This window comes from uncultured Cohaesibacter sp. (genome assembly GCF_963556055.3).
In the GTDB taxonomy this organism is placed as follows: domain Bacteria; phylum Pseudomonadota; class Alphaproteobacteria; order Rhizobiales; family Cohaesibacteraceae; genus Cohaesibacter.
In genome coordinates this window covers 173,015-230,685 of record NZ_CAUVYE020000008.1, presented here as the reverse complement: position 1 = coordinate 230,685, position 57,671 = coordinate 173,015, and the positions used below count along the sequence as shown (strand labels likewise).

General features: G+C 53.4%; 50 protein-coding genes and 1 riboswitch (2 of these 51 running past the window's edge). Of the genes, 30 read left to right on the top strand and 20 right to left on the bottom strand.

The window, feature by feature from the left end; genetic code table 11:
- The 4 genes from ACHZB8_RS03210 to tsaA all read right to left on the bottom strand — a co-directional run.
- A protein-coding gene (locus tag ACHZB8_RS03210; RefSeq protein WP_316858659.1) for an ABC transporter permease crosses the window boundary here: on the bottom strand, positions 1-36 show its 5' end (the start). Its footprint begins 795 nt before the window's first position; 36 of the gene's 831 nt are visible here — the first part of the coding sequence; its start codon is at positions 34-36; the stop codon falls past the left edge of the window.
- A gap of 4 nt (positions 37-40) precedes the next feature.
- Positions 41-1,147 carry an ABC transporter permease gene (locus ACHZB8_RS03205; protein ID WP_316858658.1) on the bottom strand — a complete coding sequence of 369 codons (1,107 nt, stop codon included), beginning with the start codon at positions 1,145-1,147 and terminating at the stop codon, positions 41-43.
- A 65-nt stretch (positions 1,148-1,212) separates the two neighbouring features.
- Entirely contained in the window at positions 1,213-2,772 is a 1,560-nt protein-coding gene (locus ACHZB8_RS03200; protein ID WP_316858657.1) for an ABC transporter substrate-binding protein, read from the bottom strand.
- A 34-nt stretch (positions 2,773-2,806) separates the two neighbouring features.
- Complete coding sequence (gene tsaA, locus ACHZB8_RS03195) at positions 2,807-3,277, bottom strand: tRNA (N6-threonylcarbamoyladenosine(37)-N6)-methyltransferase TrmO (RefSeq protein ID WP_316858655.1); 471 nt, start codon at positions 3,275-3,277, stop codon at positions 2,807-2,809.
- Between the two features lie 611 nt (positions 3,278-3,888).
- On the opposite strand from tsaA, the gene bla reads away from it, so the two are divergent.
- A complete protein-coding gene (gene bla / locus ACHZB8_RS03190) occupies positions 3,889-4,956 on the top strand; it encodes a subclass B1 metallo-beta-lactamase, long type (protein WP_316858653.1) in 1,068 nt (355 codons plus the stop codon).
- A 327-nt stretch (positions 4,957-5,283) separates the two neighbouring features.
- Here bla and ACHZB8_RS03185 read toward each other — a convergent pair whose 3' ends face one another.
- Positions 5,284-6,009, bottom strand: coding sequence for a FadR/GntR family transcriptional regulator (locus tag ACHZB8_RS03185; RefSeq protein WP_316858652.1), 726 nt, complete (start codon positions 6,007-6,009; stop codon positions 5,284-5,286).
- Between the two features lie 244 nt (positions 6,010-6,253).
- On the opposite strand from ACHZB8_RS03185, the gene ACHZB8_RS03180 reads away from it, so the two are divergent.
- The 8 genes from ACHZB8_RS03180 to dgoD are packed head-to-tail and all read left to right on the top strand — an operon-like array spanning position 6,254 to position 13,875.
- The gene (locus ACHZB8_RS03180) at positions 6,254-7,024 is read left to right on the top strand and encodes an SDR family oxidoreductase (RefSeq protein ID WP_316858650.1); all 771 of its coding nucleotides are present in this window, start codon (positions 6,254-6,256) and stop codon (positions 7,022-7,024) included.
- Between the two features lie 30 nt (positions 7,025-7,054).
- Positions 7,055-8,089 carry an L-idonate 5-dehydrogenase gene (locus ACHZB8_RS03175; protein WP_316858648.1) on the top strand — a complete coding sequence of 345 codons (1,035 nt, stop codon included), beginning with the start codon at positions 7,055-7,057 and terminating at the stop codon, positions 8,087-8,089.
- Positions 8,090-8,130: 41 nt separating this feature from the next.
- Positions 8,131-9,126 carry a DctP family TRAP transporter solute-binding subunit gene (locus ACHZB8_RS03170; protein ID WP_316858646.1) on the top strand — a complete coding sequence of 332 codons (996 nt, stop codon included), beginning with the start codon at positions 8,131-8,133 and terminating at the stop codon, positions 9,124-9,126.
- A gap of 46 nt (positions 9,127-9,172) precedes the next feature.
- A complete protein-coding gene (locus ACHZB8_RS03165) occupies positions 9,173-9,784 on the top strand; it encodes a TRAP transporter small permease (protein ID WP_316858644.1) in 612 nt (203 codons plus the stop codon).
- Positions 9,784-11,067: a TRAP transporter large permease gene (locus ACHZB8_RS03160; RefSeq protein ID WP_316858642.1), complete on the top strand. Its 1,284-nt coding sequence runs from the start codon at positions 9,784-9,786 to the stop codon at positions 11,065-11,067. Before ACHZB8_RS03165 ends, ACHZB8_RS03160 begins: the two co-directional genes overlap by 1 nt.
- 46 nt (positions 11,068-11,113) lie before the next feature.
- Positions 11,114-12,064, top strand: coding sequence for a 2-dehydro-3-deoxygalactonokinase (locus tag ACHZB8_RS03155; RefSeq protein WP_316858640.1), 951 nt, complete (start codon positions 11,114-11,116; stop codon positions 12,062-12,064).
- Complete coding sequence (locus ACHZB8_RS03150; RefSeq protein WP_316858638.1) at positions 12,042-12,668, top strand: 2-dehydro-3-deoxy-6-phosphogalactonate aldolase; 627 nt, start codon at positions 12,042-12,044, stop codon at positions 12,666-12,668. The genes ACHZB8_RS03155 and ACHZB8_RS03150 overlap by 23 nt, the downstream gene beginning before the upstream one ends.
- Positions 12,669-12,726: 58 nt before the next feature.
- Entirely contained in the window at positions 12,727-13,875 is a 1,149-nt protein-coding gene (gene dgoD, locus ACHZB8_RS03145; protein WP_316858636.1) for a galactonate dehydratase, read from the top strand.
- Positions 13,876-14,066: 191 nt separating this feature from the next.
- On the opposite strand, the gene ACHZB8_RS03140 is transcribed toward dgoD, so the two are convergent.
- Positions 14,067-14,753, bottom strand: coding sequence for a Crp/Fnr family transcriptional regulator (locus ACHZB8_RS03140; protein ID WP_316858634.1), 687 nt, complete (start codon positions 14,751-14,753; stop codon positions 14,067-14,069).
- Positions 14,754-15,021: 268 nt separating this feature from the next.
- Here ACHZB8_RS03140 and dcuC point away from each other — a divergent pair, with 268 nt between their 5' ends.
- The 3 genes from dcuC (at position 15,022) to ACHZB8_RS03125 (ending at position 18,170) form a co-directional block, all read left to right on the top strand.
- The gene (gene dcuC, locus ACHZB8_RS03135) at positions 15,022-16,302 is read left to right on the top strand and encodes a C4-dicarboxylate transporter DcuC (RefSeq protein WP_316858633.1); all 1,281 of its coding nucleotides are present in this window, start codon (positions 15,022-15,024) and stop codon (positions 16,300-16,302) included.
- Between the two features lie 47 nt (positions 16,303-16,349).
- On the top strand, positions 16,350-17,699 hold the full coding sequence (locus ACHZB8_RS03130) for a lyase family protein (RefSeq protein ID WP_316858631.1): 1,350 nt from the start codon (positions 16,350-16,352) through the stop codon (positions 17,697-17,699).
- Between the two features lie 183 nt (positions 17,700-17,882).
- Positions 17,883-18,170, top strand: a complete 288-nt coding sequence (locus ACHZB8_RS03125) for a hypothetical protein (RefSeq protein WP_316858629.1) — start codon at positions 17,883-17,885, stop codon at positions 18,168-18,170.
- An 80-nt stretch (positions 18,171-18,250) separates the two neighbouring features.
- On the opposite strand, the gene ACHZB8_RS03120 is transcribed toward ACHZB8_RS03125, so the two are convergent.
- From ACHZB8_RS03120 to ACHZB8_RS03090, 7 genes are all read right to left on the bottom strand, one after another.
- On the bottom strand, positions 18,251-19,327 hold the full coding sequence (locus ACHZB8_RS03120; protein WP_316858628.1) for a mannonate dehydratase: 1,077 nt from the start codon (positions 19,325-19,327) through the stop codon (positions 18,251-18,253).
- Positions 19,328-19,477: 150 nt separating this feature from the next.
- Complete coding sequence (locus ACHZB8_RS03115) at positions 19,478-20,995, bottom strand: tripartite tricarboxylate transporter permease (RefSeq protein WP_316858627.1); 1,518 nt, start codon at positions 20,993-20,995, stop codon at positions 19,478-19,480.
- 4 nt (positions 20,996-20,999) lie between these two features.
- Complete coding sequence (locus ACHZB8_RS03110; RefSeq protein ID WP_316858626.1) at positions 21,000-21,470, bottom strand: tripartite tricarboxylate transporter TctB family protein; 471 nt, start codon at positions 21,468-21,470, stop codon at positions 21,000-21,002.
- 87 nt (positions 21,471-21,557) lie between these two features.
- Positions 21,558-22,517 carry a tripartite tricarboxylate transporter substrate binding protein gene (locus ACHZB8_RS03105; RefSeq protein ID WP_316858625.1) on the bottom strand — a complete coding sequence of 320 codons (960 nt, stop codon included), beginning with the start codon at positions 22,515-22,517 and terminating at the stop codon, positions 21,558-21,560.
- Between the two features lie 49 nt (positions 22,518-22,566).
- Entirely contained in the window at positions 22,567-23,463 is an 897-nt protein-coding gene (locus tag ACHZB8_RS03100; RefSeq protein WP_316858624.1) for an alpha/beta hydrolase, read from the bottom strand.
- Positions 23,463-24,320, bottom strand: a complete 858-nt coding sequence (locus tag ACHZB8_RS03095; protein ID WP_316858623.1) for an MBL fold metallo-hydrolase — start codon at positions 24,318-24,320, stop codon at positions 23,463-23,465. The genes ACHZB8_RS03100 and ACHZB8_RS03095 overlap by 1 nt, the downstream gene beginning before the upstream one ends.
- Before the next feature lie 178 nt (positions 24,321-24,498).
- A complete protein-coding gene (locus tag ACHZB8_RS03090) occupies positions 24,499-25,506 on the bottom strand; it encodes a tripartite tricarboxylate transporter substrate binding protein (RefSeq protein ID WP_316858621.1) in 1,008 nt (335 codons plus the stop codon).
- Positions 25,507-25,604: 98 nt separating this feature from the next.
- On the opposite strand from ACHZB8_RS03090, the gene ACHZB8_RS03085 reads away from it, so the two are divergent.
- From ACHZB8_RS03085 to ACHZB8_RS03055, 7 genes are all read left to right on the top strand, one after another.
- Positions 25,605-26,543 (top strand): LysR family transcriptional regulator, encoded by a 939-nt coding sequence (locus ACHZB8_RS03085; protein ID WP_316858620.1) that lies wholly within the window; start codon positions 25,605-25,607, stop codon positions 26,541-26,543.
- A gap of 673 nt (positions 26,544-27,216) precedes the next feature.
- Positions 27,217-29,337 (top strand): beta-galactosidase, encoded by a 2,121-nt coding sequence (locus ACHZB8_RS03080; RefSeq protein ID WP_316858619.1) that lies wholly within the window; start codon positions 27,217-27,219, stop codon positions 29,335-29,337.
- An 18-nt stretch (positions 29,338-29,355) separates the two neighbouring features.
- Entirely contained in the window at positions 29,356-30,168 is an 813-nt protein-coding gene (locus ACHZB8_RS03075; RefSeq protein WP_316858617.1) for a hypothetical protein, read from the top strand.
- Positions 30,169-30,266: 98 nt separating this feature from the next.
- Positions 30,267-31,394: a substrate-binding domain-containing protein gene (locus tag ACHZB8_RS03070; RefSeq protein ID WP_316858615.1), complete on the top strand. Its 1,128-nt coding sequence runs from the start codon at positions 30,267-30,269 to the stop codon at positions 31,392-31,394.
- A gap of 170 nt (positions 31,395-31,564) precedes the next feature.
- Positions 31,565-33,172 carry a sugar ABC transporter ATP-binding protein gene (locus tag ACHZB8_RS03065; protein WP_316858613.1) on the top strand — a complete coding sequence of 536 codons (1,608 nt, stop codon included), beginning with the start codon at positions 31,565-31,567 and terminating at the stop codon, positions 33,170-33,172.
- Positions 33,165-34,139 carry an ABC transporter permease gene (locus ACHZB8_RS03060; RefSeq protein WP_316858611.1) on the top strand — a complete coding sequence of 325 codons (975 nt, stop codon included), beginning with the start codon at positions 33,165-33,167 and terminating at the stop codon, positions 34,137-34,139. Before ACHZB8_RS03065 ends, ACHZB8_RS03060 begins: the two co-directional genes overlap by 8 nt.
- Before the next feature lie 242 nt (positions 34,140-34,381).
- Complete coding sequence (locus ACHZB8_RS03055) at positions 34,382-35,413, top strand: LacI family DNA-binding transcriptional regulator (protein WP_316858610.1); 1,032 nt, start codon at positions 34,382-34,384, stop codon at positions 35,411-35,413.
- Positions 35,414-35,491: 78 nt separating this feature from the next.
- Here the strand turns inward: ACHZB8_RS03055 and ACHZB8_RS03050 are convergent, their stop codons facing one another.
- Entirely contained in the window at positions 35,492-36,205 is a 714-nt protein-coding gene (locus ACHZB8_RS03050; protein ID WP_316858608.1) for a GntR family transcriptional regulator, read from the bottom strand.
- Positions 36,206-36,853: 648 nt separating this feature from the next.
- Here ACHZB8_RS03050 and ACHZB8_RS03045 point away from each other — a divergent pair.
- The 8 genes from ACHZB8_RS03045 to ACHZB8_RS03010 all read left to right on the top strand — a co-directional run bounded on the left by ACHZB8_RS03045 (position 36,854) and on the right by ACHZB8_RS03010 (position 46,277).
- Complete coding sequence (locus tag ACHZB8_RS03045) at positions 36,854-37,831, top strand: tripartite tricarboxylate transporter substrate binding protein (RefSeq protein WP_316858606.1); 978 nt, start codon at positions 36,854-36,856, stop codon at positions 37,829-37,831.
- 72 nt (positions 37,832-37,903) lie between these two features.
- Positions 37,904-38,380 (top strand): tripartite tricarboxylate transporter TctB family protein, encoded by a 477-nt coding sequence (locus tag ACHZB8_RS03040; protein WP_316858605.1) that lies wholly within the window; start codon positions 37,904-37,906, stop codon positions 38,378-38,380.
- The gene (locus tag ACHZB8_RS03035; protein ID WP_316858604.1) at positions 38,380-39,903 is read left to right on the top strand and encodes a tripartite tricarboxylate transporter permease; all 1,524 of its coding nucleotides are present in this window, start codon (positions 38,380-38,382) and stop codon (positions 39,901-39,903) included. Before ACHZB8_RS03040 ends, ACHZB8_RS03035 begins: the two co-directional genes overlap by 1 nt.
- Positions 39,904-40,184: 281 nt before the next feature.
- Positions 40,185-40,400, top strand: a riboswitch (cobalamin riboswitch).
- A 223-nt stretch (positions 40,401-40,623) separates the two neighbouring features.
- Complete coding sequence (locus ACHZB8_RS03030) at positions 40,624-41,442, top strand: (2Fe-2S) ferredoxin domain-containing protein (protein ID WP_316858602.1); 819 nt, start codon at positions 40,624-40,626, stop codon at positions 41,440-41,442.
- 3 nt (positions 41,443-41,445) lie between these two features.
- Positions 41,446-42,972 carry an ABC transporter substrate-binding protein gene (locus ACHZB8_RS03025; protein ID WP_316858600.1) on the top strand — a complete coding sequence of 509 codons (1,527 nt, stop codon included), beginning with the start codon at positions 41,446-41,448 and terminating at the stop codon, positions 42,970-42,972.
- A 46-nt stretch (positions 42,973-43,018) separates the two neighbouring features.
- Complete coding sequence (locus tag ACHZB8_RS03020; protein WP_316858598.1) at positions 43,019-43,957, top strand: ABC transporter permease; 939 nt, start codon at positions 43,019-43,021, stop codon at positions 43,955-43,957.
- A 5-nt stretch (positions 43,958-43,962) separates the two neighbouring features.
- The gene (locus ACHZB8_RS03015) at positions 43,963-44,841 is read left to right on the top strand and encodes an ABC transporter permease (protein WP_316858597.1); all 879 of its coding nucleotides are present in this window, start codon (positions 43,963-43,965) and stop codon (positions 44,839-44,841) included.
- Complete coding sequence (locus ACHZB8_RS03010; protein ID WP_316858596.1) at positions 44,838-46,277, top strand: ATP-binding cassette domain-containing protein; 1,440 nt, start codon at positions 44,838-44,840, stop codon at positions 46,275-46,277. Before ACHZB8_RS03015 ends, ACHZB8_RS03010 begins: the two co-directional genes overlap by 4 nt.
- Before the next feature lie 50 nt (positions 46,278-46,327).
- Here ACHZB8_RS03010 and ACHZB8_RS03005 read toward each other — a convergent pair whose 3' ends face one another.
- Complete coding sequence (locus ACHZB8_RS03005) at positions 46,328-47,323, bottom strand: LysR substrate-binding domain-containing protein (protein ID WP_316858595.1); 996 nt, start codon at positions 47,321-47,323, stop codon at positions 46,328-46,330.
- 586 nt (positions 47,324-47,909) lie between these two features.
- Here ACHZB8_RS03005 and ACHZB8_RS03000 point away from each other — a divergent pair.
- Together ACHZB8_RS03000 and ACHZB8_RS02995 are read left to right on the top strand one after the other, a co-directional pair.
- On the top strand, positions 47,910-49,097 hold the full coding sequence (locus ACHZB8_RS03000) for an MFS transporter (RefSeq protein ID WP_316858593.1): 1,188 nt from the start codon (positions 47,910-47,912) through the stop codon (positions 49,095-49,097).
- A 180-nt stretch (positions 49,098-49,277) separates the two neighbouring features.
- The gene (locus tag ACHZB8_RS02995; protein ID WP_316858591.1) at positions 49,278-50,240 is read left to right on the top strand and encodes an amidohydrolase family protein; all 963 of its coding nucleotides are present in this window, start codon (positions 49,278-49,280) and stop codon (positions 50,238-50,240) included.
- 151 nt (positions 50,241-50,391) lie between these two features.
- On the opposite strand, the gene ACHZB8_RS02990 is transcribed toward ACHZB8_RS02995, so the two are convergent.
- The 5 genes from ACHZB8_RS02990 to ACHZB8_RS02970 all read right to left on the bottom strand — a co-directional run bounded on the left by ACHZB8_RS02990 (position 50,392) and on the right by ACHZB8_RS02970 (position 57,471).
- Complete coding sequence (locus ACHZB8_RS02990; RefSeq protein ID WP_316858590.1) at positions 50,392-52,284, bottom strand: TIM barrel protein; 1,893 nt, start codon at positions 52,282-52,284, stop codon at positions 50,392-50,394.
- Positions 52,285-52,461: 177 nt separating this feature from the next.
- A complete protein-coding gene (locus tag ACHZB8_RS02985; protein WP_316858589.1) occupies positions 52,462-54,258 on the bottom strand; it encodes a thiamine pyrophosphate-binding protein in 1,797 nt (598 codons plus the stop codon).
- Positions 54,258-55,664 carry an aldehyde dehydrogenase family protein gene (locus ACHZB8_RS02980; RefSeq protein ID WP_316858588.1) on the bottom strand — a complete coding sequence of 469 codons (1,407 nt, stop codon included), beginning with the start codon at positions 55,662-55,664 and terminating at the stop codon, positions 54,258-54,260. The genes ACHZB8_RS02985 and ACHZB8_RS02980 overlap by 1 nt, the downstream gene beginning before the upstream one ends.
- 32 nt (positions 55,665-55,696) lie before the next feature.
- Positions 55,697-56,542 carry a sugar phosphate isomerase/epimerase gene (locus ACHZB8_RS02975; RefSeq protein ID WP_316858587.1) on the bottom strand — a complete coding sequence of 282 codons (846 nt, stop codon included), beginning with the start codon at positions 56,540-56,542 and terminating at the stop codon, positions 55,697-55,699.
- On the bottom strand, positions 56,542-57,471 hold the full coding sequence (locus ACHZB8_RS02970; RefSeq protein ID WP_316858585.1) for a hydroxymethylglutaryl-CoA lyase: 930 nt from the start codon (positions 57,469-57,471) through the stop codon (positions 56,542-56,544). Before ACHZB8_RS02970 ends, ACHZB8_RS02975 begins: the two co-directional genes overlap by 1 nt.
- Positions 57,472-57,607: 136 nt before the next feature.
- On the opposite strand from ACHZB8_RS02970, the gene ACHZB8_RS02965 reads away from it, so the two are divergent.
- On the top strand, positions 57,608-57,671 hold the beginning of the coding sequence (locus ACHZB8_RS02965) for a LysR family transcriptional regulator (RefSeq protein WP_316858584.1). It continues 857 nt past the right edge of the window; 64 of the gene's 921 nt are visible here — the first part of the coding sequence; its start codon is at positions 57,608-57,610; its stop codon lies off the right edge, out of view.

The window sequence follows — 57,671 nt, the reverse complement described above, 5'->3', positions numbered from 1 at the left end:
CAGATTCCGAGGAAGCGGAAAGCCGGTAATGTTCATGACGTCATCCCCGCTCCGCAAGCATGGCAACCGCGCTGTCCAGTAGCCAGTTGACCAGCAGAACCACTGTGGCAAGGCCCAACACGGCTCCCTGAAGCAGCGCGAAATCTCGGTCAAGCACCGCGTTGTAAATGAGATTCCCGATACCCGGATAGGAAAAGACGATCTCGACAAACAGAACCGATGTCACCATTGCTGAAATCGTGTCGCTCAAGCGCGCCAAAAGGGTCGGCACGAGGTTGCGGCCAAAATAGTGAATGAACTCGCGCCCTTCGCCGACCCCACGTGCTCGCGCGTTGGAAATGAAGGGGCGAACCGACAGTTTGATTGCCTCGCCACGGCTCAAAAAGTAGAAACGGACCACCTCATGCATTGCCAGAGCTGTTGCGGGCAGGAATGCGTGATGAAGGATGTCGATCAGCCGCCTGGCCCCGCTATCCGAGGGAAACAGCGGCTCTGCCCCGGAGACGGGAAAGAGGGAGAGGCCAAAACCGAACAGGACCAGCAGCAAAACCGCTGTCGCAAAGGGGGGCAGACTGGCGATGATCGTGACGATGGTCGTCATCGTCCGGTCCAGCAGCTGATGCGGCTGACGCCCTGCCTCGATGCCACAGCCAATACCCAGAACAAGGAAAATCGGCGTCGCGAGCAGCATGAGCAACCCCGTCCAGGGCAAGGAACTGGCCAGCAACTGTGCCACCGGTGCGGCGTGAATATAGGAAAAGCCAAGGTCTCCTTGAAGCAGAGCTTTGCAATAGCCCGCAAATTGCGCCAATAGCGTCCCGTCAAGGCCCATCTGGTGCCGCAGTTTTGCGATTTCTGCCGGTGTAAGATCGCGTGCCAAGTCTCCGGGGAACAGGATGTCCAAAGGATCGCCGGGCATCAGGCGCGGCAGAAAGAAGGTCAAGGCAACGAGAAAGGCAAGAACCACAAACCGATTGGCCAACCCAGACAAGAGGCCCGACAGAAAGTGCTTTGGCAGACGTTTCTCCCGGCCTTGTGATGCGGAATCGCACGGGACCAGATCGGAAGCGTTTTTGCTCGGTTCAATAGGGATCACATCAACCATAACACGGGCCATATCCTTCAGAACAAGAAGACGAGGGGCCAACAAAGGCCCCCCGTTGTGATGTCCACGATGTATCGGGACCTACATCATGGAGCATTTCGCCTTTGTCACGGCATCAAGATCCGCTTCGGAATGGCCATCGGAATACCGAAGGAAATGCCTGTTTTCATGTAAAGCGGCTCAACATTGGCGCTGTGCACCACGGCCCAGAGCGGATTGACCAGCATGTAAGCCGGCAATTCCCTGGCATAGAGCGCCTGAAATTCATGCATCATTGCGGCCCGCTCGCCAACGCTACTGGCAGCGGCCTGATCGATCAGCAGCTTTTTCATTCTGCCATTGACGAAATATTTGTCGCTCTTGGGCGATTTGGAGAAAATGCGGAAGATGACACTGTCCGGATCGCCCATGGTGCTGGCTGTTTCCAACGCGATATCAAAGGCGCCGTCCCTGAAAGCGGCGTGCATGGCGGCATCTTCCATGACGCGGGTTTCGGTCTTGATGCCAAAATCCGTGAGTTGTTCGGCAAGAACGGTGGCCAGCTTCTTGAAAGACTTGTTGGTGACAAGCTGGAGGACCACGGGGTCACCATTTTGGCTCCAGACACCGTCATCAAATATCCATCCCTGTTCCATGAAGAGCTGAGAGGCCTTTTCCTTGTCATATTTGTAATCGGGATCGTCCTGATCCTTGTGCCATGGGGATTCTCTTTGGAAGAAGCCGGTTTCAGCCACTTCGCCCTTCCCCGGATAGGCAACATCAACCAGCCTCTGACGATCAATCGCATAGGCCAGCGCCTGGCGCATTTCCGTCTGCTTGAACTTTCCTTGATGGTTGAACAGCAATTTCACCGGGTGATTGCTCAAATAGGTCATGACCGAGAGACCCGCCTTCCTGGCAGCGCCCAACTGCTCCATGGGGAAGCTGTTATAGAGATCGACCTGCCCGTTGGCGATGGCTTCGATCGCCGTGCTCGGCGTCATGCGAATGGCAGCAAGCTGCTTGTATTTCGGCTGGCCGAGATAGTAAGTCTCATTGCGCTCATAGAGATATCGTCCCTGAGCCTTGTCATAGCTGACGAGCTTGTAGGGACCACTGCCAATTGTGGCCTGTTTGCCGGTGAAACGCTCTGGAATCGCAACCTTTTCATAGATGTGCCTTGGCAGGATCGGCAGGGAGATCAACTTGCTGGTGATCATGCCTGCATCCCTTTCCTTCAAGGTGAGACGTACATGATCCGCCGCGAGACTCTCGATTTTCTCAACATTGGCAACTGACACGAAATTGTAGGGATGCTCCTTCATGTAGGAGAAGGTAAAGGCGACATCCTCAGCTGTTACCGGTTTGCCATCATGCCATTGGGCCTTGGGGTTGAGCATCAGGTCATAGCTGAGACCATCATCGGAAACCGTCCATGACGAAGCCAGTGCCGGAGCGGGAGCCCCTGTCTTGTCCTGTCCCAAAAGGGTGTCGAAAATGTAGCTCGTATAGATGTAAGCCGGACCGGCCTTCTGATGTGCATAGGGCGCCGGCAAGCCCCGGTCGCCCTTGGCTTCGGCGATGACCAGCCGGTCTGAAGCAAGAACCGGACTTGCCACGCCCAGAGACAGCAGACCGAGCCCCGCCATCAGGACGGCATGTTTTAAAAATCGGGATGAATGGACCATCACTATTCCTCTATCTGGCATCATGAGGATGCCGTTAGGCCCCTGTCATGTGCTTTTCAGACCAATCAAGATCGAGTTTTGCCTCCTCGATGCAATCGATCCGTGGCACATAGGGCTTGAGATCAAGAAGCGGCGTACCATCAATGCAATCAAGGCCACTGACCCTGATCCGGTTTGCATCTATCCCGAGAATTTTCACCGCGCTTATCGCTATCGGGTTGGGACGATGTGGAGACCGAATGGCGAAGACGCCGTAGGTTTTGTCAGCATGAGGTGGTCGGCTCTGCATGACGGATCTATTGGCCTGGTCCAACCAATAAAGAACAATCAGATGACTGGCTGCGGCGAGCCCCATAAGCGCGTCACCATAGGCGTCATCAAGCTCAATCGTGCTTTCTTTCTCGTTGAACCGGCTGTTATGAGGACAGTCTTTCGGTGACTCGAAACCTGTCCAGATTTTACCGATTGGATAAAGAGAGAATGATGGAGAAGATGCAACAGTCATGGCTAGATCCTTATGAGCCGAGCAGCAGTCAGCCAGATGGAAATATCAAGATTATAATTTGCCACTTTTGCAAAAATCAACTAAATATGAATATAATACTCAGAAATAGTCATTCGGCCTGCAAGCCAGCCGTTGAACGGCTTCTGGCAAATCAGCATTCTTTCACTTGCGGGAACTGTAAAGGCTTGAGGGGCTTCCAAATTCCATGCTCGGGGGAGCTTAGTCGGATAAGTTGCTAATGACAATGAGTTGCATGTGCGACCTAATGCCTCTGACCGATTTACCCAGGGCAAGATGCGAAATGGGGGCGACTTCGTGGTCCTCAACGCACTCGTCCAATATCCTCGGACAACAGCGCCAGCCTGCGTTTGACCAATTGAGCAGGCCGCCGGGATGACATCACCGATGAAGCTGGAATGGTGACACAGTCCGGCAGCCTTCATCCAGTTCAGTTTGGAAAAGTTGCAGCATTGGATTTTTAATCCCCAGTGCCCAATTGGTCTCAATTGCGCCAAAACCGCCAGCGAGACTTGCATCATCTCACCGGTTCAATTCCTTCCGCCCCATCATTTCATGACGCCCCTCTCGCTTTTCAACTGAGATATACAAGAATGCGCTCATTCATCCTTTCCGCTGCAATAATGTTGACGTCGTTCAACCTGTTTTCGCCCGAAGTGAAGGCATCGGACGCCATTGCCTTGTCCGACAGCTTATCGGTCACGCAACTCACCGAAAACACCTTCATTCACACCTCTGATGGCAACAATGGTCTTGTCTATTTCAATGAGGATCAGGCTCTTGTCGTTTCAACACCGGCAACAGATCGTCAGACTCAGGATCTGATCGACTGGATCACCAATGACAGGCACAAGACAATCGTCGGCTATGTCGTTGATCGTTGGCATCCGGATGCCATGGGGGGATTGGCAGCGGTGCATGCCAACGGGATCACGTCCTACGCCTATGCCCGGACGGCAGAGATCGCGAAAGAAAAGGGCTTGCCCGTTCCGCAGAAGACATTCCAGAACCGGTTGGCAATCAAGGTTGGCAGCTCATCTGTCCTGGCTGACTATCTGGGCAAGGCCCACACCGAAGACGGAATTGTCGTCTGGGTTCCCGAAGAGCAAGTTTTGTTCGGCGGCAATGAAATCAGAAACAACCACGGCTGGGTCGGCAATATCGGGGATGCCAGCCTTCGCGACTGGAGCACGACCGCTCGACGGGTCAAGCAGAATTATGGCTCAGCCCGCATCGTCATTCCCGGACATGGATCCTTTGGCGGCCCCGAACTGATCGACTATACCATCAATCTGTTTGAACCGTTTTCGGCCAACGGGAGTGATGCCCCCCTTACCGCCCTCCCCTCGCAATTGGGTGGAGAGCCCGCCACGATAGTGGATGCTTCACAGAAAACACTCGACGGAGACAGCCAGCTCCTCAAGGATGCAGTCGTTCTGGTTCAGGACAAGACAAAGTATTTGCGGATTGAGGCTCCTGCGATCAAATGGAACATCAAGTCGAACCGTATGGATACCGCAGAAGGTCATCTCGCGATATATGACAAGATTTCCGGCAAGGCAGCGCACCGAGCGTCCGTTCACTACAAGAAGCTGATCGTTACGAAGGTCGATGATTCCGTTGGTCTGGCGGTCATCATCAAGTCAATGACGCCGGACTGATCGGCGGCCTGGCGGGGAAGTCGCCTGCTGCTGCGAAGGCAGGTGACATTCAGAGCGAGGCCGGAAAGCCCCCCCGCTTCTAGCAAGATCGATGAAGCGTGCCGTTGAAGTCTGGCTATCGGCCGCCTGCAAGTTCGGCGAAATGATATCCCGACCGCAACCATCGTAGCAGTCAACTCCATCGAGGACCTCATTGGGTCTCAGCACCTTGAGAACAGATCAGGTGCTGAGACCGAACAAGAAAGATGACGACGCATGCAGGGATCGGCCTTGCCAATATCTCCAAGGGGTGCGCGCATGCTGGCTTCACCTTGGCCGATTGCGTCCTTAACGCGTTTCAGATTGTATCAACAAGGTAATTGCCTCATCGAAATGCTTCATCATTGCAGCTTCCGCAGCACCTGAATCCTGCGATGCAATGGCTCCGGCTATCTTCTTGTGATCCATAATGCTTTCGCTTTTGCTTTCTCGGGACTGCCGACTATACCAGCCGATATGCCATGTTTGGCGCATTGCATCTCGGAATGAGTTGATCAGCAGCGAGTATAACGGGTTGCGTGAAGCGGAGGCGATCAGCTGGTGGAATTGAATATCATATTCCAGGATAGCCTGATCATCATCGATCATCTTCTCCATTGATGCTGCAATGGACAGCAACTCCAGTGCTTCGGCATCGGTTCTGTTCTGTGCCGCCAACTCCACGCCTCTCAGCTCCAGAGTTCTTCTCGTTTCCAATATCTGTTTGAGGGTCAGTTGCTGCACAAAGACGGTGTGCTCGATGATGATGCTGAGAACTTCTTCATTGGGAACGCCGACGCGTGCCCGGCGACCATTGCCAATATCGAGAATCCCGATTGCGGCCAGGGCTCTAAATGCTTCACGGGCTATTGTCCGGGAAACTCCCCCTTTTTCAGCAAAGGATGTTTCACTCGGAATCATGTCGCCTTCCATCAGGTTGTTTTCGTGAATATAGCCACGAACGTCCGCCATTATTTTGTGAACAAGGCCAGTTGCCGCAGGTGGCTTTGACGGTGTGTTTTCTTCTTTTGTCACAACTTTTCTCCGGATCCTGAAGTTGACCTATTATACAAAAAATAAAATTTCTTGCCAAATTCGAATTAATCGTATAATAGGTTTGTTGTTGGCGCAACAAGATTGGCAGTTAGAGGGTCTCATTCCTTTCAAACCAGATCAACTTTAGCGGGTTCATTCTGGCTGGAAGGCAAATCCAAAGCAGCTCTCACGCGAATCTCCGATGCAGTCAATGCCTAAATTCTGATTTTTGGGAGCATCTGGAATGCTGAAACAACTTTTTAGCCTGTCAGGGCGATGCGCTCTTGTAACCGGGTCGGCGACAGGTCTCGGATTTGGCTATGCTGAAGGACTGGGCTTGTGTGGTGCCCAATTGATAATGAATGACGTCAACAAGGAGCGTCTTAAAGAGGCAGCGGACAAGCTCCGCGCCAAGGGAATAACGGTTCACGAAGCCGCATTTGATGTCAGTTCAGCCAAAGCCGTTGAAAGTGCATTTGCAGACATTGATGAAAAGGGTCTGGTCGCCGATATTCTGGTCAATAATGCGGGAATTCAATTTCGCAAGCCAATGCTTGACCTTGATGTGTCGGATTGGCAGCGCGTCCTCGACATCAATCTCACCGGTGCCTTTCTGGTCGCAAAGGCAGCCGCCGCGCGCATGATCAAAGCTGGCAAGAAGGGCAAGATCATCAATATCGGCTCTCTGACCAGTGAGATGGCCCGCGCTACAGTGGCGCCCTATACGGCAACCAAGGGCGCGATCAAGATGCTGACGCGCTCAATGACTGCTGAGTGGGCCCAGCATGGCATCTCGGCGAATGCCGTAGCCCCCGGATATATCGTCACGGAATTGAACACCGCCCTTGTCGAAAACCCCGAATTCGATGGCTGGGTGCGCAAACGCACCCCTGCTGCGCGATGGGGTATGCCAGAGGATCTCACCGGAACTGTCGTCTTTCTTGCATCCCCTGCATCGGACTTCATCAACGGCCAACTGATCTTTGTCGACGGCGGCATCGTTTCTGTTCTCTGACAAAAAAAGAAAATCACAAGGAGAAAGAAGATGAAGGGAGTTTTCTTACATGCTCCAAAAGATCTTCGAGTAGAAGACATTCAGACCGGGAAACCGGAAGCGGGACAAGTCCGCGTCAAGATTTGTGCTGGCGGCATATGTGGATCCGATCTGCACTATTATACGCAGGGCGGTTTCGGAGCGATACGCATCAAGGAGCCAATGACCCTGGGACACGAAGTCTCCGGTATCATTACCGAGTTGGGAGAGGATGTCACAAACCTTGCTGTCGGCGATCGTGTTTCGGTCAATCCGAGCAAGCCGTGTGGCAAATGCATTTATTGTCAGGAAGGCCATCGCGAGAATTGCATGGATATGCAGTTCATGGGAAGTGCCATGCGTTTCCCTCACGCTCAAGGGGCTTTCCGCCAAGAGCTGATCATTGATGCCGAACAAGCAGTGCCCTGTGGTCAAGACACGTCTTATGCCGACGCAGCATTCGCCGAACCTCTATCCGTTGCCCTTCATGCCATTTCAGAGGCCGGATCCCTTGCGGGGAAACGGGTAATGGTGGTTGGAGCTGGCACAATTGGATGTCTTGTCATTTTGGCCGCTCGCTGGGCTGGTGCCCTCGAAATCACGGCATCCGACATCTCGGACTATGCTCTTGAAGTCGCGAAGAAAGTCGGGGCAGACCGCGTTGTCAACATTCGCGAGGAGCCAGATGCATTTCAGGCTTTCACAGACAACAAGGGATATTTCGACACCGCTTTCGAATGCTCCGGCTCAGCCGCAGGTTTTGAGAGCCTTATTCCGGTGGTGCGACCCAAAGGAACATTGGTCCAAATTGGTCAGGGCGGTGATGCCAAATTTCCGATCAGTGGTGCGGTTACCAAGGAGCTTCTGGTCCGAGGCAGTTTCCGTTTTGACAAGGAGTTCGGAACGGCTGTGGCCCTTATCAAGAAGCGCGCTATTGATCTTTCCCCTCTCTTGACAGGGGTCTTTCAAATGCAAGAGGCCGTCTTGGCGTTCGAGACGGCTCTGGACAAGTCGAAATCGGTAAAAGTTCAACTCGACCTGAGCTGATAAAGAGAAATCTTTCGTTTCAAATCGTGGAGGAAATCAGAATGTTCAACAGTCAGAAACTAGTCCCTGCAATCATGGGAGCCAGCATTTTGCTCGCTCTTGCAGCAACACCGACATTGGCAAAGGATGTCACCCTGAAGTTTGCCAATGTGGCTTCCGTATCTGGCAAGGAAGCCGGACAGCTATTCAAGAAAATCGTTGAAGAAGAAACAAACGGAGCAGTGAAAGTCAACCTGTTCCCGGATAACCAGCTCGGAGATGACCGGGTAGCTGTGGAATCAACCATTTTCGGTGATATCGATATTGCAGTGAGTGCGACCAGCCCACTTGCTACCATTTTCTCGGACTTCTATCTGTTCGACACGCCATACATCTTTCTCAGCCCGGAACAGGCCTATGCGGGGCTTGACGGACCAGCAGGGAAAGCAATTCTCGAAAGCCTGGCCGGCAAGGATCTCAAAGGACTGGCCTTCTGGGAAAATGGTTTCCGCAACTTTACGAGCAAAAACAAAAAAGTCTCGGTTCCGGACGATCTTGTTGGCATGAAAGTCCGCACAATGGAAAATGACGTCCATCTGGCCGCATGGAAAGCGCTTGGAGCAAGTCCTACTCCCATGGCCGGGACAGAACTCTTCACGGCCTTGCAGCAGGGCACTGTCGATGCTCAGGAAAACTCCCTTGGTGTCATTGATGGATTGAAGTTCAACGAAGTCCAGAACTATCTGACCACGACGCAGCATGTTTACACGCCCTACGTCGTTGTCATGAATCTTGACAAATTCAACTCTCTGACAGAAGACCAGCAGGCAATCATCGAGAAAGCCGCGAAACAGTCCACGGATTTCCAGCGCAAACGTTCCGGCGAACTGGAACAAGCCATTCTTGAGAAATTCCAGAAGAGCATGACGGTTACTCTCTTGTCTCCTGAAGACAAAAAACTTTGGCAGAAAAAGATCGTTGACGCCAAGATTTCCGAGATGGTCAAGTCAAAAATGCAGCATCCTGAATATTTTGACCAGCTTCTGAATGCGAACTGATCTGATTATTTCAGACCCGTCCATCTCTATCAGCAAGTTTTGAAGAATGCACGCATCGCGTCTCAGTGGCACCCAAATGGGTGCCACTGAAAATGAACTGAATACAGAAAGACCTGTGCGCATTCCTGTAGCTTGCTCAATATGGGAAGAACCTTGGTTCAAAGGAGGAGATATGAAGTTTATTTCGCTCATAAATGAACATATCGAAAGAATTATTTGTATATTCCTGATGTCTGGAATGACAATTATATTAGCTATACAGGTATTTATGAGATATGTGGTTGGTGACTCCCTATCCTGGTCCGAAGAAGTTGCCAGATACATGTTTATCTGGCTGATTTATATTGGGATTAGCTATGGTGCCAAAATGATGGCCCATATCAAGATTGAAGCGGCTCTGGGCGTCTTCCCCGGTCCAATCAAGCCCTATATCGTTATCCTCTCCGACATCCTGTTCCTGTTCTTCTCTCTCTACGTGATTTTCTATTCGACGAAGATCGTTGAGAAGCAGCTGATGCTTGGTCAGCTCTCGCCCGCAGTGCATATGCCGATGTGGATGATCTATTCGGCGCCCGCCGTCGGGTTTGCCATGACGTCATTCCGTCAGTGTCAAGTCATCATCTACAGAATCCGAATGCTATCCGAGGGAGAAATCTGATGGTTTCCGCAGTGCTTTTTGGCAGCTTAGCAATTTTCATTTTTCTCAATGTCCCGGTTGGAATCGCCATTGGTCTTGCCTCGGCAACGGCCATTGCCACAGGCAGCACCCTTTCTCACGGGTACCTGGCTCAAACACTCGTTTCAAGCACCGACTCTTTTCCGATCATGGCCATTCCCCTGTTCATTCTTGCCGGAGAGCTGATGGCCGCAGGGGGCGTTTCGCGCCGCATTCTGAATGCCGCAAATGTGTTCTTTGGCCGCATCACCGGCGGCTTGGCAATCGTCACGATTGTTGTCTGCATGTTTTTCGCAGCTGTTTCCGGCTCCGGTCCTGCCACAGTTGCCGCAGTTGGCGGCATGGTCGTTCCTACAATGCTGCGTGAAGGATACAGCAAGTCCTTTTCATTGGCGCTGATTGCAGCAGCCGGAAGCATAGGCGTCATCATTCCTCCCAGCATTCCCATGGTGATCTATGGAGTGACGACCTCGACATCAATCAGCAATCTGTTTCTCGCCGGGTTTGGTCCGGGTTTGCTCATCGGTCTCTCCCTGATCACCTGGAGTTACTTCTATTGCCGACGCAAAGGTTGGGGCGGCACCAAAGAGGATTTCGATTGCAAATTGGCCATGAGCCATATTTGGGAAGCGAAATGGGCTCTCCTCAACCCTCTCATCATTCTGGGGGGTATCTATGCCGGGATTTTCACCCCAACAGAAGCCGCTGCAATCGCCAGCGTCTATGCCTTCGTGTGTGGGGTGTTCATCCATCGCGAATTGAGCTGGAAAGACGTCCTCAACCCCATTGATCGGGCATGCAACACCACGGGAACAACCATGGTTATTCTCGGATGTGCGTCTGCCTTCACAAGAATTCTGACAATTGAACAGATTCCACTGATGATCACGGACTTCCTCGTTCACATCACGAGTAATGGCATCCTGATCATGCTGATCATCAATGTGTTGTTGCTTCTGGTTGGCTGCGTGATGGATACCACACCCGCGATTCTGGTTCTGGCTCCCATTCTCTATCCCGTTGCAGCCTCTGTCGGGGTTGATCCGATCCATTTCGGTATCATCATGGTTGTCAACCTTGCAATTGGCTTCATTACGCCGCCACTTGGTCTTAATCTGTTTGTCGCGGCCCGTGTCGGACAAGCCTCTCTTGAGGCGGTTTCAAGAGGAATTGTGCCTTTCATAGCTGTCATGGTTCTATGCCTTCTGGCAATCACCTACGTGACGCCCATTCCGATGACGCTCGTCGAGTTCTTTGCGAATTAGCGGCCATGTTCAGCCGAAACGAGATATTTGATGGAAGATATGAACGATGAACAAAACGCCTTTCTGTATCGCTGTTGACTGGGGAACGTCTCGATTTCGAGCCTATCTGGTTTCCCAAGACGGTGATATCCTGGAACAAGTTTCGTCGCATGATGGAATGGCGCGTGTTGAAGCTGGCGCTTTTGCCGAAACACTGTTTCAACAATGCAAGCCCTGGCTGGATGCTTACGACAATATTCCGGTCCTGATGGCTGGCATGGTGGGCAGCCGCAATGGCTGGCTCGAGGTTCCCTATGCCCGGTGTCCGGCGGGGTCTCAGGAATTGGCGCTCGGCACGAAGAAAGTTGAAACTCCGGCAGACTTCGAGACTTTCATTGTTCCGGGGCTCGAAACGCACGATGGCCAATATATGGACGTCATGCGCGGTGAGGAAACACAGATCATCGGCTCTGGAATGACCGATGGGACGGTCATCCTGCCCGGTACGCATTCGAAATGGGCACAGGTCGAGAATGGTCAAATTCTGTCATTTTCCAGTTTTATGACCGGTGAAGTCTTTGGACTTTTCAAAAATCACTCGATCTTGCGTTTGTTGGCGAAATCCGACGCAACCGAAGTCGACCCCCAAAAGACAGATGCAGCCTTTGTGAAAGGGCTTGATGCTGCTCACCTTCCGGGGGGGCTGCTCAATGCCGCTTTCATGGCAAGGACGGGTGTTCTGGCTGGAACCCTGAATGGAGAGGACGTTGATCCTTTCCTGTCAGGCCTTCTTGTCGGCACGGAAATCCTGTCTGCCAGACCTCTCATGACCAGTCACCAGAACCTCCTTGTTATTGCAGACGGCATCCTGGCTCATTGCTATGCGCTGGCCCTCAAGCATCAAGGTTACATTGCTGAAATCATCTCGCCAGAAACCGCATTCGTAACGGGGCTGCTGACGATATTCAAAGCCAAACGCAAACCGGGGCATGAACATGAAAAATCTGGAACAGTTTGAAGCTCACTTCACCAGAACGCCGATCATTGCAATTTTGCGCGGTGTTTCCCCTGACGAAGCGGTCGCAATTGGGACAGCCCTTGTCGATGCGGGAATTTCTCTCATCGAAGTTCCGCTCAATTCACCAGACCCATTTGTTTCCATTTCGCGCCTGGCCACTTCCCTGTCCGGGAAGGCCGTCATTGGAGCCGGAACCGTTCTCTCGCCGGAGGATGTGGAGAAGGTTCGAACGGCCGGCGGGACGATGATCATTTCACCCAACACGGATGTCGAGGTCATCAAGGCGAGCGTGACGTCCGGACTGGTCAGCCTTCCCGGGTGCTTTACGCCAACAGAAGCATTTGCCGCGCTTCATGCCGGTGCGCATGGTTTGAAGATTTTTCCCGGTGAAGCGGCCAGTCAGAAAACAGTCAAAGCCCTGAACGCTGTTTTGCCGAAAGGAACACGATTGCTATTGGTCGGCGGAGTGGATGCAGACAATATCCGGGACTGGAAAGGGACGCCGATTTCCGGGTTTGGAATAGGGTCCGGTCTGTACAAGGCCCGAGATACCGTGGCCACCGTTGCCCGAAAAGCCGACCGCTTTATGGCTGCGATCAAATAATCGTATCTCGACAGAGCCGGTTTTCTGACGATCGTGATAGCGTTGAAAGAATTGAAGAATGAAAATCACACAAGTTGAAACCTTCATCGTTCCTCCCCGTTGGTGTTTTGTGAAAATATCAACCGATGAAGGGCTTGCCGGCTGGGGTGAGCCTGTCCTCGAGGGCAGAGCCGCCACAGTCGCGCAGGCAGTTGAGGAGCTTTCCGACTATCTGATTGGCAAGGATCCTTTCCTGATAGAAGACCATTGGACGGTTCTCTATCGGGGTGGCTTCTATCGCGGTGGGGGAATTCACATGAGTGCCCTTGCCGGCTTGGATCAAGCGCTCTGGGATATCAAGGGAAAGGCCTTCGGCGTGCCCGTGTCCCAACTTCTGGGAGGGCAACTGCGCGACAAGATAAGAGTTTATTCCTGGGTGGGGGGTGACCGGCCTGACGATGTCGCCGAGGCGGCAAAGACGGTCGCAAAAAGAGGGTTCACGGCCATCAAGATGAACGGGACCGCGGAGTGCCAGATTGTCGATTCCCATAGCAAGGTTGATGAAGTTCTTGGTCGCGTTCAAGCCGTGCGCGACGCGTTGGGACCGGACTTTGGTATCGCTGTCGACTTTCACGGACGAGCCCATCGACCGATGGCAAGAATTCTCGCAAAGGAATTAGACCCTTACAATTTGATGTTTATCGAAGAGCCCGTATTAAGCGAAAATGCGGAAGCGATCAGGGATATCCGTCGACTGACCTCAACGCCGATTGCATTGGGAGAGAGGCTGTATTCGCGTTGGGATTTCAAACAAATTCTGGCCGAAGGATATGCGGACATCATCCAGCCGGATCCATCACATGCCGGCGGCATTACCGAAGCACGCAAAATCGCCAACATGGCGGAAGCCTATGACATGGCTGTTGCTTTTCATTGTCCTCTTGGGCCCATCGCCCTGGCTGCCAATCTGCAACTGGACGCTGTTTGTTACAACGCCTTCATTCAGGAGCAGAGCTTGGGTATTCATTACAACACAAGCAACGACCTTCTTGATTATGTGATGAATACGTCCATTTTTGACTATCAAGATGGCTATGTCACCATTCCTCAGGAGCCGGGGCTTGGAATTGAGGTGAATGAGAAATATCTTGAGGAGCAATCAAGGATTGGACATCGCTGGCGCAATCCTGTTTGGCGTCACGCTGATGGCTCCTTTGCCGAGTGGTAGCAGGCAGCAAACAGTCAGCCGCGCGCCTTTCAGTCGCTTGAATGACGGACTGTGCCGCCCTCTTTCAGCTCGGCTGAGCGGGGGCGGTGTCATCACCTCTGATCGTCGACACATCATCCGAAGATGATTGTGCCATTCCTGCCTCGAGGTTCATCCTGACAGTGCCAATGGTGCCAGTGGACCGATGGCCATCATGATTGAAGAATCTGTTTCAATTTGTGCGCATCGATCCGCAATTCTCCTTCGCCCGAAGTGAGATTCATTTTTCTCCATTTTGACAGGATGCGCGTAACGGTTTCCCTTGAAACGCCGATCAGCTCCGCAATCTGCTGGTGCGTCAGATCAAACAACAGTTTCTGACAACCGGATTGACCCGTGTCATCACAGATGGATATGAGCAGGTGCGCAATCCGTTGCTCGATTGAAAAAGTATTCCTGATAAAGATCGAAAGATTATAGGCCCCGACACGCCATGCATAGAACTCCAAAGCAAAATGAACGAGTTCTTTTTTGCCGTAAATTGCATCAAGGAAGTCAGAATATTTAAGAACATAGATGTCGCTATCGACCACCGATTGCGTGTATGTCAGCGAGGCGCCGTTTGGAGTAACAACAGATGTGACCTCTCCGAATATACTTCCATGCGTCAGGAGCCTGTTGATGTTTTTCGCACCATCCGAATTGATCGTGTAATTGTAGCAAAGGCCTCTTTTCAGATAGTATAAATATTCATTTACGTCTTGAGCCTGTTTGACCAGACCATTCTTTTCCACGTGCTGATGCACACCTTTTGTAACAAACAGGTCTTCCAGACCATCCGCGGGAACATCGACCCAGGGAAGCTTGTTTACAAAGCTTTTGTTCAACAGGCTGGTCAAAACTCATGAATCCCCATATCCAGAGCAATCGTCCTCATTGTTTGGAAGAATAACGTTAGCAAGGAAAAACACAAACGCGCATTTCCTCCAGAGACATTGAGTTTTCCAACTCTTGAAGATACACGCTTCTTTGGCTGGCACCAATTTATTGTTTGCCAAAATTCCAGATTTCCAAATCTACAAAATCTTTGATTTGGTGATGGCCATCACATCCAAGAGATCCTGCCTTCACTACATTTCCGTAAACCGCATAAGAGTGGAGGAAAGAATGATCTATGTAGGACTTGTGATCGTTGTCGCGACGATCATATTACTCATCAAACAAATTGAAACCCGACTGGTTCTTATTGCGTCGGGATTGTTAATGTGCCTCTTGTCCGGCAACATCCTGACGGGTTTGCAAGCATTCACGGACAAGATGGGCTCGGGGCGCATGATCGAACCGATTTGCTCTGCCATGGGCTTTGCCTGCGTGCTCAAGCTAACCGGATGTGACAAGCAGTTGATCAACTTCTTGATCAAGGGTCTCAAGCCCCTGCGTGCTGTGATCATTCCGGCAACGACCGTGGTGGTCTTTCTCATCGCAATCGCCCTGCAAAGCGCATCGGGCATTGCCGCTGCGGTTGGTGCCATCTTGATCCCGTTGCTGATTTCAATGGGCGTATCAAGGGCTGTTGCAGCCAGTGCCGTGATCGCGGGGACCTTCGGTGGTCTGCTCAATCCAAGCTATTATCACTTTTCATTTGTCTCAAAACTCATGAACGACGGTACAACGGCAGCGGATCTGGTCCGTCATCACGCCCCCTATACCTTTGCTGCCCTGGCAACCGTTTGCATAACCTTGTGGCTTGTCGCCAAATTTCTCAAGGAAGACAAAGACTGTTTTGACGGTGAGACGGTTGATGCGTCCCGGCAGGATGAAGCCCGGATCAAGCCATTGCATGTGGTCGTCCCTGTCATTCCCCTAGCGATCCTGCTGATCGGCTCCAGCACTGCCGTCAAGGCTTCGGTGCCCTGGATTGCCGATATCAGAATCTCCCACGCGATGCTCATCGGGTCGGTGATTGCATTCATCGTTGCCCGCGTCTCCCCCGCAAAAGCTTCTGAAGAATTCTTCAATGGCATGGGGCGCGCCTATGGCAGCATCCTTGGCATCATCATCGGTGCTGGTGTATTTGTAGCTGGCATGAAAATGATCGGGCTTGTCGATGCCTTCAACACCTTGCTCATGAGCGTTGATGGTCTGGCGAAAGTCGCAATTTCCTTCGGACCGTTCCTGATGGCAGTGGTCACGGGAAGCGGCGAAGCGGCTGCAATGGCATTCAACGAAGCGGTCACGCCTCATGCTCCCGACATGGGATTGCTGATTTCCACAATGGGCACCATGGCCCCTCTTGGTGGTGCGTTGGGTCGCGCAATGTCACCGATTGCCGGTGCTACAATCATTTGCGCAGGCTATGCCGCCGTCAGTCCGGTCGACATTGCCAAAAGAACCGCCCTGCCGATGATCCTTGGTGCGATTGTCGCTCTTCTGGTTGCCTTCGCATAGGTCATTCAATGGATTACATGTATCTTAGAAACACGACGAGTGAGGAGATGAAATATCTTCTTACTGACAAGTTCAAAATCAAGATCTTCAGACGCATTTGGCTGGCGCTGGCTGAGGCCGAACAAGAAGTCGGGCTCGACATCTCCAATGAGCAGTTGGCTCTGATGCGAGACAATCTTGAGGTCATTGATCACGATCTGATCGAAGAGCTGCGCCTGAAATACGGCAATGTCACCATTGCAGCCATCGAGGAGTTCGGCAGGACAGCGCCCCTGGCGGAGCCGATCATCCATCTGGGGGCAACGACCAGCGACCTGATCGATAATACGACGCTGATCATGCAACGGGAAGCAACCCTGCTCCTTATCGGCAAGATGATGAAGGTCATCGCCAATCTGCGCGACTTTGTCGACAAATACAAGGACATGCCGATCCTTGGCTATACAAGGCTGCAAGCGGCCCAGCCGGTCACCGTTGGCAAGCGTGCCGCAGTCTGGCTTCAGGACGCAATCTTTGATGTCATTGCGATGCAGGAGAAGATCGATACCATGTATTTCCGCGGGCTCAAGGGCGCAACGGGTACACAGGCTTCGTTCTACTCTCTCCTGGATGAAGACCCGGACAAGGTCGAGCAACTGGACAAGCGCTTTTCTGAAAAACTGGGCTTCACCAAATTGATGCCGATCACCTCGCAAATCTACACGCGCAAGGTGGAAACCCAATTGCTGGCCGCAGTTGCCGGAATAGCGGAGACGGCACAGAAGATGGGCAACGACATTCGCATCCTTGCGATGTTGAAGGAGCTGGAGGAGCCGGTTCCCAAGGATCAGGTCGGTTCAAGCACGATGGCCTACAAGCGCAATCCATGGATCGCTGAAGATCTGGTCGGCTATGCCAAATATCTCATTACCATCCTTCCGGGCATGTTCCAATCAACCGGGCAGGAGATGCTGGAGCAAACCTGCGACAACATTCCCGTCCGTATGGTGGGAATGGAGAATATCTTCATGGCTGCCGATACATTGTGCGAGAAAATGCTGAAGATGACGTCTGGCATCATGGTCTACGACAAGATGATCAAGCGCAATCTCGAACAGGAACTTCCCTTCATGGCGACCGAGAATATCATCATGGAAGCCGCAAAGAAGGGCGCTGACAGGCAGCTGGTGCATCATGTCCTCAAGGAAATGAGCATGGAAACCGTTCACAGAGTGCGGGCAGAAGGGTTGGACAACAATATCCTTGAACGGATTGCAGCTTGTCCGGACATTCCTTTGTCAAAACAAGAGATCGATGAAATTGTAAAGCCAGAAAAGTTCACTGGTATGGCTTCGAGGCAAGTTCAGGTATTTCTCGACACCGTCGTTGACCCGTTTCTCAAAGAGCGAGAGACCTGAACCACCACCATGCATCTGGAATGACCATAGTCATCCAGATGCAATGCTATTCCGCCCTGCGGGCAGAATGGCCATAAGGCGCCTTGAGGGTCCCGGAATGTCCGCTTTTTTGCCAGCGGCGTCCGGGATCTCGCGCCATCAGATGTCCAGTTCGGAAAAGAACAGGCATTTCCTGAAAAGGATGTGGATCAAACCGGCGGCAATCCAGCGACGCCGCAGGCAACATCAATTACAAACCGCATCCTCCAGTCCAAGGCATCGACTGCATCCTCTCCATTCGGTGAGGATGCATCCGGACAGGTGCATTGTCTGTTTGCAGATACTCCATGGTTTCATCCCCCGGCCTTTTCTCCAAACGAGACGATAAAAAGAAAACTCTGGATCGAAACGATCCAGAGTTTCAAGGATGCACACCACCGTTCTTGTATCGTGGCAGGGTTTCACCTGCGTTCTATTTATGACCCGATTTGACTTGCCGGGAGACTTGGCCGGAAAGTCGGTAATCTGGTTGTTGAGGCTTCACATGCGTGTCATCAGACGCCCTGCCCCGGTCAAGCCGTCTGCAAAAGCGCCTTGGTGTAGCCCAGACAATAGGCAAAGAAGCGCTCGCGTTCGGGATCCTGCTCCGAGAGCGGAACATGGTCAGGGCAGAGAACGCCTTCATAACCAACCTCACGATAGGCCCGGATTGCCTGCGCCATGTCCACACTGCCCTCGTCGGGCATGGCTTCCCGGAAATCCAGAAACCCGCCCTTGATATTGCGGAAATGCACCATGAATATCTTGCCCATCGGCCCAAAAGTGCGAATGGCCTCCAGAACCGCTGCGTTGGGATCGCTGGACATTTCCGCAATCGTCCCCTGACAGAAATTGAAGCCCAGATATGGGCTTCCCGGCGCAAGCGAAAGGAACTGCTTCATCCCCTCGATTGAGCCAAGCACATGATGCACCCCGTTCAGCCCCTCGGCAGGATAGGCAGGATCATGGGGATGGCAGGCGAGGCGAACGCCTTCTTTCTCAGCCGTTGGCAGAAGTTGCTCGACAAGGAACTGTATCGCTTTCCAACCCTCTTGCGCACTGATGCCTCCAACCTCGCCGGCCAGACGCTGACCGCCTGTCTCTTGCTTTTTCGGATCATAGACCGCTTCGCTCGGTTTGGTTTTGCCATCTTCTGGCAAGACCGTGCCCCAATAGGAAAAGCGGGCGTCCGTCTCGGGATGATAGTCACTGGCCCTGAAGGTGGAACATTGCATGCCGCCGCGCCCCTCAACGACACCGGTGCGGGTGATCCCCACCATGGCCACGGTGAATTTGACCAGATCACAGCCGCCTTCGGCCGCGGCCTTGATGTGCTGGCGCAATTGGGCGGCCCGGGCCTTTGCCTTTTCAGGGGCACGCAAGCTGTCCAGAAGCAGAGACCCAAGATCAAGCGCCATCCCGTCCAGCTTCATGCCATAATTCTCAATTCTCTTGCGTTCACGGGCGATCTTGGCACCACTCCAAAGCCCCGCCTCATCCAGCACGGCATAGTTGGGCCTTGTGTCTATGATGACAGCCTCACTGCCGAGCTGCGCTGAAAGACGAAGGCGGTCATCGCTTGGATTAATGAGTTGTTCGCCGATATACATGGCTTTCCTTCTGATTTTCTGAGCGGTCTGATCAAGACCATAAGTGACTGAAGCAACGGGCCCGGCCTTCCCTTCCACCGGCCTTGCGTCAGACGCCTCGATGGAAGAGAAAAGGCTGACACACCTTATAGGTAGGAGGGCGTGTCAGCCTCAGGGAGAGAGCGAGGACTCGCTTTCTTCTGACTGGTTTGGTGTCTTTTTGAGAAGTGGCTTGATGTATGGCCAGACGATGCTGATGAGGGCCAGCGCCAGCAAAATACCGGAAATCGGGCGGGTAAAGAAAGGCAAGATTCCCTGATCGGTATAGGTGAAGCCCTTACGCAAATTCGACTCCAGCATCGGTCCAAGAATGAAGGCAAGGACAAAGGGGCCGACCGGCATCTTGACCCAATCCATCAATACCCCCAGGACAGCGAAGCCCAGCATGATGATGAAGTTGAATTCCGTTCCTGCACCAACGAAAACACCCATGTAGCACAGCAGCACAATCGCTGAATAAAGATACTGATAGGGCACCTTCAGGATCGCAGGGAACAATCTCATGCCGAAAAACTGGGAGATGAAAACCAGAATGGCCGATATCAGCGCCGTATTGAAAAGCGTGTAGACGATATCAGGATTGTTGGTGAACAATAATGGTCCGGCCTGAATACCGTGGATCATGAGGCCGCCCAAAAGAATGGCCGTTGTGCCATCCCCTGGAATCCCCAAAGCCACCATGGGAATGAGCGATCCACCGACAGAGGCATTGTTGGCTGTCTCGGAGGCAAATACGCCATCAATGCAGCCCTTGCCGAATTTTTCTGGGTGTTTCGAGCTGTTCTTGGCATAGGCATAGGAAACCATGTTGGACAATCCCGACCCCATGCCCGGAAGAAAGCCGATCCACAGACCGATCATGAATGAACGGAAGATGTTGACCGCATTGGAGGTGTAATCCTTCAAGGTGACGCCAAAGCCGGTGATCGATTTGGCATCAAATTCCGGAATGACCTGCTGACCACGGGCAAATTCCATCAGGATCTGCTTGATCGCGAAAAAGCCGATCATGAGTGAAATGAGATCAAAACCGGAATTCAGATACATGTTGCCAAAGGCAAAGCGGGGATAGCCGTCAATCGGAGCAAAGCCGACCGAGCTGCACAACAGCCCCAAGGCTGCGGCAGCGAGACCGTGAAAGACACTTTCGCGCGCAAGAGCCGCCACCAGCGAAATGGCGCAAACACCCAGCGAAAAATACTCCCAGGGACCAAGCTTGAGGGCGAGATCCGCCAATATCCGGCTAAGGAATGCGGCAACGATGATACTGATGAATGTTCCGATAAAGGAGGCGGTGATGGCTGCGCCAAGTGCGCGGACGACCTCGCCATTCTTGGTCATCGGATAGCCGTCAAATGTTGTCGCAATGGCAGATGGAGAGCCGGGTATACCCAGCAGAATGGAGCCAATCATCGCGCCTGATGTGCCGCCGACCCAGATACTGATCAACATGGCGAGACCGACATGTGGGTCCAGACCAAAACTGAGGGGAAGAAGCAGGGCAACGCCAAGGCCGCCCGAGAGTCCGGGAATTGCCCCCAGAAAAATCCCGACAAGGCTGGCGGCAAAAATGATCAGAAGGGTGAGCGGGTGCAAAAGCTCAGCAAAGTTTGAAACAATCATTTCCATGAGCTTAGTATCCTCCCAACAAAATGCCTTCCGGCAGGAAGGAATTCAGAACAGAAATGAACAGGACATAGAGACAGGCATAAGCAAGGAGCGCAAAGATGATCCCGTAGAGCCAATTGCGTTTTTCCTTGCCCGCGATGAGGGCGTAAAAGGCCAGACCGGCTATTGGCGTGGCAATGTGAAATCCGACCAGCCACAGGGCAAGGGCATAAAGGCTGAAGACAGCAAGCATGATGCCGACGCGAATCCATCCCTGGCGATCAAGAAAAGGGTCCTCTTGCTGATCTGACTTGTTCTTGTTGCCGGTAAACAGCATGCCAAGACCACAGATCAGCAAAATGCTACTGGCAAAATAGGGAAAAACATGGGGGCCGGGATCATCGGTAAAGGTTGTGCTGGGAACCTGACTGGTCAATAGAATGCCAACGATTCCAAGCGCGCCGATTACGCTCCCCAGAATTGTATTCTGTCTCATTATTGTCTCCTGACTAAACTCTCCGGGATGGTTTTCCATCCTCATTCAGGTCAGGATGCATGACCCTGACCTGATGTTTCTCACGTATCATTTGGGAGCAATGCCAAGCTGTTCGGCAATCTTACTTATACGTTGGTCTTCGGCTTCGAGCAGTTTCTGGACTTCTTCGACCGGGTGATAATTATAGGAGCTCGACATTTTCTCAAGACTTTCCTGAATTGTCGGGTCTTGGCTCATCCCCTTGGTGACCTCGTTTATTTTCTGAACGATGGCCGGATCCATATCCTTGGGCCCGAACACGATAAGCGGGGTCTGCCAGAAGACATTCACGCCTTGCTCGATCGCGGTCGGAAATTCGGGGAACGACTTGTTTGGTACAGGGTCGAGCAAGGCCAATGGTTTCATTTTCCCGGCCTCAACGAATTGTCTGGCCGATTTGGCGCCCAGATTGCCTATATCAATATGTCCGCCCTGAATGGCTGCGACCTTGTCCACTTCTGAGGACGCTTCTACCATTTTCAGTTCGATATTTTCGGCCTGTTGCATCAAACCAGCGATGAAATGGGTCGTCCCGCCCAGAGAGACCCCGATCGTGAGTTTGCCCGGATTGTTGCGGGCATCATTGACGAAATCCTTGAGATTGTTCCAAGGGGCATTGGGGGCTACGGCATAGACCTGGGGCGGATAGATCTGCGCATAGGCAATAGGGGTAAAATCTGACAGGGAATGCGGATACCGTCCGGTATGAGCATTGATCAACAAACTCGTATGGGCATAAAGCAGGGTCTGTCCATCAGGCTTGGCGGTCCTTACCATCTCATAGCCAACGGTTCCTCCTCCGGATGGCTGGTTGATGACGGCGACGGCGCTGCCTGTCGTTTGTTGCAGATAATTGGCAAATATGCGCCCCATGATATCTGTGCCACCACCAGCTTTGGCTGGAATGACAAGTTTTATGGTTCCCTTCGGCCAGCTTCCATCAGCATTGGCGTTGCCCGTAATCAGCAGACAGGCTGCGGCAACCATTATGGTCCTAAATAGTCTCATTTTCTCCTCCACTTGATTTCCAGATCTCCCATTTCCGGAAATATTGAAATTATCTCAAACCAAAGGCCTCCTTCAGAGCTTTGAGGATGAGAGCATGGGCTTGCCGATATTCGGCAAGGTTGGCGATGATGAAGCCATGATCGCTTTGCAGGAACTTGCGCAACCGGACCTCCACTCCGGCATCGACAAGCATCCGGGCATAGCATTCGGCTTCATGTCGCAATATGTCTTTCGCTGCGATGATGATCAGGGCAGAAGGCAGACCTTCAAGCATTTCCGGTTTTGCCAGAACCGGGGACATCAAGGGGTTGCGTCGGTCCGCCAGCTTCGGAACATGCAGGCTGTTGAACCCGTCCAGCCTTTCCGGGGTGAAGAAGGTCGGATCGTCTCCGATTTTCACGAAGGAATCCGTGACAGCATCAAGGAAGGGGTAGTCCAGGATCTGAAGGCAAGGCATGGAGCCGCCTTCCTGCTTGATCATGAGGCAGACGGCAGCGGTCAGATTGCCACCCGCGCTGTGGCCACCAATGGCTATGCGGTCAGGATCAATTCCGAGTTCTTCTGCATTGGAGAATGCGAACTGGGTCACATCATAGGCTTCATGCAGGGCGGTTGGAAAGGGGAACTCAGGTGAAAGCCGATAGTCCACGTCGATGACCACGCAGCCCAACTTGGAAGCCAGCATGGCACAGAAGATCGTGTCCCGTTCCTGATACCCCCGAACAAATCCACCCCCGTGAAAATTGATAAACAGAGGTGCCTTCTTTTCAACATTGCGCGGTTTGACCAGGATTGTCCGGGTCTCGCCAACGCGCGTCGGTATAAGCATTTCCTTGTGATCGACCGCGTCAAGACATGCGACGAGGTCAGCGGGCAATTCGGTTGGCACGACTGTCGTCGAGCGTAAATGCTTGGCCATTTCGGCCTGTTCCTGTTTACTCAGCATCAGCAGGCGGGCTCCAGTTTGGATTCGGCAATGAGGGTTTCTATTTGTCCGATGCGCTGTTCGATCAGGCCTTGCCATACGGACGGATCGTCAAAGGGATTGCAGTCGGGGCCAATCCGGGCGACCTTGGACAGCATGTCGACCTGAGCCGGATGTGAGCCGAGCGTTATGTCAATCTGAAAATTGTGCAACTTGCGCATGGAAGCCAGATAATCTGACCGGGTCGCGGTGCTGAAGCCATGTTCCGTCAGGAAGTCATCACCAAGCGTATTGAGCCCGACGCCACCATGCAGTCCGCAATGCTTTGTTTGTCCATCTTTGGTGACCACATCGAAGAAGAATGAGGTCGTACCCGGTGTGTGCCCCGGTGTCAGAATTGTGTGGATCGTCCGATCCCCCAGCGTGATCGGTTTGTCATCCTGATAAAAATCAGACACTTCAAAAGAACCGAAGGGATAGCCTTCGTCAAATATCTGTTCGGGATGGGCGAGCATGAATTCGTGATCCTGTTTACTCAACATGATCTTTGCTCCGCTGGCCTCGGCAATCGACCTTGCGCCCCCCACATGGTCATAGTGCATGTGCGTGAGAAGCAGAAGCTTGATATCCTTGGGGTCAAGACCGAGTTTTCGGATATTCTCGAAAACCAGATAAACCTGAGGCTGCATGGTCGAATCGATCAGAATGAGGCCCTCTGAAGTCTCGAGAAGGTATGCGCCAACCCAGGCGTTGCCTACAAACCAAGTCCGAGGAGCAACTTCAAATGGGTCGACAGCGACTTCCCAAGGGCGCTCGCATCCCTGGATCAGATAATCGACAGGGTTCTTAAAAACGGGATATGGCGCGTTTGTAGACATTGGCATTCATCCTTGTTTGATCGTGAGAAAAGAGATGTGCACACGGGTTCAGTGCCAGCAAACCAGCAGGAGACTCCTGCCGATGCGGTTCTTTTCCAGTAAAGCTAAAGTAGATTTTTTCGCCGGCCAGGGATTGTTCCGGGCGCTCAGGCTGAAGCCCGACGCCCGGTCTTGCGTTTTACTTGAGGCCAATCTGTTTGGCGATTACCCCGACTTTCTTCTCAGAGTCTTTCATCCGGCTTACACTATCCTGCAAGGAGAGGTAGCTAAGCGGCATGCGCATTTTGAGGAGTTTGTCGGCTATCGCCTTGTCAAGTATCACATCCTTGAAGGCCGCATTGATCTGGCTGGCCAGGCTTTCATCCATGCCCTTGGGAGCGAGAACAAAGAAGTCGAGACCATAAATGGTGTTTGGGAAACCCAGCTCGTCCATGGATGGAATATCAGGCATGGTTGAGTCACGCCCCGGGAAACTGGACATCGTGCCGAGGATTCTCAGCTTGCCAGCCTCCTGATATTGGGCAGCACCAGCGGTATTCACAATCGCCATGTCGATGTTACCCCCTTGCAGGGCAACGAACTTGTCCGCATCAGAGCCAGCTTCGACAATGCGAAATGGCGCCTTGCTGTCCATCATGAAGAGGCCGGCCATGAAGTGCGACGCACCCTTTAGCTGAACACCAAGGGTTATCTTGTCAGGGTTGGCCTTCGCCTTGGCAACAACATCATCGATTGTCTTGAACTCGGAATCCGCCCCGACAGCAAAAGAATAGCTTGCCCGAACGGGCATCACGGCAACCGTGGTGAATTCCTCAGCAGGATTGTGGTCATATAATCCGCTGTGATAGGACGAAAGCAGACCGCTGTGATAATAAAGCAATGTGTTCCCGTCTGGTCGAGCATTGCGTACGGTCTCGGCAGCAACACTGCCCCCGCCAGTTGGCTGGTTCACAACCACGAAAGGTTTGCCAAGACGCTTTTGCAGTTCAGCAGTAAAGATGCGGGCAACGGCGTCGGTGCCACCTCCGGGTTTTGCGGGAACAACAAGCTTCACATTGCGTTTTGGCCAATCAGCAGCAAGAGCAGATGAGTGCGGAATGATCACGCTTGTCAAAGCTGCTGCGCAAAAAGCAAAACAAAGTGTTTTGATGAAAGAGCGTTTTGACGCTCTCATGACGTGTTTCATTGGGTCCTCCATTTTTCCTCCAGAAAACAACCTATCTTGACTCATGGAATAATGAAAAATAAAATTTTGACCATCTTGATAAGGAATCCATATGAAAAATGCTTAACTCAACCACCCTGTTCAATCGCCTCACAACCAAGACCAAGCTCAGACATATGCTGGCTCTCATCCGTCTTGTCGACATGCGGCATATGGGACGGGCCGCAGCTTCGATCGGCATCGCCCAACCGGCCATGTCCCAATTGGTTGTCGACCTTGAACTCTTGTTGGAAACAAAGCTTTTTCTCAGGCACGCAAAGGGAGTCGAACCCACCCCAATTGCCCTGGATCTGGCGGCAGTCGCGAGACGTATCATCAACGCGGTGGAAGACGGAACCGAAACGGTTGTCGCTCATTACAATGGAGAAAGCGCACTTGTCAGGATTGCCGTGACAATCGCCGCGTTTGAAGCTGTCCTTAGCAAGACTTTGCCTCGCTTCGTTACCGAGAAGAACCATATCCGTTTTCAAATTGAAGAAGTGATAGGCCACAGGCTCGATATGAGCTTCACCAGCGGGGAATTTGATCTGATCGCCTGTCGCCAAACCGGCGTGATCAGCGGTGGCTGGGAATTTTTGCCGCTCTTTGAAGATAGTCTGGTTATTGCCTGCGGCCCCGATCATCCCTTGGCTCGCAAAGCACACGTGAGCGAAGAAGATTTGCGGGATGCCATCTGGTTACCCAATCATGTGGCGACCCTTGTTCGAAAACAATATGAGTCTCTGATCCAGAAAATGGGATGGGAGAACATGAACGAGCTGCATGCCTTGTCACGCTCTTCAGAGGTCATCTATTCAATGTTGAGGAATACGGATGCAATTTCCTACTTGCCCGAAAGCATTGCCTGCCAGTGGCTCGAAGATGGCAGAATAGCCAAATTGAACGCACCTGAAAGCTGCGTCTGCAAATTGGAAATGCTCGGTCTTTACTGGCGCCCGGCAGAGGCCAAGCCCGCCGTACGCGAGTTTGTTGAATCTGCCCTGAGAACAAACTTGTAGAAAAACAGTGTGATCGCTCGCTTTCCGGGCAATGGCTTTGACCTCACGTCCGCAGGATGGCGCATGCGACCGGTCCGTCGTTGATTGATTTGGGAACGAGTTGTCTTTTGTCCCGAAGCTTATCGCCCCTATCCCCTCAAATTCACCGGCTTCATGCAAGACACTCGACGGGTGCCCAAATGGGGTGCGGCTTGTTCCCCCCTGCCCTCACCGGACTGCTCATACAGGAGGTCAATGAGGGGGAGCGAGAGGAGGAGGAGGCTGACAGCAGTCATTGACGGAATGATGGGAAAATTGACGTGTTTCATTTGATTTCCAAATAGAAACAACTCAATTCCTTGCGATTAAACCATCAATTTTCTAGTAAGAAAGTCTTAGAACGGTGGAATTCAGAGGATAAACAACACTATTATCCATATTTACATCATTTTCTTCACAATTCTCAATTGCAGGATTAATTTTGTATAACTCATGTAAAATCAGTCCATTGAGAAGTTTATAAGAATAATTCCAATTATTTGCTCTATGGAAAATTCAAATATTTGAGTTTTTTTGAGGTGATTTGACCATTTTTTCCATCCGTCGCTAGTGTCTTGCACGCAAATTGAAGGCTTTTTGACACGCAGATCGCTGATGACTGCGCAGGAGAGCCGTAACCTAAAGGGAGTGCGAGGTGTCTAAAAACGCGAGAGGAAACGCCTATCCTTCTATCACGCTGGAGGACAAGAAGTTTGTGATAGATGGAGCTGCAACAACCGTTTACTCCGGCGCTGTTCACTATTGGCGTCTTGATAGAGATAAATGGGAAGACATAATCAACAAGGTCAAGTCTCTAGGCTTTAATACGATTTCCATCTACATGCCTTGGGAGGCACATGAGATTGAACGGGGGCAGTTCGATTTTGGTCAGGTTGACCCTCGCACCGATCTGGATGCTTTCCTGACCCTGATCGACAAGGCCGGGCTGAAAACGATCGCAAGACCCGGACCGCAGATCAACTCGGAAATGACATGGTTCGGCTATCCACGCCGCATTTTGGATGACCCCGACCTTCAAGCCCTCAATGCGCAGGGAGGCAAGGCGGTTCTGACCCAGGTTCCGCGCCCGATTCCAGCCGTCAGCTACGCGGCGGACAAGTTCTTTGAGGAAACCGCGCTCTGGTTCGATGCGATCATGCCAATTCTGGTCAAGCACCAATATCCCAAAGGTGGGCTTGTTGCGACACAGGTTGACAATGAAATGGCCTATTTCTTTCACATCAACCCCTATGCCTGCGATTTCCATCCTGCTTCGATTGCCCGTTTCCAGACCTTCCTTGAAGAAAAATACGGCTCGACCGAGGCTATCAGCAAAGCTTATGGCCAGACAGTTTCGAGCTTTGCAGCTCTGGATGCCCCGCGACGGTTCGAAGGCAAGACACAGCGGGATCTGCCGCGCCATGTGGACTGGATCGAATATCGTGAAAAATATCTCGTTGATTGCCTGACACGACTGGGCGACATGATGAAGGAACGGGGCCTCAACGAAACGCCACTGTTCCACAACTATCCTCATCCGCTCGGACCGGGTGGCGCGGCCAGTGGCATCACGGCTCCCTATAACCTGACCGAGCTGGAGAAACATCTCGATTTCGTCGGGTTCGACATCTATTCCCGCAAAGAGCTTTACAGCCATGTTCGGACCGTCGTTTCCTATGTGGTCGGGACGAGCCGTTTCCCCTATATCCCCGAATTCATCGCCGGTGTCTGGCCCTGGTATCTCAATCCGGGCGACCAGAATGACGAGGGCTTTGTCACCAAGGCAGCTCTGATGCACGGGATCAAGGGCTTCAGCCGCTATATGCTGGTTGAACGCGACAAGTGGATGGGCTCTCCCATTCGGCGCGATGGCCGCATCCGCAAGGAAAATGCAGTTGTGTTCGAGACAACCAATGCGGTTGCCACCAAATATGACTTCAAGGATTTCCACCGTCATGCCGACATCCTGCTGATGGCCAACAGGGACTATGACCGGCTTGAGGCTGCCTCTGAACTGCTCTCTTTCCCGGGCGACTTTCTGGAATCCCAGATCAGCATGTCCGAATACCCCAATGCCATGACCGTTTCGGAGAAAACCTTTGGCTTTGACGAACCGATCCAGCTTTCCAAAACCAACTGGTTCAACGGCTTTGCAGAGGTGCTGAACGAGAAAGGCTACACCTACCTGCTCTCGGATACGGCGCTGGGCGAAGAGCGCATGGCTGGTTACAAGGCCATTCTTCTGTCGTCCTTCGAGTTCCTTGCTCCGGAGGTGCAATCCAAACTGCTGGCCTATGTCGAACAGGGTGGCACGGTTGTTCTCGGGCCGAAACTGCCGCATCTGGACACGGTTTTCACAGCTTGCGATCTGCTCAAGTCCAGGGTTCTGGCTTCCGCGTCAACCCCGCTAGGAAAAGACGGCGCAGATCTGGCCACATCCTATGCGGTTGGCAAAGGGCGCGTGGTTCTGGTTTCCGATCTTGCGAAGGTTTCCGAGGCCCTTGACGCATCGATGCAGGCAATCGGTGTCGCACCGGTCGTCAAGAATGACCCGCGCATCGACGTTGCAATCCATCGCAACAGCGACAAGCCCGATCAGCTTCTGGTCTATGTGGCCAACCCGACCAGCGAACCTGTCCAAGTGGTTGCAGGCGTCGGTCAGACGGTCAAGTCGATCACCGAAATCTGGTCTGGTGAAACGCCTGGCAACAGCGGCGAAACCTGGAGCGACAGCTTTGCTCCATACACCATCAAAACCTACGCCGTCAGCCTTTAAAGCAGGAGGAAACTGAACATGCTACAAGCATATGTTGAAATGATTGACATCGAGGTTTCCCACTGGAGAAACCTGCAAGCCTTGATGCTTGATTCTGCCAAGGGCAAGAACAAGATCATCATTCTGCATGACAAAGGGGTGATAGAAAAATTCGCCCATAATGATGGCAGAGACATCAATCGTCCGATCTCCCAAATCAGCAATGCCAAGGAAGATGCCCGCGCGGTTTATGAAGCCAACAAGGACTGCGTAGACTTTGTCATGATCCTGGAACGGAGTGCCTCTGACGACTATTTCAGACGCATTCAGGATGCATGGACCGTCAATGACGATATCGACGAATATGTCAATCGTGCCTTCAGATTGATGGGCGAATACGATCAGGACATCGTCACCTATCCAGGTCCGGCCAAGGAACAGCTCGGTCTGCAATGGCGTCTGGGTGCGTCCTATGACGCCATCAAGGGAGCCGTTGAAAGCTTCGTCCCCGCAGAAAGCACAGTTGTCATCGGCATCTGTGAAGAAGAAAGCCTTTGGGCCAGCCTCATCCTCCGGTTCGACAAGGACAAGCGCATCGACATCATCACGTCTGTCGATCTCATGGACCGGAGCTTTGAGGGAAGCCGGGATCAGATTGCCAAAGACATGCTCGAGTGGGCGGCAAAAAAATACGATCCGATCTCTCTGGGCCTGTTCACCGATCTGGCCAGCGCCAGGGAGTTCCTGCAATCCACCAACAAGGTTCCCGCCTTGCTCGAGTTGGTGCAGCAGAAAAAACTCTCGGTCAATCCGGCAACACCGGCGCTATCCGGCCTCATAGCAAATACCTGATCCTTACAGGTTGAAAAGAATAATCCTCTCCTTCCGCTCAAGGAGAGGATCACCCTCGGATAGAGGAAATTCATGAGACTAAGCAGGAGGAGTTACGCATGTCTCGTTTTCAGAAATTAACCGGCTTCATTGCAGCCGTAGGTCTCGCTTCAGCTTTGGGAGCTGGCGCTGCCATGGCAGCCGATCCCGACGTCATGCTCGATGAGCTCAAAACCAAGGTTTACAGCCTCGGGCCAAACGGAGAAACACCATCTCCCGCCTCCGACATTCAGCTCAGTGATGAAGAGCTGGCAAAAATCAAGGACATGAAAGCCACCGCGGCCATCGTTTTGCACTATGCAGGCAACGACTGGTCACAGGCTCAGGTCAATGGCCTCAAAGCCCAGTTTGCTGAAATGGGCATCGAAGTGCTCGCCGTGACCGACGCCGGCTTCAAACCTGAAAAACAGGTCGCCGACATCGAAACCATTCTGGCAAAGAAACCGGACATCATCGTCTCTATTCCAACGGATCCGGTTGCAACTGCCGGCATTTATAAAAAGGCTGCCGATCAGGGCGTGAAACTTGTCTTCATGGACAATGTTCCGAATGGCCTTAAAGCAGGTGAAGACTATATCAGCGTCGTATCTGCCGACAACTATGGCAACGGGGTTGCGTCTGCCCTTCTGATGGCAAAAGCCCTGAACGGAAAAGGCAATGTCGGCGCGATCTATTATGCTGCCGATTTCTTCGTAACCCAGCAGCGTTATGACGGGTTCAAAGACACCATCGAAAAATACTTCCCGGACATCAAGATCATTGCCGAACAGGGCATCAACGGCTCCAACCTTGCCGGTAGCGCAGAAAGAATGGCAAGTGCCATGCTGACCGCCAACCGCAAATCCATCAATGGCCTTTGGGCCGTTTGGGACGTTCCGGCCGAGGGTGTCATTGCGGCAGCCCGTTCAACCGGTGTCAAAGACATCGTGCTGACAACCTGTGACCTTGGTGCCAACGTTGCCATCAATATGGCTCAGAAATCCTATGTCCATGGCCTTGGTTCCCAGCGCCCCTATGATCAGGGTGTGACAGAAGCCAAACTGGCGGGCTATGGCCTTCTGGGCAAAAAGGCTCCTGATTATGTCGCCCTGCCTTCGCTTGCCGTAACCTATGAAAATCTCCCCCAGGCATGGCAGGAAGTCTATCATCAAGATCTTCCCAAAGACGTCAAGGACAGCATGCGCTGATTGACTGCCCCTGGCATGCTCTTTCTGGAAGGTGGCCCGCTTCGCTCTCCAGAAAGAGCACCCTTTTTGACATTGAGTGGGTCTGCATTCGTGCGTTTTCGCGATGGATTGCAGGCCCCGTCAGTCGCAAATCACAGCGCAATCAGGAGAAAAATGGAGGAGATCGGGTGATGGCAGAAACCAATAAATCCGATGGAACCAGTGCCCCGGGGACAGAGACCGCGCGGCAGACAGATCCCCCGGCCATCAAGATGACCGGCATTACCAAGTCCTTTGGCGGGGTTCTGGCGCTCGAAAATGTTGATCTCGAGGTACAACATGGCCAGATTCATGCCCTTCTGGGCGGAAATGGCGCAGGAAAGTCCACGCTTCTAAAAATATTGCGCGGCATCTACAGCCCTGATCAGGGCTCGATCGAAGTCAATGGCAAACCGATGCTCGTGCATTCCTCGGAAGCATCCCGCCGCGCAGGCATTGCGATGATCTTTCAGGAAATGAGCCTCATACCGAGCTTGACGGCTGCACAGAATATTTTTCTCAACCGCGAACCCAAAGACACTTTCGGGCTGATCAAGGATCGCTTCTGCCTGGAAGAAGCCGGACGCCTGTTCGAAGAGTTCAACGTCGATATTGATCCTACCAAACTGATTTCCCAACTCGGCACCGGGCAATGTCAGCTCATCGAGATCATCAAGGCCTTGTCCCAGCGCAGCGACATTCTGATCCTTGACGAGCCGACATCGGCATTGAGTGATGCGGAGGTGGATCTTCTGTTTGACATGTTGCATCGGCTTAAGGAGTCCGGTGTTGCCATTGTTTATGTCTCGCATCGGATGGATGAAATCCTGCGTATCGCAGATCATGCCACGATCCTTCGGGACGGACGCCTTGTGCTCAGCGCTCCAATCGGCAATATGTCGGTTGAAAGCATTGTCGGACATGTCGTCGGCAAAGCCGGATCCAATCTTTCGGCACCGGAAACCGTGGACGAGACCATGCTGGGGGATACCCTTCTGGAACTCGTCGATGCTTCGGGGCAACACACCCCCCACAATGTCAGTCTCACGGTCCGGCGGGGCGAAGTCGTCGGCATTGCCGGGTTGCTTGGAAGCGGGCGCAGCTCGTTGGCGCGCATGCTTTATGGCGTCAATCCTGTCCGCTCCGGAGACATTCGCATCAAGGGCCGATCGGTCAAGCTCTCCAGCCCCGAACAGGCTCTGAAATGCGGCATTGCGCTCATTCCCGAAGACCGGTTGCGTCAGGGCCTGGTGGTGCAACATAGCGTGGCGCGGAACATCTGCCTGTCTGTGCTGGACAAGGTGAGCCACTGGACATGGGTCTCGAGCAAGAAGGTCGCCAAGCTCGTGGACGAGCAAATCGCCTTTCTCCATGTCAAGACCGACAGCCCCGAAACCAAGGCCAAACAGCTGTCCGGCGGCAATCAGCAAAAGGTCGTTCTGGCCAAGGGACTGGCCACCCTTCCTGAAATCCTGATTCTGGATGAACCAACCGCAGGTATCGATATCGGCAGCAAGACCGAGGTTATTGGTGTCATCCGTCAAATGGCCGCACAGAACAAGGCTGTCATTCTCATCTCATCGGAAACCGCAGAACTGATCGCCGGATCGGACCGGATCGTCCTGATGGCTGATGGCCGGATCAAAAGAGAACTGAGCCACGAAGATCTGTTTCCTGAACAATCGAATGTGGCTTCTTCATTCCAGGAAGCCCAGCGTCGTCTGCAAGTCGCCATTCAAGAGGTCAATGCAAATGTCTAATGTCACTCTCTCCAAATCACAGAATAGCGTCTCGCCTCTTGCATTCGTTCGGGAGTCCTGGCGCCAGGCCGTTATCTATCTCGGCTTCGCGGTGCTTTTCATCATTTTCTCGATTACCCTGCGCGATCAGGGATTTCTCGATATCAACAACCTGCTGAATATCGTGCGTCAGACCGCGATCATCGCCATTATGGCGGTGGCCATGACATTCGTTCTGGCGGCCGGGGAAATCGACTTGTCCGTGGGCTCTCTTGCGGGACTGTCATCGGTGGTCACAGCAATGGTTCTGCATGATTACGGTCTTGTTGCCGGGATTTTCGCGGGGCTTTGCATCGGCTCGCTGGCCGGCGTGGTCAACGGTTTTCTGACCACCAAGATCGGCATTCCGTCTTTCCTGGTGACGCTGGCGGCGATGGGAATCTGCACCGGGACATCGATGTGGATCAGCCACACCGCAGCGATTCCCATTCTCAACCAGACTTATGCCTTCCTTTTCGGTGGAGGCGATATCGGACCGTTCCCCATTCTGCTGTTCTGGATGGCGATCATAGGCGTGGCCGGGCATGTGGCTCTCAAACACAACACATTCGGTCGTCGTGTCCTGGCGACCGGTGGGAATGAGACCGCGGCACAATATAGCGGGATCAATACAAAAGTCATCAAGGCTCGGGTCATGTTGATGTCCTCCATGGCGGCCGGACTGGCGGGCATGCTCTATGCAGGCCGTCTTCAGTCCGGTCGTTTCCAGTTTGGCGAAGGCGATGAAATGTCTGTCATCGCAGCCGCTGTTCTGGGGGGAACCGGTCTTGCCGGAGGGCATGGAACCGTGGTGGGCTCCATCATCGGTGCCATCATGATCGGCATGATCAATAATGGATTGACACTTCACGGTCTCGAATATAGTCAACAGCTGGTTGCACGCGGAGCAATCATCGTTCTGGCGGTTGCGCTCAGCAAAAAGGACTGACCGGGATCCATGGTTGCAAAGCATCGACCCCGTGCATCGGGGTTGATGCGAAAGTTTACACAAGAATCCGGGCTTTGTGACGTACTATTCTGATCGAGTTCAATTGATGCTGCATTCAATTGGAATCCAAGCTGCGTCATTTTGCTCCAAGTCGGATGGTGGATTTTGCATGAAAATGCGGGAATTCCGATCTGAAGACCTTAAAGGGCTGTTGCAGAAGCTATGCCTGAGGAACACTCAAAGTGATAAAAAAAGTTAACTTACGGGTCATTGCAGAAAAGGCTGGCGTTTCGCTGGCGACAGTTGATCGCGTCGTGAACAATCGCCCCAATGTCAGCGCCAATACGAAATGGCGCGTGCAAAAAGTCATCGAACAACTCGACTTCCACACAGGACATTCTGCCGAAGAAGAAATCGTCGAGCGCGACTGCTACTTTCAATTCATTGTTCCTCGCGGTCCAAAGAACACCTTCATGGTCAACATGAAAAAAGACATCGAGGAAATGACGCAGAAATTTGCGGCCCAACGTGTTTTCCTCTCTTTCAGCGATTATACCGAGCTTGATGAGGTTGAGTTGACTCGAGCGCTTGCGCAAGTCGATCCGGCCACATGCACGGGAGTTGCCGTCATCGCAATCGATTCCATTCATGTGCGCGAGGCGATTGATCGCCTTGTCCGCAAGGGGGTCATCGTGGCAACGCTTGTGTCCGATGTCACGCCCTCGCAACGGCATTTCTCCATTGGCCCGAACAACATCGCTACCGGACGCACGGCTGCCTCTCTCATAGGCAAATTCGCCGCAGGACGATCCGGACCCGTTGCGGCCCTCATCGGCTCTCGCACGCTTTGCGATCAGGCCGACCGGCGGTTTGGCTTCGAGCAGGTTTTGACCCAGGAATATCCGTCGCTCAAAATCGTATCCGTACCGGAAGGACGAGACGACAGTGCCATCACCAAACAGGTCGTGCAGGATATTCTGTCTCAAAGTTCCGATCTCATTGGCATCTACAACATCGGTGCAGGAAACCGGGGCCTGATTGAGGCGCTGGAAGAACGAGGTCGGGAAAAGGACATTATCGTGGTTGCGCACGAGTTGACCAAGCACACGCGGAATGCGTTGATTTCAGGAACAATCGATGCCCTCATCAATCAAGATTCCAGAGCGGAAATTGAACTGGCAATCGCCTCGATGAAAGCCTATGCCACGGGCGATATCGGCTATGTCCCGCCACCGGTGCCTATCGATATCTATATGCGCTACAATCTTCCCTGATCTTTGATCGCAAGTTGCCTTGGTCTGATCGGGAATGGATGGCTCAGGTGCCAAGACGGGCCTGGCATGAGATGACGCTCAGCCGAAATATTCGGAATATTGTTGACGGAACTCATCGACCCAGTTGGGTGGCTTGCGCAAATGGTTCCGGATTTCTCTTACTGCGGTCTCTTCATCTGCGGCTTCAATCGCATTGATGACGGCGGTATGGCCCTGAATGATCTGGTTCATTTTCTCGGCTGAATGAACCTGCAAACGCCTCACCCTGTCGAGATTGCCGGATCTGGTTTGCAGCAGGTCATAGAGATTTTCCCGCCCTGCCCCGTTGAACAGAAGGCGATGGAATCTTTCATCCAATTCCTGAAACATCCTGATCCGGTCATTCTGATCCATGATCGTCTGCTGCATTGAAATATAGTTGCGAGCAGTACTGACCACTTCAGAAACATCCTGCCTGCAAAGATGACGAATGACCTCGGTCTCCAGTGCAATGCGCAGGAAAAGGGCCTCAAAGATAAGAGCCTCGCAAATGAAAGTGACCTGCGTCCGAGATTGCGGAAAAATCTCCACCAGTCCGTCGGACTCAAGCGACAGCAACGCATCGCGCAGCGGAGTAAGGCTTACATTATAATGCTTTGCCAGTTCCGAGCGAAGAAGACTCGTTCCGGGCACAAGCTCAAGAGAGAGAATTCTCTGCCGAAGATCATAGTATATCTGACTGGAAACAGACCCACTTTCGGACTTGTACCCTCTCGATGCTGGCCGGGAAAAAGAATTGCTACTTGCTATCAACGAACGAGACTCCACCTAAAAGCTGCAACCGCTAGCCTTATCCTTAATGACCATGCACAAGGATCAAGTCAATCCCTTGTGTCCGAGAAATCTCGTTTCAAGTCAGCAATTGAAAGTGAATAAAGCAAAAAGGAGCACTCATAATTTCAAAATCGATTTATTTAACTTCAAACACGTAACTATAAAAGTGTAAATTTTTCTTCATTTATTATTTCAATAGTCAAAATTGTCTATTTCTCAAGCTAAATATCGACAATAACAAGATAATGTTTTGAAAATAATCTTAAATTTGACTTTCCGTTATTCTATTATAATTTAACAGCCAAACCTGAATAAGATTTTTTACGCCCTTTTCCTGTATCTCCGCCCAAGTTTGGAGCGAATTACATGACCTCTCTTCATCTCCCCCGCTCCGGTCTGTCATGCACTCACTGTGACAATCTGACCTAGACGAAAAGACCAGACGATAATCCGTGACTTTTTTTGCCTTCTATTGACAACTCGGCTCTTTCTGTCATTAATTTTTAGTACATTAATATATTAGTTCTCTTTTGCACAAGGCAAATGTTGGTGCATGACTTTGGACGGAGGAAAGTTATCCGGAGCCATGCACTGGAACTTTTAAGCAAAACTCTGGAGGAAATTGTTATGCTTAAAAAACACTGGCTGAAAACAGCTCTGATCGCCGTTGCTTTGATGGCGCCCATGTCTGCAATGGCAGAATATCCAGATCGGGATATCCGCGTCGTCAACCCCTGGGGAGCAGGTGGCGGCACCGACGGCATCATCCGGAAAATCTCAAGCATTGCCGAAAAGCAGCTGGATGGCGTTTCGCTCTATGTTGAGAATATCGAAGGCGGCATCTCTGCAACGGGCGTTGCCCAGATCATGAAAGCCAAACCGGATGGATACACCATCGGCGTCTTGACCTATGACAGCGTGATCACCGTTCCCTGGCAGAATATGCTGCCCAGCTATGATCTGAAAAAACTCAAGTTCATCGCTCGTCTGACCAGTGAAGCGGATGCCATCATCGTGGATGCGACATCCAAATACAAAACCATCGATGATCTGCTGGCCGATGCCAAGGCAAATCCTGGCAAAGTCCGCGTCGGCATCCAGAATCTTGGCGGCCGCATTCATCTGACCTTGCTGCAACTTCAGGAACTGACCGGCGTCCAATTCAAAACCGTCGCTTATCTGGGCACCGCTGCAAGCCAGAAAGAAGCAATCCTGAACGACGAAGTTGATGTTGTCATCACCAGCCTTGGCGACTTCGCAAGTCTTCTGGAAGATGGCACCGTTCGTGGTATCCTGGAATTCTCCAATGCCAAAAACCCGACTTATGATGTTCCAACATCCAAAGAAGCCGGCATCAATCTTCAAAATGGCAGCTTCATCATTCTGACCGCTCCTGCGGGCGTGTCTGACGAAGTGGTTGCAAAAATCGAAAGCGCCTACAAAGCCGCTTACGATAGCGAAGAATTCCAGAGCTGGATCGCCAAAATCGGTGTCACTCCGAACTGGCTCGGTTCCGACAAGGTAACAGAATGGTCGGAAGAAAATTCCAAAGCCCTGTTCAGCAAACTGGATGAACTGACCAAAAGCGGCGTTCTGTCCAAATAAACCTGACATGATTACGAAACGACGCCGGAAAACCCTTTCCGGCGTTCTTTTAGCTACGTTGGGGAAACTTTCATGAGCAAACTGAAACAGTTCACTGGGGCAGGACTTCTATTTCCCATATTCTTGTTCTGTCTGACGACAGTCTATCTCGTCGCCACATTCAACATTCGCACAATGTTTGGCGCCGATGGAGGCGTCGGACCCAAAACGATGCCTGTCGTTTCGGCCATTATCATGTATGTCGCCTTGCTTCGGGTCATCATGACGGAATTTCTGAAAACGGAGCCTGAAGAAAAGAGCTTTCAATCGCACCTGAGGCCCATCGGCGTGGCGATTGCGACCGGTGGCTACATTCTTTTCTTCGTTCCCTTGGGATATTGGCTTTCGACCTTTGTATTCGTCGCCGCGCTCTTCCTGATCTTCAAGTTCCAGACAAAGCGTCCATTGCTTTTCATTGTCTATGATCTTGCCATCACGGCCGCTTTCTTCGGTCTGTTTGCAGGTCTGTTTTCCGTCAGACTGCCAACACTGACAGGGGGAATCCTATAATGGAAACATTGCAAACTTTCATGGGTGGTTTCGCAGAACTTCTTGATCCAACTGTCTTTCTCTTCATGGTCTCGGGCTTCCTGATCGGAACCTTCTTTGGCGCGATGCCGGGTCTGACATCCGTGCTGGCGGTTGCCCTGCTTCTTCCGATCACCTATTCCATCGACGTCATCCCGGCCTTGGTGATGTGCGCGGCCATCTTCATGGCGGGCATGTATTCGGGAAGCATCACGGCGACGACCATCAATATTCCTGGCGCTCCCTCTTCCATGATGACGGCCATTGAAGGCAATATCCTGATGAAGAGAGGCAAGGGAGCAAATGCGCTTGGCCATGCGGCGCTCGGCTCCATGGTTGGTGGCAGCATCGGGGCTCTGGGCCTGATGCTCTTCATGCCTCTGGCCGCAAAACTGGCGTTGCTCATCCGAACACCGGGCAAATTCTCGCTCGTTCTTTTCGCATTGGTCGTCATCATCATCGTCGACAAGCGCCATATTGCAAAGGGTGTTGTTGCGGCGTTTCTTGGCGTCATGCTGGCAACCATCGGCATTGACGTGTTGCAACCCATCCCTCGCTTCACATTTGGCACGGAAATGCTGGTCGAGGGTATCGACATCATGCCCATCGTCATCGGAGCCTTTGCCATAAGTGAAGTGCTGACGCAGGCGCAGAGCTGGGATCTGTCTCTTGCGGAGACACTGAACGCGTCCAAGGGAATGAAAATTCTGAGGCGCGATTTCATACCCAAATGGGCAGAAATCAAGGAAATCGGGGTCTTCACCTATCTCCGGAGTGCGCTTATCGGATTCGGCATCGGCATGTTGCCCGGCGCTGGTGGATCGATGGCAGCCTTTGTTTCCTATGCCACGGCACGGGGTGTTTCAAAGCAGCCTGAGAAATATGGCAACGGATCACAGGAAGGCATCGCGGCGGCCGAGTCGGGAAACAACTCCATGTGCGGAGGCGCCTTTGTTCCAATGCTCATGTTTGGTATCCCCGGTGACCCGACCACTGCGGTTGTTCTGGGCGTTCTGATCATCAACGGCTTGCAGCCTGGCCCACGCCTTCTGGTGCAACAGGCCAGTCTGATCGCACCGATGTTTGCGGCTCTGTTCGTATCGGCGCTGATCCTGATCCCGCTGTCGCTCTTCCTGTTCGGCCCCTATTTCGTGAAGATCGTCTCTTTGCCAAAGGGCTTGCTCTATAGCTCGATCGCGGTTGTCGCGCTGGTAGGGAGTTATGTCGCGACATACTCCGTCTTCCAGATGACTCTTGCACTGATGTTTGGCATTTTGGCCTATGTCATGCGCAATCAGGGATATTCGACGGTGTCACTGTTGCTTGGCTTCATTCTGGGTCCGGACCTTGAGACATATTTCAGGCGAGCCTTATCCATGAGTGATGGCAACCCGATGGTTTTCCTGACAAGTCTGGACAGTCTGTTTTTCCTTCTTCTGACACTGGTGTTTGTCTATTTCATCCTGTTCAGAAAGGAAAAAGCTGCCACGGCAGAGTCGAGCTGACAAAATGGACAAGAGTGCGGGCAGCGGTCAAAGCGTTACCCGCCGGTTTGCTCAAACCCGACTTCATTGTTCTTGAATGAGGAGCAGCCCCCTGCCCCTCATTTTTTTTGGCCGCCCACATTTCGAATGGCATGGAGCACTGACTCTGTTTATCGGCCAACGTCATCGCCTGCGAGATAACGGCTTTTCCCCGACAAACCGACCTGTTTTCAGGCTTGATCAGAGATTTCCAAGCTTTGGACATTGATTTCCAGTTTCCACTTGAAATTGCGGCTGTGACTTGGCTTAATGCGCGCGATGGTTCGTGAAGGCTTGGCCTTGACGATGAAAAGGGAACACGGTGCGGTGCCGACAAGATGTGCCAATTCCGTGACTGCCCCCGCAACTGTAAGTGTGGAGTGATCCTCAAACCGCCACTGCGTCCACTGAAGACCTGGGAAGGCGAGGAGAACATGGAAGCACAAGTCAGGAGACCTGCCATCAGTTAAGTTTCAACCAAACGGGCGGGGTGCCTCGTAAAGGAGCTGTTTCGATGTTTGATCTCGTTGTTTTTCTGACTATCGACAATTGGGCTACCTGTGCGACTTCGTCCGAGGATGGAGTCCCTGATGGCCCTTATCATGTCTGAAGCGTCGAAGCGCTTATCATCAATCAGAGAGGTGCGAGCCCAGCGGTGCGATGTTGCTGGCCCATTCCCGGTTGGCAGAATGGGTGTCTCACATGGATGAGACGGATGCCATTCTGCTCGCCTTGTCTGCGCCGTCCATCAGCGCCAAGACCCTCAGGACCATCGAGACGGCAGCGCTTGAAGCCAGTCCTCGTCCCGCCCGCATCGTGCGCTTGGAAGAAGAAGGTCCGAGCCTTTTCGACGCGCTTGATGCATTGTGCAAGGAAGGTGCGCGCTCGATCCGCGTGCAACCGATCGGCTTTCCCTTCCCCGAGAATCTCAAGGCATGGATCCCCGGAGCGTTGGCAAGCTGGGGCGACAATCCCGCCAATCGTGACATTCATCTGACATTCGGAATGGACAACAACCAGTCCCCGGATCTCATCCGGCACTTTGTCGAGCGGACGCTCGCCCAAGAGGGAGACGTCGCGGAGATCGGATCTGTTGCGCCGTCTCTGGGAAAGCGCGCCTGGGATATGCCTCCGGACTTTGACTTTCACCTTCTGGTCTGCGTCGGACCGCGCTGTCAGGTTCATGGGGCAACACCATTTCTGCAAATGCTTCAAACAGAGGTGCGCAAGGCAGGCCTTCAAAAGCGATGTCTGATCACGCGAACCAGCTGTATCTATCCCTGCAACAAAGGGCCGGTTCTGGTCCTCTATCCACATGGCGACTGGTATCGGCTGCCTGACGAACAAAGCATCAAGCGCTTTGTATCCGAAGCCCTTCTTGGTGGCACGCCGCTGCCGGAATTCATCTTCCATCACGCGCGTCTTGCGCAGGTGACGCAGGGTCCAGCTTCAGAAATCTGCCAGTCTGACGATCTGCACCAACACGCCTCCCCAATTTCCTCGCAAAATCATGGAGTTTGACAAATGAAAATGAAATCACTGCTTCTTGGCGTCGCTTTGGCGGCGGCGATCAGTGTACCCGCTGTCGCAGACAGTCCCGAGGTCATCCGAATGGCCACCAGCTTCAAGATCCGGTCCATGGATCCCATCAAGCAGGGCTTCTGGATGCAGGAATTCGGTCAGGGCGAACTGTTGATGAAATTCCACGCAGATGGAAGCATCACGCCATGGCTGGCAAAAGACCTCAAACGGGTTGATGACACGACCTGGGTCATAACCATGCGGGACAATATCACATTCCAGAATGGCAAGGCGGTCGATGTGCCAGCGGTGCTGGCAGCCATTGCCTATAATCGCGAATTGAACGGTGGCACGCAGTCAGTCATCCCTGCCGAAGCGGAATTCTTACAAACCGGACCATGGGAAATCACCGTAAAGACGGGCACTCCGGTTCCGGAGCTGCCAAGCATTCTGGCGCATGAAAGCCGTTTGATGATCATTGACGTGGACACCGTCAAAGCAGCCAATGGCGACTTCGAGAAGCTGGAAGGCGCGGGCATCCATACCGGTCCTTTCAAACTGATCAGCCTTGATGACCAGAAGATGATCGCCGAGCGCTATGACAATTACTGGCAGGGCAAACCGGTGATGAAAGGCGTCGAGTTGCATTTCGTCACGGACGAAAATGCGCGTATCCTTGCGGTCAAGAATGGCGAGATCGATATCGCCCTCTACCCGCCCGTTGCCGCCAAACCCGTCTTTGACGTCACCCCCGGTGTCACCCTTGATCTTGGCGCAGTTTCAATCGACGGCTTTACCGGCTTCATGAATGTCAAGAAAGGCCCAATGGCCGACGTTGCTGTGCGCAAGGCCGTTATGAAGGCCGTCAATTATCAGGAAATCGCCGACACCGTCTTCTCAGGCACCAAGGGCAAAGCCACAGGGCTCTACAATCCAAACTTCTCATGGGCCCTGAAAAATTATGAATTCGATCTCGAAGAGGCCAATGACCTTCTGGACAAGGCGGGCTGGGTCAAAAAGGGCGACTATCGCGAAAAGGATGGCAAGCCGCTGTCCATCACGATGCTGATCTATCCGCAGCAGCCCGATTTGAAACCGCTGTCCTCCGCCTTGCAGGGATATTTCAAGGCCGTCGGCATCAACAGCAAGATCACGTCGGTCGACAGCGTCAACGAAACCGCCAAGAATGATCTGGTCGACTGGGACTTCGCGCTCTCTTCGACAGGCACGGCAACGGTTGGCGCGGTTGGAAATTTCCTTGTCCGCTATATCCATACCGGTGGTGACAGAAACTATGGCTACAGCAATGCGAACGTCGATCAGCTGATCGATGAGCTCAACGTCACCATGGACCAGAAAAAGCGCGATGAACTGCTTGGTAAAATCCAGACCGTACTGGTGGAAGACGATCCCTATGCTTTCGTGCTGGCCCTTCACAAAGAGCGGGTTCTTGTGGGTGACAATTACACAGACTATGTCCCAGGCGTTGCCTGGAATCATGTCAAATGGGATACTCAGCCGAACCACTAGGGCTTGATCCCTTTTAACGAATGCATCAAACGAGATTGGCAGGATCATGCTGGCTGTCCTAGTGAAACGAACCATACAAGCGGGGTTGTCTGCGCTGGCCGCGACCATCATTGTGTGGCTCATTCTTCCATTGGCTCCCGGCGATCCGGCCAATCGTATCTTCATTGCCCGTGGCATTGATGATGCAACAGAGGGGCAACTGGCTGCATTGCGGCAGGAAATGGGGCTCAATCTGCCCTTGCCGCAGCAGTTTCTGCGCTGGTTCACCGATCTTATGCACGGAGATCTCGGGCTTTCCTTCACGACGGGACGTCCGGTCCTGCAAGACTTTCTCGGCCATCTTCCGCCTACCTTGATGATGCTGGGGCTGGCGCTGCTGCTGTCGACACTGGCCACAATTCTTCTGTCGCTGCTTGCGGTGATGTATCACAATCGCTGGCCGGACAAGGTGATTGCGCTTTACACTGAAATCACTGCGGCCTTGCCGACCTTTGTCTTTGCGTTGCTGGCTCTCAATTATGTCGTGGTCGGGTGGCAGTTCGGACGCGTCATTGCCGATGTCAGCTGGACCGCTGCGCTCATGCCCGCTTTCATCATCGGGCTCGACCGGGCCGGAGGATGGATCCAGCTTTTGCGCGCAAGCCTTTTGGCGGAAATGGCGGACAGCTATGCCTTTGTCGCAAAGTCGCGCGGCGCATCCGATATTCGCATTCTGTTGCGCCACGCCTTGCCGAACTCGCTAAAGCCGCTGTTGAGCGCCATTGGCCTCTCTGTCGGGGCCTTGCTGGGCGGTGCGCCGCTTATCGAGGCAATCTTTTCATGGCCCGGCGTTGGCAGCTATCTGCTCAGCGCCCTTACTGCCCGCGACTATCCCGTGATTCAGGCCTATGTGCTGATCGCCGCGCTTGGCTATGTGGTGGCGGCCTTTCTGGTGGATGTGGCCATTGCCATGCTGGATCCCCGTTTGCGGGAGGTACGCACGTAAGTCCCATGCTTTTACGCCTTACCAGACCCAACGAACAGCCAACCGCTTCTGCCCCTGCCCGATCCCTGCTCAGGCGGGTGTGGCGCCACAAGAGCGGCCGCATCGGATTGATCCTGTCGATCCTGTTGGTCCTTCTTGCCGCAATCGGGTATGTCTGGACACCATATGATCCTGACCTGCCAAATTTCGCGCTGGCGATGAAACCGCCCTCAGGGACCCATCTTCTTGGTACGGACGAGATGGGGCGGGATGTCTTTTCACGCATATTCAATGCAGCCCATCGCTCCATCGGTGCGGCCTTTCTCGTTTTGGCCTGTTCCTTCCTCATCGGCTTGTTTGTCGGCATCCTGTCGGGTCTGATGGGTGGCCTTGTCGACACTCTCATGATGCGGCTGGTCGATATCGTGATGGCGCTGCCCAGTCTCGTTCTGGCCTTCGCCATTCTGGGCATCCTCGGACCGGGCTTCAAGAATCTGCTGGTCGCACTCATATTGAGCGATTGGGCCTGGTATGCGAGGCTTGCCCGTTCGCTGGCCATTGGCAGTGGCACTCGACCAGACATCCTGACGGCGAAAATGTCGGGGATTTCTTTCAGCCGCATCGTTCTGACCCATCTGTTGCCCGGCATTGCCACCAAGCTGGGCGTTATGGCCACGCTGGCCTTTGGCTCGATGATCGGTGCAATCTCGGGTCTGTCCTTTCTTGGCCTCGGTGTTCAGCCACCTCATGCAGAATGGGGCGCGATGCTGTCTCAGTCCCGTCTCTATTTCGATATTGCTCCCTGGCTCCTGCTGTCCCCCGCGATTGCCATCCTGTTGTCGGTCCTCTCGGCCAACCTCATCGGTCATGCCCTGCGAGATGTCACGGAAGTGAAAAAACAATGAGCCAGAGTATCGTTTCCTGCAAGGATCTGACGATCCATTATCCCGAATCCGGCGCACAAATAGACGGGGTCTCCTTCGAAATCGCCAAGGGGGAATGCTTCGCTCTGGTCGGACGATCCGGTTCCGGCAAGACGACCATCACAAAAGCGCTGTTGGGCCTGCATCATCCGGATACGCAGATTGGTGGACAAATTCTGTTTGACGGGCGAGATCTTCTGACCTTGCGGCAAAAAGAGTGGCGTCAGATCCGTGGCGTTGAGATCGGATATGTTTCGCAGAATCCCTGGGGAGCGTGTGATCCGCGCAGAGAAGTTGCCGACCATATCGGCCAGGCCTGGCGCTGTCAGGGCAAGTCCGTCTCCCGACGCCAGATCATTTCCGAGCTTGAGAAAATCGGGGTGGCTGATGCACAAGAAAAGGCAGGCGCCTATCCGCATCAATGGAGCGGCGGCATGCTTCAGCGGGCAAGCATCGCGGCGGCCACGGCCCACACGCCGTCCCTCATCATTGCGGACGAACCCACGAGCGCTCTTGATGCGGATCTGTCTCAGGCGGTGCTGTCCTCTATCAGGCAAAGAAGTGCGGCGGTTCTGCTTGTCAGCCATGACATGGACCTTGTGATGCAAAATGCCGACAGGATCGGCGTTCTGCATAACGGGCAGCTGGTGGAGGTCTTCACGCCTGATCAATGGCAAGGGCACCGGCATCATGCTGTCACATGCAGCTTCCTCGACGCCCTCAAAGACACAAGGCGCACAACCAGCAGCAACACCCAAGACCCGATCGTGACATTGAAGGACGCGAGCCTGCATTACAAGGGCAGCCGTGAGCCGATATTGAAACAGGTCGATCTGTCGATTTCGCCCGGCGAGATTATCGGCATTCTCGGACCGTCTGGCAGTGGCAAGTCCAGCTTGCTCAAATTGATCATGGGCCTGCATGAATGCTCAAGCGGCACGATGCATAAATCCATGTCTCTCACACGGCCCGGTGCCATCATGCCGATCTTTCAGGATCCGTCTGCCAGCCTGCCCTTGTCATGGCCGGTGTGGCGTGTGGTCAGCGAACCGTTGACAGCCTCTCATCTTAGGCGCAGCAGTCGGGCAAGGCGACGAGAGGCGGCAAGGGAAGCCCTTGCAAATGTCGGCTTGGCAGACCTCGATATTCATGCCAAGGCATGGGAGCTTTCCATCGGGCAGAAGCAGCGGGTCTGCCTGTCTCGCCTCGAACTGGCAGAGCCGGAGCTGATCGTCGCGGACGAACCAACCAGTTCGCTTGACACGATCTCCTGCCAACAGGTTGCCGAGCTGTTGATCCGTCTGGCACAAAAGGGAACGGCGATACTGGTTGTCAGCCACAATGAGGCATTTCTCAAGCGCATATGCGACCGGCGATTTCTGGTCGATCCGGAGCACAAGAGGCTCGTTGCGCTGTAGGTTTGCATCAAAGGCGACCGCACTCACAAGCAGACATGATCAAGCGTATGCTAGTCGGCCCTCGGGAAAGGCATGCGATGCGTTTTCAATGGGTGGCCCATCTCGAAATTGGAGAGGTCCTGCGGATAATGGCTCCGCTCCCTCATGGTCATTTCGATTTCGCCATCCAGGAGACTTGTCTGCATATTCTCGATCACCTCCCAAAGAGCCTTTGACTGATTGTCCTTGCGCCAGGCAAGAACCAGATCAAAGGTCGTATCCAGATCGAGCGGACGGGTCACAACCGTGTCAGGCAAAAAGCGCTCCTGATATTTGGTTATCAGCGCGAAACCGACACCGCTGCCAACCAGTTGCAGTCGCATCAGAATGCTGTCGCAGGCCGTTTGCGTGGGCAGAAAGGTAATTTTCTGCCGTCTCGCGAAAGACTGGATCGTGGCATGATAGTTGGGTGCGAATTCCGGATCGGGCGCTACAAACGGCAAGGTGAGCAGTTGCGAGAAGGAAACGACCTCCTGCTCGGCCATCGCGTGCCTTGCCGGAATGGCTGCTATCAAGGGTTGGCTTACGATGACTTGCGAAAGTAGATCGGGATCGGTGATCGGGCCAGCCAGAACGGCGGCATCAACATCTCCGTTATAGAGGCTTTCGAGCAAATGTCGCTCTCGCTGTCCGCGGAAAGAGATATGCAGATTTTTGCAGCGCTCGACAATGTCGGAGAAGATGTCAATCAGAAACGGCGCTTCGGTGCCCGATACAAAGCCGATTGTCGTGCTGCTGGCCTTCTCGCTTGCAACATTCTGGGCGGCAGCGATGGCCCGGTTGACCTGGTCGAGAATGCCTCGGCTTTCTTCATAGAAAACCTCTCCGGCATCTGTCAGTCTGACATCGTGGGTGTTTCGGATCACCAGCGGAGTACCGACAATCTCCTCCAACTTTCGGATCTGACGACTGAGGGACGGCTGTGCCGTGTTCATTTTCTGGGCTGCCTGAGTGAAGCTTTTCGTTTCAGCGACCGCCATAAAAAACTTGATGTAACGCAGGTGCATTCTTCCCTCCCAAAATGCTGCGACGCTCTTGGTTTTCTCTTGTCCGCGTCGGCGTTGGTGGATTGTGAGGCGACATGTCCTTGATTTGGGGCAGGCACATGCCTGAACGAGCTTTTGCACAACAAGGCAGCAGCAAGCACAGGCTCCCCTCTCTTCTCTCCTCTTGCAATTTGACAGTTCGGCCCCTCCAGCCGCAAAAAAGCATATATGACTTTAGTAGCCGCCACTACAAAATTTTTACCCATCAGGAAAACGATCCCCTCAAAACAATATTGGTATAAATACATATTTTTCTTGGTTATGCCATTTTGATATTAAATCAGCACTTTTAAAGTATTAATCCGACCTCTGTGATATCAAAATGGTTCTATTCAGTTCATAAATAAGTATTTCCAATATAAATCTTCTACAATTATTTTGATGTTTACGATAACATCAATCCAAACACCTGAACGTGAAGGGAGGAAGCCTCACTTTCTGGTGTTTCATATTCAGGAGGAAATACAACTTGAAGGAATTATTCAAAAACCCATGGTGGGTTGTGTTCGGTTCAGTGATAGGGCTACTGGTCGGAAACGGGCCGGTCATGCAATTCACTTTTGGTGTATTTCTCAAACCGATTTCGCAGGATATGGGCTGGGATCGCGGTACGATCTCTCTTGCCCTGAATGCCGGTCTGGTTCTGACCGGGTTGGCCACGCCAATCGCAGGACGGCTGATGGACCGATATGGTATTCGCATGGTCGCCCTGCCTGCCATCCTTCTGTTTGCCCTTGCCACAGCCTCCGTCAGCTTTGTCTCCACCTCTGCGGGGCTGTTCATTGGCCTTTATGCCGTCATGGGCATTGCCGCAGCTGGCCAGACACCGATGCCCTATTCCAAGGCGATCGCAACCTGGTTTGACAGAAAGCGTGGCCTTGCTCTTGGTATCGCAATTTCCGGCGTTGGTCTGGGAACAGCGATCGTGCCGAAATTCGCGATGTCCCTCATCCAGTCCTATGGCTGGCGAGAGGCCTATATCGGGCTTGGTGCGCTGACCTTCATTCTTGCCTTTCCTGCCGTTCTGTTCTTCGTCAGGGACCGCAATGCCGGTGTTGGCGACAAAGGACAGGCCAAGCAGCTGGTTCAAAAGGGCCTGACCGGTGGTAAAGCCCTTCGTTGTGCCGATTTCTGGTATCTTGCCGTGGCCTTCTTCTTTGTTGCCCTGGCTGCAAACGGAGCCATTGCCCATGTGGTGCCCTTGTTGACAGACCGTGGAGTATCGCCAGGCGTCGCAATTTCAGCCCTTTCCGTTGCAGGCATGGCGCTGATTGGTGGCAGGCTCATTTCCGGATATCTGCTTGACCGGATTTTTGCTCCCTATGTGGCTGCGGTTTTCTTCCTCGCCCCACTCGCGGGTCTTCTGGTGCTGATCCAGGCCCATGATGCAACCTTGGGTGCGATCGGAACCGTTCTGATCGGTGTTGGTCTGGGTGCAGAGGTCGATCTCATCGCGTTCCTGTTGACCCGATATCTGGGCAACCGCTCGTTCGGAGAGATCTATGGATATCTGTTCCTGATCTTCATGCTCGGTTCGGGCCTCGGACCGATGATCATGGGCGTCTCGTTCGACCATTTCGGAGGCTACACGGAAATCATGCTGGCCCTTTGCGCTGGCATCGTGATCGCCGTCGCCCTGATGGTGAAAATGAAGCCCTATCGCTTCCCACCAGAAGACCTCTTTGAGGTCGAAAAAAACAGCGCGGCATCTCCAACACCACAAGCCGCAGACTAAACCCGCCCCGCAGAAACAACTCCCTGTAACACAAAAGCAAGCCAGCAACTCATTCGCAGTTGCTGGCAACAGCCCCCCTTTGCGTCCCGAACAGGACCGCTCGCTCGGCAATCCGCAGCGCGAGAACAACAGAGCCATGCCTGTCGTGACCGGTGGCGAAGAATTGAATGGAGCACATTAATGAAAAGAATTGCCCTTGAAGAACATTTCCTGACCCCGGAACTGGCCGGGTATATCGAAGAAACCTTTCAGAATGTAAACAAGGACCTTGCCGCGATGGCAGTGCCGCGCCTGCTGGATGTCGGGCCAGAGCGGATCGAAATCATGGATCAGTGCGGACTTGACTTTGCAGTCCTGTCCATCGCCGGGCCCGGGGTACAGATCGAACCGGATACCAAGCTGGCGGTTCGGCTTGCGGAAAAGTCCAATGACGATCTGGCCGAGATCATTGCGCAAAAGCCCGACCGTTATGGTGGCCTTGCGCATCTGGCGATGCAGGATCCCAAGGCGGCCGCCGACGAGTTGGAGCGCTGTGTCAAGGAGCTCAAATTTCAGGGGGCAATGGTCAATGGCCAGACTCTGGGCGTTTATCTCGATGCACCCGAGAATGAAGTCTTCTGGGAGCGCGCGTCTGCACTCAAGGCTCCGATCTATATTCATCCGGGCAACCCGGTCAGCAAGCCGGTCTGCTTTGAAGGCCATCCGGGCCTGTGGGGACCATTCTGGAGCTGGGGCGTGGAAACCGCGACCCATGCCTTGCGCCTCATTCTGGCCGGTGTCTTCGAGCGTCATCCCGACGCGAAGCTGATCCTTGGTCATATGGGCGAATCCCTGCCCTTCATGACCTGGCGTTTCGACAGCCGCCTGCCGATCTCCTATCATCCAGAACCGCCGCTGCCGCAGGCTCCGTCCTACTATCTCAAAAAGAATGTCACCTGCACCACCTCCGGTGTTTTCGATGACACGCCGCTGCATTGCGCACTGGCCGGCCTTGGCGAAGACAATGTCATGTATTCAATCGACTATCCATTTGAAGCGGCTGCGGATGCTGGAAAATGGATCGAAAGTGCCAACGTTTCGGAGAGCGTGAAAGAGAAGATCTGCTCGAAAAATGCTGAAAGCATTCTCCTGAACCTGAAGTAAGCCTGCCCCCAGTCAGGCGCTTCTCGTTCCCTGATGGAACCCTGTCGCTGCCCGCGGCAGGGTTTCATGCATTTCAGGTTGATCTCGTGTCCCGTTAAGGCAGGCTCCTTTGGCAAGAACCCGCAACAGGGGCCGAGAAGGAGGAGATTCGCTACTTGCGCGGAATGCCGGTCGGACGCGACAGACGTTTCAATGCTGCGGTTCGATAGGCGGCATTGGGAGCACCATAATTGTAGTATTTCCCGCGCCGTTCGACGATCTCGAAGAAGAAGCCGTCACCATGGGGGCGGCTGTAAAGTTGCAGATAGGCACCGTCATCATCTTCATCATAAAAGATGTTCGCGGCACTGAGCTGCTTGATGAAAGCGGGATCGAGATCGAACCGGGACGCCAGATCCGCATAATAGTTTTCCGAAATCGGCAAAGGCTCAAAGCCACGTTCAACTAGCTTGGCGGCGGTTTCAAGCAGATTATCGGTTGCAAAGGCAAGATGCTGAACCGATGAGCCTGAGCTGTCGGCGACGAAACGGCCCGCAAATGTACGATGGGTCTGAACACCGTTCAGTGTCAGACGGAAGGCGCCATCCGAGCTCTGGATTGCGCGGCTGTGAACAAAGCCACTGGGGTCTGACACATCCACCATCGGCGTCTTGTCCAGAGCAAAAATCGACTCGTAGAACAAGGTCCAGGTCTGCATGTCTTCGTCATTGACCACCTGAGCGACGTGGTCGATATGAGTTAGCCCCACTCCGGCTGTATCGACATCTCCGTCAACGGCATTGAACTCGACATTCCAGACCTCGGCCAGCTGGCTCGATTTGTCAAGCAGATGCAGAACGGATCCGCCCACGCCGCGGACCGCCGGAATGTCCAGCTCGCCGGTAAAGCGTCTTTGCATGAAGGGGCTGGCACCCAGAATCTTGGCTCGTTCCGCAGCGGCATTGGCATCGTCCACCAGAAGGCCGATATCACAAACCGACATGCCATGCATGACATAAGCGGAGTGGGCAAAGCCTTCCTTGCTGGTATTGACCACCAGCTTGATATTGCCCTGTTGCCAGAGACTGACTTCACGGGCAATGTGGGTTTTAGTCTGGGTGAAGCCAAGCGCGGACAGCATTTCACCCAGATTGCCAGCATCCTTGTCGCTGGCAGCAAATTCGACAAATTCGACCCCGCGGATCGGTGCGCGTGACGGCATTTCGGGCACGTCAAAGGCAGCATTGGGTTCACTCGCCCTCACCTTGTCCATCAGATTGAGCAAGGAACGTTGCCCGTCGACGGCAATCGCACGGGGGCGACCACTGCGGAACTGATCATTGAGGATCTCGAGGGAAATTGCGCCACGATAGCCGGTTGCGGCAACTGCCGACATGAAGGAAAGAAGGTCGAGTTCCCCTTCTCCCGGCATGGTTCGGAAATGGCGAGACCAGTATTCGAGATTCATCTCGATCTTTGGCGCATCGGCCAATTGCACATGGAAAATGCGGTGGCCGGGGATGGAGCGAATGGCGTTAAGGTCGTTGTTGCGGGCCAGAATGTGGAAGCTGTCCAGAATCAGACCAACCGCATCATGATCTGCAAGGCGGACCACTTCCCAGGCATCGCGATAATCGGAAATGATCTTGCCCCAGGCTCTGGCTTCAAAGCCGATGCGCAAGCCGCGTTTGGCCGCTCTTTGCCCAAGCTCGCGGAAGTCTTCCGCAATCTGCTCGATCCCGCCAAGGGAATCCGGGTGATCGGAGGAACTGACAAGCAACAGGTCTGTGCCCAATTGCTGCATCAGATCGAATTTACGCTCGGCCCGGTCAAAGGCGCGGGTCCGTGTCTGCCCCGAGAAGCCTTCAAAATCCCGCAAGGGCTGAAGCAGGTCGATGGTCAGGCCGTGATCGCGAACCATGGCCCCGACGGTCTCGGGCGGCCCGTCAAACGTTATGAAATCCTGTTCGAAAATCTCGATGCCGTCAAAACCGGCTGAAGCTATGGCGGTCAGCTTTTCGCTAAGATCACCAGCAATCGACACGGTGGAAATCGAGGTTTTCATGGCAGCCCTCCCAAGCTCCAAATGGCAAAAATGCTAATGTACTGAGCAGTACATTAGAATCTAACACACCGCTTCTTCCGTTGCACAGACAAAAAGTGTGGTTCGCACCTAATTGACAATAAAAAAGGAGTGTTCCACGTATCCGGTCACGTAAAACACTCCAGTGGGTGGAATGGATTAATTCGTTGCCACGTGGCCAACGCCGCCCTGAGGCGAGTAGATATCGAGAATATTCCAGTGTCCCGATGTCGGGGTCGGATTGTTGATCATGGCGACATCAAGAACAGTTGGCCTGCCGCTTGCGATTGCAGCCTCAAGGGCTGGCTTGAAGTCGGCGGCAGACTTGACGCGCACTCCGTCACAGCCAAAAGCTCTGGCGATAGCTGCATAATCGGGCAACTGATTGACCGGATCGTCGGCTTTGGGGAAGAGCGTGCCGAAATTGAGGCCGTAGTGTGCTTTCTGAAGCCCGGCGATGGTTCCGAATGCGTTGTTGTTCATCACCACCCAGATAACGGGCAGATTCATTTCCGCAGCGGTTGCCAAGACGGCAGGGTTCTGACCAAAACCGCCATCACCGACAAGACTGATAACAACCTTTTCGGGGGCTGCGATCTTCGCACCCACGGCCGCCGGGGGGCCAAAGCCCATGGTTGCAAAACCGCCCGGAATGAGCGCCGTGCCGGGTTCGAAAATGTCGAACTGCTGGGCAACGCCATTCTTGTTCCAGCCCACGTCGGACGTCAGGATCGCATCACGCGGCATCACGGCGCGCAGATCGGCAAGAATGCGCTCGGGCATCATCGGGAAGGCATCCGATTGCTGCATTTCCAGATTGGACGACGCGAAATCCTTGCGGAAGCTGGCGATCACTTCACGCATTGGCTGACGCTTGATGCCCTCGGGTTTCATTTCTCTGGCCACCCGGACAAGCACCTTCAAAGCGGCCTTGAGATCTGCAACCGCACCGATTTCAACCGGATAGTTGCGGCCGATTTCCTGCGGTTCGATATCGATATGAATGAGCTTGGTAGCCCCTTCGCCGATATTGAAGGTATAGTCTGGATACCAGGACGAACAGTCGGCCTCCTTGAAGCGCGTGCCCAGGCCCAAGATCCAGTCGGCATTCAGTGTTGTCTGGTTGGTGAGCGGTGTGCCCCAGAAACCGGTCATGCCAAGGACCAGCGGATGATCATCGGGCAATGCGCCCTTTGCCATCAAGGAGTGAGCAATAGGCAGACCAAGATGGTCGACCAGTTCGCGCAACTCATCCCAGGCGCGGGCGAGAATGACCCCGCCACCGGCATAGATGACCGGTCGCTCGGCTTCGATCAGCCGGGAAATGATGTCCCTGGCCGTTTCGTCATCGATGGAGGGTTTAACCAGCGTCTTGGTATTGGTCAGCTGGCGTTTCCAAAGCTCAGGATCAATCTCGGCAGAAAAGAAATCCATTGGCACATTGACCAGAACCGGGCCGGGCTGTCCGCTTTCGGCCAGAGCAAAAGCCTTTTCCATGATCTCGGGGAAAAGCTCGGGCGTGTCGACGCGCCAGGCGCGTTTGACAAAGGGCCGATAGATTTCATACTGGGCGCCATCCGCATGCAGGTTCACCTCCTGATGGGGATGCTTGCCGTAATAGTAGCTCGGGATATCGCCCGCGATCACCACCATCGGGATGCAATCCAGCGCCGCATTGGCAACGCCGGTTGCAGCGTTGGTAAGACCCGGTGACAGGTGCGAGAGAACCACTGAAGCCTTGCCTGTCACGCGGGCATAGCCATCGGCGGCATGGGCTGCGATCTGCTCGTGACGCACGGTTACGAATTCGAGATTGGAATCCTCCATCGCCGCCAGAACGGCGATGTTGGTGTGGCCACACAGACCGAAAATGTGACGCACGCCTCGATCTTCCAGATAAGTCACCAATTGCTTGGCAACCGTCTTGTCCCTGTTGGGCATGGACTGGTCGTTCATCACATGATCTCCGTATTGTAGAATTCGCCGAACAACTCTTCTTCGGACGGACGATCTTCAGGGATCGGGCGGGCAACCCAGGTCACGTTCATATAGTGTTTGAGCGAGACATTCTCGTTGGTGATGTTGCCACCCCAGATGCCGCACCCGAGCGAGGAGGTCATCGGCATACCATTTGAGAAGCTGCCGGCATTGGCCTTGGACTGGGGTTGACGCACCATGACGCGGCTCACGGGCGCATTCATGGCATGCCTCAGGATGCGGTCGTCATCGTTGGAATAGATGCCGCAGGAATGCCCCTTGCCACCCACTTCATAAATTGCACGGACCATGGCCATGGCTTCATCAAAATCTTTGAATTTGTATAGCGCCATGACAACACACAGTTTCTCGCCGGAGAATTTGTGCTCCTTGCCGATCTCATCCTGTTCGACCATGATGAACTTGCGATCTTCAGGGATCGTGAAGCCTGCAAATTCGGCGATCCGCTGAGCCGAGATAGCGACGGTTTCAACGCGGCGCGAACCATCGTCTTTCCAGAGCGCTTTCTTGATCAGCTCTTTTTCCTCGGCATTGCAGAGATAACCGCCTTCCTTGATGAGAGCCGCTTTCATGTCGTCATAGATCTGGGCAGCCATGATCAGGTTGCCGTCAGCCGAGCAGCCCGAGCCATAATCGGAGGTCTTGGAAATGCGGCTGTTCATGGCGGCGATTTCGATATCGGCGGTCTCATCGATCACCATGGTGGAGTTGCCTGCCCCCACGCCATAGGCCGGTTTGCCGGAAGAATAGGCAGCCTTGACCATCGGTTTGCCACCGGTTGCAAATGTCACATCGCACTGGGCCATCAATTCGTTCGTGAGCGGAATGGAAGGCTCGGTGACGCATTGGAACAGGTCTTCCGGCGCTCCCAGCTTCTTGCAGGTTTCACGCATCACGCGCACCATTTCGGCCGTGGTGTTCTTGGCACGCGGATGGGGCGAGAAGATCACCGCATTCTTGCATTTGATGGCATAGATGCCGGTAACAGGGGGGGTCAATTCGGGGTTGGTGGTTGGGATGAGCGAAGCGATGACGCCAGCTGGTTTTGCTATTTTCATGAGGCCCTTGGCGTCATCGACCTCGATCACTCCCACCGATTTCTGGCGCAACGCATCGCGCAGGACACCAAGAATCTTGAAACGTTTGCCTCCGCGACCGGCGCGATCGCCGATACCGCTTTCGTCCACGCCCATCTGGGCAATGCGGACGAATGTTGTCTCGTTGCCGCAGTTCCAGCCGAGGGCCTGAGCCAGACGATCAACCTGTGTCTGGTCATAGTCCTTGATAGCGTCCATTGCCGCCTGGGCACGGGCAACCATTTCCGCCACCAATTGCTTTTCTTGTTCCGTAATTTCTCGTGCCATTTGTCCTCTCCCTTAAATCCTTGTTGGCTTGTTCAGCCAGCCAAACCGTCTCTACGGTTGGCAAATCCTGCATTTGTTTCAAAAACCGACTTGGCCGCTTCCAGACAGTTGCGCGCATGCTGCTCGTGTCCCAGCTCTGCGGAGCGTTCCGCGTTTGGCAGTTCAATCGCCAGCGGCAAGTCGGGGAACAGATAGTTGAGCACTGAAAAGTCAATCGCTCCCTCGCCGGGATAGAGCCTTGCGTCTCGTGCGATATGGATCATCTGATCCTTGGTGTAGGCGACATCATCGGCGTCACAGACATGCAGGAAATTGATCCATTCCCTTGGCACCCTCTCAAGCGCAAAGAGCGGGCATTTGTTGAAATGCATATAGAGCGTATCAACCAGCAGCCCCTGATTTCGGCATCCGGCCAGTTCCAGAATCTCGACACATTCATCAAGCGTCGCAAGGCGCGAAAAGGCCGGGAATTCCAGATTGACCGTCAGACCAAGCGGCTCGGCCAAAGAGCAAATATAGGCAAACTGCTCGACAATATAGCCACGGTCATTGCGAACGTCGGTCCAGGCCGAGCAAATCACCTGACTGGCCCCCAACTCGGCTCCTGCCTCAAAGGCTGGCTTGAAGCTGTCCGGATCGATATCTCGATGGATCTTGCACAATTCGACATCGAAGCATTTCACGCCGGTGTCCATCATCGCCCGTTTGGTCTCACGGAGAATGTCCGGTGCGGTCGGGTCTATGTCCGGCTCGCCCGCGACACCAAGATGGATCAGGCGGAAACTGGCATGAGAGAAGCCTGCCTTGGCCGCAATTTCAACCTGCTGAGGCGGGGTGACACCCGGAACGGTCAGATAGGATAGAGAATAGTCACGCATCACATTTCCTCCGGAGGTTGGTACCAGGGGGGTGCCGGTGTATGGGCCATCCGGCTTGGAAGAGTTCTTCCCAACAGGCCCTCGACCTGCTCCACGGGCGCTCTCAGGGCCTGCCAGTCGATGCCGGTTTCAAGCCCCATTTCCTGACAGGCAAATGCCAAGTCCTCGGTCGAGACATTGCCTGTGGCCTTGGGCACGAACGGACATCCGCCAAGGCCGCCCATGGCTGCATCGAAGATTCTGACCCCGGCTTGCAGACCTGCAACGAAATTGGCCAGCCCAAGCCCCCGCGTGTCATGCAGATGCAAAGACAGGGCAACACTGCCGGGCAGCTCATATCGCAACCGGTGGCACAGCTCGTAAACCTGTTTCGGGTTGGCCAGACCGGCGGTGTCGGCAATATTGATTTCCTGTACGCCCAAACTCGCAAAGGAGCGGGCGATCCTGATCACGCGTTTGGGATCGATATGCCCCTCAAACCCGCACGCAAGAGCCGACTGGATCCCAGCCCTTACGACAATCTTTTCGGCGAGCGCTTTCTCGATGACCGGTCCGATCTGTGACAAGCCCTCATCAACCGAACGATTGGTATTTTTTTGCGAATGGGTCTCGGAGGCAGAAATCGAGATCGAGAGATGCCTTACTCCCACGGCGAGCGCTCGCTCAAGCCCGGCATCATTCATCACAAGGGCGGTGTAGGTTACACCATCCTTGGGTTCAATCCTCTCAAACAGCTCATCAGTGTTGGCCATCTGCGGCACCCATTTGGGATGCACAAAAGAGCCCAGCTGAATACGCCGGACACCCGCCTTTTCCAGCCGGTCCAGGAATCCCAGTTTTTCCTCTAAAGAAAAAAGCCGCTTTTCATTCTGCAGTCCGTCGCGCAGAAATTCATCTTCGATCAGGACTGACCCGTCGAACTCATACATGCCTTCCCTCCCATTAGGCATTCTACCAGATTCCTGGTACTCTTTCATAAATTTAACTGCACGGTTAATTAAATTAAATTACCTTTTTTGACATTTAGCCAAACAAGATGTTAATTTTTGCCGGGAGGTGCCAAACATGCTTACGTTACGGCAAATCGAGGTCATTCGCGCAATCATGGTCGCGGGTACCGTCAAGGGAG

What these genes read in the sequence shown, in the direction of transcription:
- ACHZB8_RS03200 (WP_316858657.1), bottom strand. Translation starts at nt 2,772, where the DNA reads ATGGTCCATTCATCCCGATTTTTAAAACATGCCGTCCTGATGGCGGGG.
- tsaA (WP_316858655.1), bottom strand. Translation starts at nt 3,277, where the DNA reads ATGACTGTTGCATCTTCTCCATCATTCTCTCTTTATCCAATCGGTAAA.
- bla (WP_316858653.1), top strand. Translation starts at nt 3,889, where the DNA reads ATGCGCTCATTCATCCTTTCCGCTGCAATAATGTTGACGTCGTTCAAC.
- ACHZB8_RS03180 (WP_316858650.1), top strand. Translation starts at nt 6,254, where the DNA reads ATGCTGAAACAACTTTTTAGCCTGTCAGGGCGATGCGCTCTTGTAACC.
- ACHZB8_RS03175 (WP_316858648.1), top strand. Translation starts at nt 7,055, where the DNA reads ATGAAGGGAGTTTTCTTACATGCTCCAAAAGATCTTCGAGTAGAAGAC.
- ACHZB8_RS03170 (WP_316858646.1), top strand. Translation starts at nt 8,131, where the DNA reads ATGTTCAACAGTCAGAAACTAGTCCCTGCAATCATGGGAGCCAGCATT.
- ACHZB8_RS03165 (WP_316858644.1), top strand. Translation starts at nt 9,173, where the DNA reads ATGCACGCATCGCGTCTCAGTGGCACCCAAATGGGTGCCACTGAAAAT.
- ACHZB8_RS03160 (WP_316858642.1), top strand. Translation starts at nt 9,784, where the DNA reads ATGGTTTCCGCAGTGCTTTTTGGCAGCTTAGCAATTTTCATTTTTCTC.
- ACHZB8_RS03155 (WP_316858640.1), top strand. Translation starts at nt 11,114, where the DNA reads ATGAACAAAACGCCTTTCTGTATCGCTGTTGACTGGGGAACGTCTCGA.
- ACHZB8_RS03150 (WP_316858638.1), top strand. Translation starts at nt 12,042, where the DNA reads ATGAAAAATCTGGAACAGTTTGAAGCTCACTTCACCAGAACGCCGATC.
- dgoD (WP_316858636.1), top strand. Translation starts at nt 12,727, where the DNA reads ATGAAAATCACACAAGTTGAAACCTTCATCGTTCCTCCCCGTTGGTGT.
- dcuC (WP_316858633.1), top strand. Translation starts at nt 15,022, where the DNA reads ATGATCTATGTAGGACTTGTGATCGTTGTCGCGACGATCATATTACTC.
- ACHZB8_RS03130 (WP_316858631.1), top strand. Translation starts at nt 16,350, where the DNA reads ATGAAATATCTTCTTACTGACAAGTTCAAAATCAAGATCTTCAGACGC.
- ACHZB8_RS03120 (WP_316858628.1), bottom strand. Translation starts at nt 19,327, where the DNA reads ATGTATATCGGCGAACAACTCATTAATCCAAGCGATGACCGCCTTCGT.
- ACHZB8_RS03115 (WP_316858627.1), bottom strand. Translation starts at nt 20,995, where the DNA reads ATGGAAATGATTGTTTCAAACTTTGCTGAGCTTTTGCACCCGCTCACC.
- ACHZB8_RS03110 (WP_316858626.1), bottom strand. Translation starts at nt 21,470, where the DNA reads ATGAGACAGAATACAATTCTGGGGAGCGTAATCGGCGCGCTTGGAATC.
- ACHZB8_RS03105 (WP_316858625.1), bottom strand. Translation starts at nt 22,517, where the DNA reads ATGAGACTATTTAGGACCATAATGGTTGCCGCAGCCTGTCTGCTGATT.
- ACHZB8_RS03100 (WP_316858624.1), bottom strand. Translation starts at nt 23,463, where the DNA reads ATGCTGAGTAAACAGGAACAGGCCGAAATGGCCAAGCATTTACGCTCG.
- ACHZB8_RS03095 (WP_316858623.1), bottom strand. Translation starts at nt 24,320, where the DNA reads ATGTCTACAAACGCGCCATATCCCGTTTTTAAGAACCCTGTCGATTAT.
- ACHZB8_RS03090 (WP_316858621.1), bottom strand. Translation starts at nt 25,506, where the DNA reads ATGAAACACGTCATGAGAGCGTCAAAACGCTCTTTCATCAAAACACTT.
- ACHZB8_RS03085 (WP_316858620.1), top strand. Translation starts at nt 25,605, where the DNA reads ATGCTTAACTCAACCACCCTGTTCAATCGCCTCACAACCAAGACCAAG.
- ACHZB8_RS03075 (WP_316858617.1), top strand. Translation starts at nt 29,356, where the DNA reads ATGCTACAAGCATATGTTGAAATGATTGACATCGAGGTTTCCCACTGG.
- ACHZB8_RS03070 (WP_316858615.1), top strand. Translation starts at nt 30,267, where the DNA reads ATGTCTCGTTTTCAGAAATTAACCGGCTTCATTGCAGCCGTAGGTCTC.
- ACHZB8_RS03065 (WP_316858613.1), top strand. Translation starts at nt 31,565, where the DNA reads ATGGCAGAAACCAATAAATCCGATGGAACCAGTGCCCCGGGGACAGAG.
- ACHZB8_RS03060 (WP_316858611.1), top strand. Translation starts at nt 33,165, where the DNA reads ATGTCTAATGTCACTCTCTCCAAATCACAGAATAGCGTCTCGCCTCTT.
- ACHZB8_RS03045 (WP_316858606.1), top strand. Translation starts at nt 36,854, where the DNA reads ATGCTTAAAAAACACTGGCTGAAAACAGCTCTGATCGCCGTTGCTTTG.
- ACHZB8_RS03040 (WP_316858605.1), top strand. Translation starts at nt 37,904, where the DNA reads ATGAGCAAACTGAAACAGTTCACTGGGGCAGGACTTCTATTTCCCATA.
- ACHZB8_RS03035 (WP_316858604.1), top strand. Translation starts at nt 38,380, where the DNA reads ATGGAAACATTGCAAACTTTCATGGGTGGTTTCGCAGAACTTCTTGAT.
- ACHZB8_RS03030 (WP_316858602.1), top strand. Translation starts at nt 40,624, where the DNA reads ATGGATGAGACGGATGCCATTCTGCTCGCCTTGTCTGCGCCGTCCATC.
- ACHZB8_RS03025 (WP_316858600.1), top strand. Translation starts at nt 41,446, where the DNA reads ATGAAAATGAAATCACTGCTTCTTGGCGTCGCTTTGGCGGCGGCGATC.
- ACHZB8_RS03020 (WP_316858598.1), top strand. Translation starts at nt 43,019, where the DNA reads ATGCTGGCTGTCCTAGTGAAACGAACCATACAAGCGGGGTTGTCTGCG.
- ACHZB8_RS03015 (WP_316858597.1), top strand. Translation starts at nt 43,963, where the DNA reads ATGCTTTTACGCCTTACCAGACCCAACGAACAGCCAACCGCTTCTGCC.
- ACHZB8_RS03010 (WP_316858596.1), top strand. Translation starts at nt 44,838, where the DNA reads ATGAGCCAGAGTATCGTTTCCTGCAAGGATCTGACGATCCATTATCCC.
- ACHZB8_RS03005 (WP_316858595.1), bottom strand. Translation starts at nt 47,323, where the DNA reads ATGCACCTGCGTTACATCAAGTTTTTTATGGCGGTCGCTGAAACGAAA.
- ACHZB8_RS03000 (WP_316858593.1), top strand. Translation starts at nt 47,910, where the DNA reads ATGCAATTCACTTTTGGTGTATTTCTCAAACCGATTTCGCAGGATATG.
- ACHZB8_RS02995 (WP_316858591.1), top strand. Translation starts at nt 49,278, where the DNA reads ATGAAAAGAATTGCCCTTGAAGAACATTTCCTGACCCCGGAACTGGCC.
- ACHZB8_RS02990 (WP_316858590.1), bottom strand. Translation starts at nt 52,284, where the DNA reads ATGAAAACCTCGATTTCCACCGTGTCGATTGCTGGTGATCTTAGCGAA.
- ACHZB8_RS02985 (WP_316858589.1), bottom strand. Translation starts at nt 54,258, where the DNA reads ATGAACGACCAGTCCATGCCCAACAGGGACAAGACGGTTGCCAAGCAA.
- ACHZB8_RS02980 (WP_316858588.1), bottom strand. Translation starts at nt 55,664, where the DNA reads ATGGCACGAGAAATTACGGAACAAGAAAAGCAATTGGTGGCGGAAATG.
- ACHZB8_RS02975 (WP_316858587.1), bottom strand. Translation starts at nt 56,542, where the DNA reads ATGCGTGACTATTCTCTATCCTATCTGACCGTTCCGGGTGTCACCCCG.
- ACHZB8_RS02970 (WP_316858585.1), bottom strand. Translation starts at nt 57,471, where the DNA reads ATGTATGAGTTCGACGGGTCAGTCCTGATCGAAGATGAATTTCTGCGC.